Genomic DNA, 56,145 nt, shown 5'->3' on the forward strand with positions numbered 1-56,145 from the left:
GACGTTCTCGGTTTCCAGATACACCCAGAAGGTCAGTGCGAACCACAGATAGCTCGTGGTCAGGTTGGCCACGGCGGTATTGATCAGGATATGCAGGAATGAGCGCATTCCATGCTCCGGAACCGGAGGGTTCGAATCATGAACATCGCTTCCCTGCGGGATCTCGCTCATGTCGATTCCTCGGGTCGGTGCGGCATTTGTCGGTAGTGAAAAGGATACGGACAGCTACCGACAGTGTCAGCAGGACAGCGGGGAAACCTGCCAAGCACCAAGGATGCTGCGGCTGGCGGTTCCCGCTCCTGGCCTCGGCGGCCGGGATTCCGCGGGGATTCCTGACGGTTGATCGAGCCGAAAAAATCATCTGCGCGCCCCCGGCGGCAGGACGTAGGATGGCGTCGGGGCACGACGCCGCCGAGTCCCGCCCGTGAATTTCCAGCAGCCACCCGAAGGAGCCAGCCAATGATTTTCGGAAAGAAGGGCGATGACGCGGTCCTCGCCAAGCTCGCCGCGTCCCCGGAACCGTACCGCGCGATTGCCGAGCGCCTGCACGCCATCATCCGGCAGACCGCCCCGGGCTGGAGCCCGTCCTCCGCTGGGGCCTGCCGTTCTACGTGAAGGACGATAAGGACATCTGCTACATCAAGCCGGACAAGGACTACCTGGTGTTCGGCTTCGGCGAGGTCGTGAACCCGGCGTTCGAGCAGGGCGCGCACATGCACCCGGTCGCCTGGACGATCACCGCGCTGGACGAGTCCACCGAACAGCGGATCCGCGAGCTGGTGGCCAAGGCGGCCGGCTAGCTCCGATCCCGATGACGGAAGCATCGGTGAACCTGCACAGGGTCCGCCGATGCTTTCCTTGCCTGCTGAAGGGTAGACCCGGAGCCTTCATCTCGCACGGGCTGCCGTGAATCCGCAGTTGCTTGGCTGGATCCCGCCCGCGCGCTAGGGTGTGAAATGTGACGCCGGACACCATGGCGCCGCTGCCTGCAATCCGCTGAAGACCCAGGGAGTACACGCATGAAGGCCTATGCCAAGGGCGAGAGTGAACCCGCGCTGCTCGAGAAGACCATCGGCGCGACGCTTCAGGACACGGCTTCCCGCTTCGGGGCGCGCGAGGCGCTCGTCGATGCCGCCGCCGGCCGGCGCTGGACCTGGTCCGAGCTGGACGCCGACGTCAACCGCCTGGCCAAGGGGCTGCTCGCCGCCGGGCTGGAAGCCGGGGACCGGCTGGGCATCTGGGCGCCGAACTGCGCGCAATGGGTGCTCGCCCAGTTCGCCACCGCCAAGCTCGGGGTCATCCTGGTCAACGTCAACCCGGCCTACCGCACCCACGAGTACGCCTACGCCGTGAACCACAGCCGGATGCGCATGCTCATCACGCTCACGCGGTTCAAGACCAGCGACTACCGCGGCATGGTGCAGGCCACCGCCGCCGACACCCCGAGCCTTCAACGCGTGGTCTACCTGGACACCGGCGACTGGGACGAGCTGCTGGCGCAGGGCGAGCCCGTCGCGGACCAGGCGCTGGCCGAGCGGCTGGCCGCCACCTCGCCCGGGGACGCGATCAACATCCAGTACACCTCCGGCACCACCGGTTACCCCAAGGGCGCGGTGCTCAGCCACCGCAACATCCTGAACAACGGCTACCAGGTCACCGGCATGATCAAACTGACCGAAGAGGACCGGTTGTGCATCCCGGTGCCGTTCTACCACTGCTTCGGCATGGTCATGGGCAACCTCGGCTGCGTGGCCCGCGGCACCACCATGGTCATCCCGGCGCCCGGCTTCGACGCGGAAGCCACCTTGCGGGTCGTGGCCGAGGAGCGCTGCACCGGGCTGTACGGGGTTCCCACCATGTTCATCGCGATGCAGAACCACCCGGATTTCGCCCGCTACGACCTTTCGCTGCTGCGCACCGGCATCATGGCCGGCTCCATCTGCCCGGTGGAGGTCATGCGCCGCTGCGTGGAAGACATGGGCATGAGCGCGGTGTCCATCGCCTACGGCATGACCGAAACCAGCCCGGTCTCCTGCCAAACCAGGGCGGATGACGACTTCGAGCACCGCACCGCCACCATCGGCCGCGTGCACCCGCACGTGGAGATCAAGGTCGTCGACCCGGCCACCGGCGCTACCCTGGAACGCGGGCAGACCGGCGAGTACTGCACCCGCGGCTACTCGGTGATGCTCGGCTACTGGGACGATCAGGAGAAAACCCGCGCGGCCATCGACGCCGAGGGCTGGATGCACACCGGGGATTTGGCGGTGATGCGCGAGGACGGCTACTGCACCATCGTCGGGCGCATCAAGGACATGGTGATCCGCGGAGGGGAGAACATCTACCCGGCGGAGATCGAGGAGTTCCTCTACAAGCATCCGGACATCGAGGACGTTTCGGTCATCGGGGTGCCGGACCCGAAATTCGGCGAGGTGATCTGCGCCTGCCTCCGGATGAAGGCCGGCCGCCAGCCGCTGGACGTCGAGGCGATCCGCGCCTACTGCGAAGGGCAGCTGGCGCACTACAAGATCCCCGCCTACGTGCGCATTCTGGAAGAGTTCCCGACCACCGTCACCGGCAAGATCCGCAAGAACCAGCTGCGCGAGGACGCCGCGGCGCAGCTGCATCTTTCCTAGGTGGGGAAAACCAGGGTTTGCCGGGGCGCCACCGGCGTTTCCCGGACGAATCCGCGGGCGATGGGATAGGTTTTAGCTGGGGTCCCACAGCTGATTATTTTTTCCTATTTCCGAAAGATAGATATGCATAAGCATTTCGGTCGCCTCGTGGGTATCGCCGTCATCGTCATCGTGGTGCTGGCAGCGCTGCTGCTGTGGTGGGTGCTGAGCGCCAGCGGGACGACGCCGCAGATGTGGCATCCGGTCCAGGTGCGGCTCGGCGGCCTCTGGTCCACGTTCTACAGCACCCAGCTGCCCGACCTGTCGATCCTCATCGGCGCGGTGCTCATCGCCCTGGCCCTCATCCTGTTCGTCGTCATCGGCGAACGCGTGGTCACCCTGCGCTACCGCCGCACCCCGATCCGGCAGTCCTCCCGGCCGCTGGCCCCCAAGCGCATCATGGACCGCACCCGCGGCGTGTACGCCGGGCCGGTTACCGTCACCGTGCTGATTCCCGCGCACAATGAGGAAGCCTCGCTGGGGCACACCATCAACGCGCTGAAGCGGCAGAGCTTCCTGCCCGCCCGGATCCTGGTGGTCGCCGACAACTGCACCGACGGCACAGTGGACGTCGCCCGAGCGCACGGCGTCGACGTGTTCGAATCCGTGGACAACACGCATAAGAAGGGCGGCGCGCTGAACCAGGCGCTGGCGCAGATCCTGCCCGGCATGGGCGAGAACGACTGCGTCATGGTCATGGACGCCGACAGCCAGATCGGCACCGACTTCCTGGCCACCGCCCGCGACCGCTTCACCGCCGACCGCGCGCTGATGTCCGTGGGCGGGCTGTTCCACGGCGAGGAAGGCCATGGGGTGCTGGGCCAGTTCCAGCGCAACGAATACGCCCGCTACCAGCGCGAAATCGCCCGCCGCGACGGACGCGTCTTCGTGCTCACCGGCACCGCCTCGGTCTTCCGCGCCACCGCGCTGCGCGAGGTGGCAGCCGCCCGCGGCACCACGATCCCGGGCCGGCACGGCGAGGTCTACGACACCGCCGCGCTGACCGAGGACAACGAGCTGACCATCGCGCTGAAATCCCTCGGCGCGCTGATCACCTCCCCGAACGAGTGCACCGTGGTCACCGAGCTGATGCCCAACTGGAAGATGCTCTGGGCGCAGCGCCTGCGCTGGCAGCGCGGCGCGCTGGAGAACCTGGGCGCCTACGGCGTCACCCCGCAGACCGTGCGCTACTGGTCGCAGCAGATCGGCATCGGCTACGGGGTCATCGCCCTGTTCAGCTACTTCTTCCTGATGGTGCTGATGCTCATCTCCATGGACACCTGGGTGTGGTTCCCGTTCTGGATGCTGCTCGGGCTGGTCTTCGCGGTGGAACGCGTGGTCACCGCCTGGGGCGGCGGCTGGAAGGCGCGGTTGCTGGCGGCGCTGGTGCTGCCCGAGCTGGTCTACGACGCATTCCTGGACCTGGCCTTCCTCAAGGGCGTCTGGGACATCGCATTTGCCAAGAGCGCCGACTGGAAGCACGTCGAGCACGTGCCGGCCCGAAAGGAAGCCTAGTCATGATTGAATTGGCGATTTATGTCCCGCGAGGCATACTGCTGCCCGAGTCGGTGCTCTACGCGCAGTGGTTCAGCGTGCTGGCATCGTTCGTCGCGATCAACACGGTGATTTACTTGATCCTGGGTATCACCAAGATCCTGCCGCCGATCCGCTTCGGCGGTTCCAAGGGGCGCGAGCGCCGTTCAGAAACCCGGAATATCGATCCCGACGCGCCGGTTTAACTCGTGCATGGCGCCGGCCAGCTCCTGCGCGGGCAGGCCCCGGCTGTAGTAGAAGCCCTGGGCGTAGCTGAAGCCCAGCTCGTCGACCAGATCCAGATGCTCCGGGGTCTCGATTCCCTCGGCCAGGGTCTTGGCCCCGGTTTCCCGAGCGGCTTCCAGCAGGTTGGCAACCATGCCGCGCACCTTCGCGGAGGAGCCGTAGTTGGTGATCATGCTGCGGTCCAGTTTCACGATGTCGGGATGCAGGCACTCGATGCGCTCGCGGTTCGCGTAGGCGACGCCCGCGTCGTCGATCAGCAGCAGGCAGCCGAGGGTGTCGGCGTACTGCCGGGCGCGGCCGGAGCTGCAAGGTTCGGATTCCTCGTTCAGCTCCAGCCCCCACACCAGCCGCGCATCCAGCTGCAGCGCGGCGGCGGCGAAGGCCTCGATGGTCGGTCCGGAGGCGTTGAGCGTGACAAGGTAGCCGTCGGGCAGCTCCCGGCTGGCCTCCAGGATTCCCCGGATGGCTTCCAGTTCCAGGTCGATGAGCCGGCCCTCGGCACGGGCCTGGCTGAAATGCTCCTGCGGGCCGCGGCCGTCGTCGAATCGGGTCAGAGCCTCGAAACCCAGTAGAGTCTTGTTTCGAAGGTCAATGAGGGGCTGGAAAACGAACTTCACTTTTTGCCTAACGAGTGAGGGACCGTGAGTTGCGCCTGGCCAAGGTCAGCCGGAGCACACGCCCGATGCAGATCTTACAGTGCCGACCCCGCCGATGCGGCGTGTTGGGAAGCAAAATGCAGACAATGGGGTGACGACGCTTGGGAAATCAGGTAGACCGCCGAGGCCGGTCAGGTACTTCCTGGCGCTCCAGGCTGCTTCCTGCCCGGGTGCGCAGCATTTCCAACATGGAGATCGCAGTCACCGGAATGGTTGCCTGCTTCCTGACCGTCTTCTACGGCCTGAACCTGTTCAACACCTTCGCCTCCGAGGCGCTGCAACTGGTGGCCTTCGGGCGCTTCGCCGGGGCGGTAGCCGTAGTGGCGCTGATCGTGGTCCTGCGCGACGCATTCCCGCTGTGGATCGCGTATGCCGGCGCCTTGGTGGAGCTGACGGCGTTCGTCTATTTCGTGGGATTCACCGTCAACCACGAGCAGATCGTCTTCAGGCTCCAGGAATTCCCGCTGATCGCCCTGTACCTGGCGTGGGTTTTCCCGCCGAAGATCTCGCGGGCCACCATCTACCCGGTGCTGGTTTTCACCATCTGGTATTCGATGCTCTTCAGCCCCGCGGTCGGCACCGAACACCAGAATGGGCTGCTCAACGTCCTGAGCCTGGTGTTCTTCACCGTCGTGGGCATGTTCGTCGGCAGCTACGTGAAGCGGAAATTCACGCAGCAAACCGAGCTGGACGTGCTCACCGGAGCGCACAATCGCCGGGCCCTGGGCCGCTACGGCGACGCCGCGCTGGTGCAGGCGCGCAAGCAGAACCAGCCGGTCAGCGTCGCCCTGGTCGACATGGACGGATTCAAGCAGATCAACGACCAATTGGGCCATGCAGCGGGCGATGAGGCGCTGCGCGGCCTGGTCCGCCATCTGAAGAAATCGGTGCGCAAGGGCGATCTGGTGACCCGGCTGGGCGGCGATGAATTCGTGCTCATCCTTCCCGGCGCCGGGTTCGACCAGGCCCAGCAGCTCATGGAGCGCATCCACGCCTCCTCCGAGCACCGGTGGAGCTTCGGAGTGGCCGCCGCGACCCCTGAGGACAACCTGAGCATGCTGATCCTGCGTGCGGACCGCGCCATGTACATCTCCAAGCGCGAGCGGACTGGGCGGCGCGACTAATCCAGGTGGCCGCTGAGCCGGTCGCGGAACCGGGCGCTGGGCTCGTTCAGCCCGCGGATCTCGACGTGCTTGCCGTAGCCGGCGTACTTGTCGCTCACCGAATCCAGCGCCGCCACGGTCGAGGCGTCCCATACGTGCGATGCGCCCAGGTCGATCACGATCCGCTCCGGGTCCTGCGCGTAGCTGAACTGCGTGTACAGGTCGTTGGAGGAGGCGAAGAACAGCTCGCCGGTGACCGTGTACACCGCGGTTCCCTCATCCACGCTGCGCTCGACCGTCACGAAATGCGCCACCCGGTTGGCGAACAGCACCATCGCGGTGAGGATGCCGGCGCCCACGCCGATGGCCAGGTTGCCGGTGGCTACGGTCAGCGCCACGGTGATGAGCATGACGAAGGTTTCGCTCTTGGGCATCATCCGCAACGTGGAGGGCCGGATGCTGTGCCAGTTGAACGTCGCCGCGGAGACCACCACCATCACGGCGACCAGCGCGGCCATGGGGATCTGCGCGACCACGTCGCCGAACACCACCGCCAGCAACAGCATGAACACCCCGGCGAACAGCGTGGAAATCCGGGTGCGCCCGCCGGAGACCTTCACTCCGATCATGGTCTGGCCGATCATCGCGCAGCCGCAGATCCCGCCGAAGAAGCCGGTCACCACGTTGGCGGCGCCCTGCGCCCAGGACTCGCGGGTCTTGTTCGACGGCGTATCGGTGATGTCGTCGACCAGTTTCGCGGTCAGCAGCGATTCCAGCAGGCCGACGAACGCCACCGCCACCGCGAACGGCGCGATGATCCGCAGCGTATTCAGGTCCAGCGGAACCGTCGGCAGGGTGAAGACCGGCAGCGACTCGGGCAGTTCGCCTTTCTCGCCCACCGTGGGCACCGCGATCTTCGCGAGCACGGTCACCGCGGTGAGCACCGCAATGGCGACCAGGGGGGCCGGAACCGCAGTGGTCAGCTTCGGGAACAGGTATACGATCGCGATCCCGGCGGCCACCAGCGGATACACGGCCCACGGCACATCGACCAGCTCGGGCATCTGCGCCAGGAAGATCGAGATGGCCAGGCCGTTCACGAAACCGATCATCACCTGCCGCGGAATGAACCGCAGCAGCTTGGCCACACCCAGCGCGGCCAGCAGGATCTGGATGATTCCGGCCAGGATCACGGCCGGGAAGAGGTACTCCACCCCGTGCGTCCGCACCAGCGGAGCGACCACCAAGGCCACCGCTCCGGCCGCCGCGGTAATCATCGCCGGCCGCCCGCCGGTGAAGGCGATGACCACCGACATGGTGAACGATGCGAAGATGCCGACCCGCGGATCCACCCCGGCGATGACGGTGAAGGCGATGACCTCGGGAATCAGCGCCAGCGAGACCACCAGCCCGGCCAGCAGCTCGGTTTTCAGCAGCCTGACAGACTTCAGGGTGCGCCACACCGACTGCCGCTCTAGTGGGGTCAATGCCGCCGTTCCCATGGTGGACCTGTTCTTTGGCTCGCCGAATTCCGTACCTATGCATCCTAGCTGCCCGGCAGGTTCCAGCACGGCGGTGGGCTGTTAGATTACTGTCATGGCCACATCGAAGGATCCCACAGACCGCACCATCAATATCTGCGAAACCGCGGGGAAGCAACGGTACCGCAATAACGCGATCGCGCTCAAGGCCGCGTTGAGGCACTCCAAGGTGGCTGGCAAGCAGCTGGGCACCTACGCGTGCGAACACTGCAAGGGCTGGCATATCGAAGGCTAGGGCGGTTAAAGAAAAGTTCCCGTTGGGAGGAAATCCAACGGGAACTTCACGATCATCACTCGCACCTTTATGAGGTACTTCAATTCTAGGAACGCACCCTGTGCCCGAGCTTTGGAATTCCGAGCTGCAAGCTAAGCATTTCGGCGGTATCGGCACGCCGGTCGACGACTTAAATTCGAAGCCCCCACCGAAATCATTTCGTTGGGGGCTTCTCGATCATCACTCGCACCTTTTGAGGTACTTTCACTGTATTGCCGGTTCCTATGTCGGAACTGAGCGCCATCTGGAGAATGCCGACACGTTGGACGGGTACGGCGCCGGAGGGTCTTAAAAATACTGGCTCCGTTGCCGTGCGCAACGGAGCCAGACTTACATCATCACTCGCACCTTGAGGAAGGTAAGTTCCACTTTAGGGAGCAAGGCTATGCCCCGGCTTTGCCCGAGCCCGGCGTGGGCAAAGAGTCTTCGCCGGCCGTGTACTCCGGGCCGGACGTGAAAACTCCCGCCGGCCGAAGCCGACGGGAGTTTACGATCATCACTCGCACCTCAAGGAGGTGTCTACGACATTACCTCGCGACTCTGTGCAGAAGCTTGGCTCAACCTCCACGAAGCCAAAAGACGCGAGGTCAGATGGTGGGTAGACTACCAATTATGGCGCAGAAGGAAACCGGAAAACTCACCCACGCGGTGGCGCTGCGTGTTGTCCAGACCATCGCGCCGCGCATCGACCACCCGCTGAACATCATGGACGAGCGAGGGATTATCATCGCGTCCTCCGACCCGAAGCGTTTGGGCAACCCGCATCCGGACGCGCTCAGGGCGTTGGAGGAGAACCGCACGGTCTTCACCGCCCAAGCCGATCCGGTGTCCGGGCAGCAGCCGGGTGTCAACGTGCCCCTCTATGCAGGCGGCATCGTGCAGAGTGTCGTGGGGGTAACCGGGACGCCGCAAGAGGTTGCGTCGCTGGCCCAACTGATTTCGCTGACCGTGCAGCTGCTGCTCACCCAGCAGGAAGAACATGTTCGCAGCACTGTGCGCGCTACCCAGATCAGCGACATGCTCTCCGGTCTCGTGTCAGGGTCCGCGACCGACAAGGCCTTGGCTGGGCAGCTCAAGCAGCTTGGCTTTACCGCGCCATGGTCGCTGAGCCTGCTGCTCGACGAGGACGATCCCGAACCGCACGAAGCTGCCTTGAAGATCAACAGTGCCCGGTGGGTTTTGTCCTCCGGCCCAATCGAAGTTCCGGCTGCTGCACGAGCGATCCTCGGGCTGCCTCGAACGCAGCCCGGCGACCTGCTGGTCGACGCCGAGAACCTGCGGACCTTAGGCGCGGTGCCTGCACTGGTTCCAGCTGCCGGACTCCGCGAGCTCTGGAACGAGGACATGGCGCTGTCCGCGGCCAGGGCGCCGGAATCACACTGCCGGTCGCTGGCCCGGCGCACGGCCCAGATCAGCGAAGACCATGCGCTCACTCTGCTGGCGCTGGCCGCCAGTGCGACGCAGACCGAAGCCATCGCGCGGCTCACGGTCCACCGCAATACGTTGATCCAGCGTATGGACCGGATCAAGCAGGTCACCGGCAGTGATCCGCGGGTTCCCGGCGAGCTGCTGGCCCTGCTCAACTCCATCTACGCCCGGGCCCGACTGGGCGAAATGCACATATTCTAGAGTCCAAACCGGTTGGAATATGGGCTTGTGCCTATAGGACTTATGGAGGAATCTCCATAGGATCAATATATGACCACAACACCGAACTCTCCGCCGGCCGCTGGGCTCCAAATCGCAGTGGTACCCGATTCCTTCAAGGGCAGTGCTCGCGCCAGCGAGGTCGCCGAGGCCATCAGCGCCGGATTTCTCGCCGGCGCCGCCAGCATGGACCGCGAAATCTCAGTGACCGCCGTGCCCTTCGCCGACGGCGGCGAGGGAACCTTGGAAGCGCTGATTGATGCCTGGGGCACCGACGCGATGCCGGTGCAAACCACCGACGCCTTAGGCCGGCCGGTGCAATCGCGGCTGGGGCTGTCTGCCGACGGGAAGGTCGCTGTAGTCGAAGCAGCCGAAGCCGCCGGCCTGCCGCAGGTCGCGGATGTGCCGCGCCAGCCGCTGACGGCGACTACCTACGGGCTCGGAGCCCTGGTATCCAAGGCGCTGGATCTCGGAGCCGAGCAGATCATCCTCTGCCTGGGCGGCTCCGCCACCACCGACGGCGGCACCGGTTTGCTGTCCGCCTTGGGGGCCAAGTTCCTGGACGCAGGCGGCAACCAGCTGCAGCCGGGCGGCGGCCCGCTGAACGACCTGCACAGCATCGATGCAAGCGGGCTGGACCCGCGTGCCGCCGGCGTCGTGTGGCAAATCGCCTGCGACGTCACCAATCCGCTATTGGGCGAGAACGGCGCCGCCGAGATCTTCGGGCCACAGAAGGGCGCTTCCCTAAAGGACGTCGCAACCCTCGATGCCGGGCTAGGCCGGCTGGCCGATGTGCTGGAAGCTGCCACAGGGCGGGTGCTGCGCGAGCAGGAAGGCATGGGTGCCGCCGGCGGCCTGGCCTTCAGCCTGGGCAGCTACTTCCAAGTCGATCTGGTTCCCGGGTGGGAACTGGTCGCCCGGGTGCTGGACGCCCACCGCATCATGGGCGGCGCGGATCTGGTGATCACGGGCGAGGGACGGCTGGACTTCCAGTCCCTGCAGGGCAAGGTAGTCTCCGGGGTACTGCAGGCCGCAGGGGGAGATGTCATCGTGATCGCCGGCTCGGTCAGCTTGGAGGACCAGATTTTGGCCGAGGCCGGAATCCTCGCGGCCTACTCGATCGCCCCTGGCCCGGCGAGCCTGGCCGAGCTGTCTGCCGACACCCTCGCGCTGCTGGAACGCACCGCCTTCAGCGTCGCGCGCACCTATCTGCATGGTCAGACGGCGGAGTAGCTGTCCTCTGAGAGAAGCGCAGGCTCCAGCTCCTTGTCCCGAAGGTACTTCAAGGCGCGCTCTACTGCCTCGATTTTCCGCTTCAGCTCCTTGAGTGCCGGGGAACCTTCGTCCGAGAACTCGTCGAGCCGCTCGCTTTCACGACGCACCGCTCGCTCGATGTCGGTGAATGTCGACCACGCGGTCGGGTCCGGGTCGAGATGCTGGCGTTCCCTCAGAATTTCGGCCGCCAGCCTGCGCTCGACGACCGCCTCGAAGGCTTCTGCTGATGTTCCGGGGCTGGCAAGGCCGTAGGCAACGCCTCCTCCGCCTGCGGTGACCAGGGTGCCTGCAGTTAACAGGCCGCCAATCATGCCGCCGGGGCCAAATGATGCCAAGGCGCTGGTGATCACAGCTGCGCCGACGAGACCCGGTGCGGCGGCCAGTGCCAGACCGCCGGTGGCCAGAAGGATGGCTGCGGCTCCAGCTCCTAGCGCTCCCCATTTGATCCAATTGATTCCGCGCCCACCGCCCAACGTTTCCTGAGCGGTCTTCGCGGCAGCGAAGACATCGGCGCCGAATTGGCTGGTCAGTCCCATCTCGGCGGTGAGATCCCGTAACGCTACTTGGAGCTTTTCTTTGGGAACCGAAATTTCGAAAGGTTTGATGATGTTCTCGGCGGCCAAGACCGTCAGCAGCACCACTGCTTCGTCCTTGGAGAAATGGCGGCTTGGCATTGGCTCGGGGGCCAATGCCTGCGGATCGGAAAGGTCAAAGGCCAACCGGGCAATGGCGGCAGGCATCGGCCGGTTTTCATCGTGGTTTCGTTTCCTGATGGCTTCGACCGCTGTGGCCTGAACATTCCGAAGCGCTCCCGCATAGCGGTCGAGCAGGTCGCCCGAAAGCTTCTTGTCGCCTGCCAGCTGATCCTTGATCAGGTAGGCGTAGCGCAACGCCAGCAGGGTGAGCTGCTCGGGGTAGTCCAACGGAATATCAAAGCCGGTCTCGCTCAGAACGATTTCCCTGGACAACGACCCGAACATTGCGTAGCCGATGGCGCTGGCCACGGCATCATCGCCGAGGTATCCCGTCGCGTAATGCGCTGAATGCGGGAGCACAGCGGTGTGCGTCCGGAAATCGATGATCCATGGGAACACCGAGGTGAGACCGCGATGCGCGGATACCGGATCGTTCGCGTTCCAGAAGTTCACCCACCATGACAGGTTCGTCGGAGGCTCTTTCAAGGTCTTTCGCAGGTCGTCGACATTGAATTTGCCGCTGGCCAGAGGGCTTCCGAGGGTCACCATGCCGACAACCTCGACCGCAGCTGGTAGGCGGCGGACCAAATCGGCGGCTATCACGGAGCCGAGGCTGTGGCCCACGAGCACCACCTGGCCCGACGTCGGCACCTGATCCAGGATGCGCTGCAGGACGTTAGCTCGGATCGCCGGATTGTGCAGGTAGTTGTCGGCCTGTTTAAAGAACGGGAACCCGACCGTGGCGTTGACCAGGGTGTCGCCTAACCACGTGCCTTTGCCGGCGTTGTGGCGTCCGAGGTGGAACTCGACGGATCCCATCCGGCGTTCGAACTCCCGGCGGTTTGTCCGCGCGGCATCTCGCGAGGGCTGCTTGATCGTCAGCGGCGGTACCGGCACGCTGTCATCCAGGCCTTTCAGCGCGTGAGCGAATTTGGGGGCCAACACCTGTTCCAGGTCCAATTCCGGATATCCCAGGCGGAGCAGGGAGTCATTGAGATGGGCGCGCCACTTGTCGTTCGGATCGCCGTCGCCAACACCATGCAAGAACAGCAAAACCGGTTTCTTCGACAAGACAACTCCATCTCCAGTCGACCGCACGGTCGATGAGGGACATATGACAACGTTTTCCTGCCATCATATCGGGCGGCTCGGACAATCCGCCGCCGCGCTGACGCTGCTGGAGCGCACGGCCTTCAGCATCGCGCGCACCTATCTGAACTGAGGCCCCGCTGGCGCTTTGCGCCAAACCCTTGCCAGCCGGACCCGCCGATGCCTAGCGTGGGAGGCAGCGCGGCAAACCGCCGCACACCCCGTCGGCGAAAGGGCCAGCATGGCAACCGTGAAAGTGGCAGCAGAGAACACCACCGACATCGAGCTGTACTACGAGGACCACGGTTCCGGGCAGCCGGTGGTGCTGATCCACGGCTATCCGCTGGACGGATCCTCCTGGGAACTGCAGACCGCGGCGCTGCTCGGTGCCGGCTACCGGGTCATCACCTACGACCGTCGGGGCTTTGGCAAGAGCTCCAAAACCACCACGGGTTATGACTACGACACCTTCGCCGCCGACCTGAACACGCTGCTGGAAACGCTCGACGTGCAGGACGCCGTGCTGGTGGGCTTTTCCATGGGCACCGGCGAGGTGGCGCGCTACCTGTCCACCTACGGTTCCGGGCGCATCGCCAAGGCCGCGTTCCTGGGGTCGCTGGAGCCGTTCATCCTACAGACCGCGGACAACCCCGAGGGTGTGCCGCAGGAGGTCTTCGACCCGATGCTGGAGGCGGTGAAGAAGGACCGCTATGCGTTCTTCACCAGCTTCTTCCAGAACTTCTTCAACACCGAGACGTTCCTGGGCAGCCGGCTGAGCGAGGAGGCGCTGGCCGCGAACAAGGCGCTGGCCTACGCGGCCTCGCCCTACGCCTCGGTCGCCGCCCAGCTGACCTGGGTCACCGACTTCCGCGAAGACATCCCGAAGATCGACGTGCCCGCGCTGATCGTGCACGGCACCGCCGACCGGATCCTGCCCGTGGACGTCACCGGACGGCGCTTCGCCGCGGCGCTGCCGGCCGCCGAGTACCACGAGGTCGAGGGCGCGCCGCACGGGCTGCTGTGGACCCATGCCAAGGAGGTCAACGACCTGCTGCTGGGCTTCCTCTCCCGCTAGCCGGCTCCGAATTCGGCGGCCGCCACGAGCTCTACGAGCGCAACTACTCGGGCAACCACGAGAACGTGCGCATCGAGATGCTGATGCACGCCAAGCAGTCCGGCGCCGTCGGCCTGATGAACGGCATGGTCGAACAGTGCATGGGCGAATACAACCTGGATGGCTGGACCGTTCCGGACCTGTTCAACAGCGACGACGTCAACGCCTTCATGAAGCGCGGGCGCTGATTCGCTGAACCCGTCGAAACCTCCGGATGGCCCCGCCGCCCGGAGGTTTCGCCATGCCCGGCACGCCGCGTCCCGCAGGCGTCATGCGGCGACATGTTCGGCGCTCCGGCCCGCCGCGCGCCGGCCGAATATGACTCCGTCTTGCGGTGCGTTCCGCCGCGTGACGGCGCGGTTCCCGACCGCTCCGGGGGCGTGCTTGAATCGGTGCATCCAAGCGGCCGAGAGACCTGGCTCCGCGACGCCGCCGCAAACCTGCACTTCCGCAGGCAGTGCTACCGCCAGGTTCGATGGAGCCCGGGAACCCCGGAATCCCTCGGAACACGATGTCCAAGGAGCCCGATCATGACCGTCACCGCACTGCCCCGCGTCCCCTACGCCGGCACCGCCAGCGAGACCGAACTGGAGCACTGGCGCGGCATCGCCCGCCAGGTCGCCGGCACCCTGGCCGCCGACGCGCTGGCCCGCGACCGCGCCAACGCGCAGCCCTTCGCCGAGGTGCGGCTCTTGCGCGAGGCCGGGCTGCTGGACCTGCTGGCTCCCGCCGAATTCGGCGGTGCCGGAGGGCACTTCGAGACGGCCTTCGAGGTCATTCGCATCCTGGCCGCCGCCGACGGGTCGATCTCCCAGCTGCTGGCCTACCACTACATCAACCAGTCTTCCATCGCGTTCTACGCCCCGGCCGAGGCGCAGGCCGCCTGGTGGCGGCGCACCGTGGAGGAACGCTGGCTGTGGGGCGACTCGGTCAACCCGGTGGACCCGGCCCTCGTGCTGACCCGCGAGGGCGCCGGCTACCGGCTGAACGGCACCAAGCGCTTCTCCACCGGATCCGGGGTGGGCGAGGTGATCGTCGTGAACGCCCAGGTCGAAGGCACCGGCGAGCTGCTGGCCTTCGTGGTGCCGCGCGATGCGCAGGGGCTGGAGATCGTCGACGACTGGGACTACCTGGGCCAGCGGCTGAGCGCGTCGAACTCGCTGGTGTACCGCAACGTGCGCATCGAGCCGGCCGACGTGCTGGGCCCGGTCACCGACGAGCCGGTCTCCACCCTGCTCACCCCGGGCATCCAGCTGGCCTTCGCCAACTTCTACGTGGGCATCGCGCAGGGCGCGCTGGAACGCGGCAAGCAGATCCTGCTGGGGCGCAAGAACGCCTGGTTCCTCTCAGCTGCGGAAACCTACTCGCAGGATCCGGTGTTCCAGCGCACCGTGGGCGAGCTGAAGGCCCGCACCGCCGCCGTCGCCGCCCTGGCCGAGAAGCTGGGCCGCAGGTTCGATGCGCTGCTCTCGCTGGCCGGCGCGGTCACCCAGCCGCAGCGCGCCGAACTGGCCGTGGCGATCGCGGAGCTGAAGGTCGTGGCCACCGAGGCCGGCGTGGAGGTCGCCAACCGCATCTTCGAGGTCACCGGTTCCTCCTCCACCCAGAGCGGCGTCGGCCTGGACCTGTTCTGGCGCAACGTGCGCACGCACTCGCTGCACGACCCGGTGGACTACAAGAAGATCGAGGTCGGCGCGTACTTCCTGCGCGGCGAATCGCAGCCGCTGTCGCTGTACACCTAGACATTCCACCGCCTGAAAGGACCGCACCATGACCGCACTTGCCACCCGCACCCGCCTGGCAGAACTCACCGCCCGCTTCGCCCCGCACTTCGAGAAGATCGCGGCCGGCGCCGCCGAGCGCGACCGCACCGGCGCCCTGCCCTACCAGGAGGTCGCCGGCCTGGCCGCCGCCGGCTTCGGCGCGATCCGCGTGCCCGTCTCCCACGGCGGGGCCGGCGCCACCCTGCCCGAGCTGTTCGAGCTGCTCACCGAGCTGGCCGCGGCCGACTCCAACATCGCCCAGGCGCTGCGCGCGCACTTCGCCTTCGTGGAGGACCGCCTGGTCGCCGCGCCGGGCCCCGGCCGCGACACCTGGCTGGCCCGCTTCGCCGCCGGCGAGCTGGTCGGCAACTCCTGGACCGAGGTCGGCGCCGTGAAGGTGGGCGAGGTGATCACCAAGGTCAGCCCGGACGGGGCCGGGGGCTTCAGCATCACCGGCGCCAAGTACTACTCCACCGGCTCGATCTTCGCCGACTGGCTGGACACCTACGCCGAACGCACCGACACCAAAACCCGCGTCATCGCCGCCGTCCGGCGCCACCAGCCGGGTGTGGCCCTGGCCGAGGACTGGGACGGCTTCGGCCAGCGCACCACCGGAACCGGCACCTCCACGTTCACCGGCGCGGCCGTGGAAGAGCTGATCGAGTTCGACACCCGCTTCAAGTACCAGACCGCGTTCTACCAGCAGGTGCTGCTGGCGGTGCTCGCCGGTTCCGCCCGGGCCGCCGAGCGCGAATTCGCCGCGCAGCTGGCGGCCCGCAAGCGCACCTTCAGCCACGCCGCGGCCAATCTCGCGGGGCAGGATCCGCAGCTGCTGCAGGTCATCGGCGAGGTCTCCGCCGCCGCCTTCGCCGCGGCGGCTACCGTCGAGCGCGTCTCCCACGCGCTGCAGGGCGCCTACGAGTCGGCGATCGCGCTGCACTCCGGCGGCAGCGCGGAGGCCGACGAGGCCGCCAACGACGCGGCCGAGCTCGCCTCCGCCCAGGGGCAGGTGGTGCTGACCCCGCTGGTGCTCACCGCGCTCACCCACGCTTTCGACGCGCTCGCCGCCTCCGCCACCAGCGTGTCCAAGAACCTGGACCGCCATTGGCGCAACGCCCGCACCGCCGGCAACCACAACCCGTGGGTGTTCAAGGCGCGGCTGATCGGCGACCTCGCGGTCAACGGCACGCAGCTGCCCCGCGTCTGGGCGATCGGCGCCTCGAAGTAATCCACAATCCGCAGCTGCGGCGGTCCGCCCCCTCGGCGCCCGCCGCAGGCTGGGGACATGGAGCACACCACAAGCACCGAAGCGGTCGGGAAACTGGCCGAGGCCCGCAGCCTCATCGCCGCGGCCTGGGCGGAGGCGGCCGACGCGGACCTCCCCGCCGGCCACGCCGCCTACTTCGCGCTGCTTGTCGAACAGCTGGGCCAGGAGTTCGCCCGCGCCCAGCTCTTCGCCGCGGACCTGCTGCGCCGCACCGGCGCCCACCAGCTGGACGCCGACTCCTTCCAGGCCATCGCCGACGCCGGCGAGCAGCCCAGCGCCGAGGACCTCGCCCGCGCCGCCGGGCGCACCACCATGGGCCGCACGCCCTACAAGAACACCGCCGGGCTACTGCACAACTGGCTGGGCATCCCGCTGGGCACCGCCCGCGACCGGCTGGCCCAGGCCGACTGCCTCATCGCCCAGGTCACCACCGCCGGCCACCGCGCGCAGCCGCTGCTGCCTGAGCTGGCGGCCGAATTCACCGCCCCGCGCTCCGACCCGCGCCTGGTGCTTTCCGCCTCCCGCCTGATCCACGGCGCCCAGAAAGACTTCGGCCCCGGCCCCGCCGGGGAGCGGGCCCGCGCCGGCATCCAAGCCGAGGCCGTCGAGCTGATCCGCGAACAGCCCGCAACCGCCCGCAAGCACGTCGCCGACCTGATTCACCAGCTCAAATCCGGCAAGCGGCCGCTGGGTGCGTTGCTCTCGGAGATCGGCCTGTTCAAGCTGGGCCGCCGCAAGGGGCTGGAAAACTACCTGCTGCGCCTGCTGCCCTCGCAGGCCGAGGTCCTCGACGCGCACCTGCGCAAGGTGGACAACCCCAAAACCGAGGCCGGCAACCGCGAGGACCTCCACCGCCAGGCCGCCGAGGATCTCGCCGCCGAAAACGGCGACCCGGACGGCTGGGACAACTCCGAGACCATGCCCGACTGGGCGCAGGACCCGGAAGCCGCCGCTGCCGAGGCGGAGGACCCGGACCATGAAGACCCGGGTCATGAAGACCCGGGCCCCGACGACCCCGATGCCGCCGAATCCACGCAGTCGCAGCCGGAACCCGGCGGAGAAGCTGCCGGGGATGAACCGCCGGCGGCCTCCGCGGCCGCCGAGCTGCTGGTCCCGTTCGAGGATATGCGTCCCGAACTTCGCCACCTGATGGGCCTGCTCGCGACGCTCAAATCCACCGGTACCGGAAAGCGCCAAGGTGCCGCCGCCGAGGTCGGCATCATCATCGACTACGACAAGATGCTCGAAGCGGGGCAGGACTTCGCGGTGACCATCACGGGCAAGCCGATTTCCGCCGGCGAGGCGAGGGCGGCGCTCTGCAATGCAGGCATCTACCCGGTGGTCCTGAACGGGCGCGACAGAATCCTCAATCTCGGCCGGTCGCAGCGGCTGTTTTCCAAGAGCCAGGCCAAGGCCCTGCGCATCGCCCGACGCGGCTGCGCCTTCCCGGGCTGCACCATGCCCGCGGAGCGCTGCGAGCTCGACCATCTGGACGCGTGGGAAAAGGGCGGCCGGACGGACATCGACCTTGGCGACCTCTACTGCACGGTGCACCACATCGGGCGCCACTGCGGGTTGTTCCACGCAGTCAAGGTCGAAGGCAGCAGACCCATGGTGCTGTTGCCCAAGAGCGTGGACCCCGAACAGCGCCTCCACCTCAACACGCACTTCCTCACGCCTGCCGAGTCGAAACGCGCCCTCGCCTGGGCTGCCGAAGCAACCCAGCTCTGGAAGGCCGGCAAGTTGAAGGTGACCATCGCCGAGGCCTGATCGCACCCGCGCGAGCGCAACCGCGAGCCGGAAAATCGCCGGGTCCAAACGTTGTTTTCGGGCGTACAGTGAAAGGACGGGTGTTCGGTTTTCCATATCAAAGGAGATGGTCAGCCATGCAAGCTGACGTCAAATTCAAAATGCCGTTTAACTTCGTCCAGGTGTTGATCGCAGCCTTTGGCGCCATGGCCCTGAGCGCACTCACTTTCTTCATCGCGGAGGCCGCCGGGGCGTCCATGAAATTCTCCGACGGGATGTTCCAGAACTTCGATTTCATCCACATCATTCGGTTCACCGTGCCTCCGATCGTGGTGCTCGGCTTCCTGACCTTCCTCATCGCACGCGGCCGTCCGGGATTCTGCCGCATCGCCCAGGTGATCGGGCTTGCCCTGCTGCTCCTCTCGGCCGTGACGCAGCTGTTCTTCGCCGAGGATGCGGGAAGCGCGATCGCGGTCGCCATCATGCACGTGATCGTCGGCGCCAGCTGGTACATCGCGGTGAACAATTCCAACAAGAAGGCCAACGAGCGAGCCATGGCCGGCTGATTGGGCTCGGCACGTTCCGGGGGCGTGCCAACTCGCGGATAATCGGTGCGGGCCGGGTGTTGCGGAAGTCACCCGGCCCAAGGGTTTTGGCCGGTTGTGTTCGACTATAGAATCGTTGAGAACTGTCAACGATATTTTAGGGAATGCCAATGGCCCCGCAGGGAACCCCAAACAGCCCATTCAACTTCATCCAGGTAGCCATCGCCGCGCTCGGCGCAGGCTACCTCAACGTCATCATCTTCTTCATCGGCGGCTCGGCCGGAGCCACGATGCAGATCGGTGAAACTTCGCACGACGTCGTGCACTTCGCCCAGGTTCTGGGCTACACCTGGGCTTCGATAGTTGTCTTGGGCTTCGTGGTGTTCCTGCTCGGCCGGGCCAAGAAGGGCGTCACCAAGGTGGCCCAGTGGATCGGCCTGATCATCGCCGTGGCGTCGATCGCCTTCCCGATCATGAACTCCGCCGATGTCGCCACCGCCATCACGCTGAGCATCATCCACGTCATGACCGGTGTTGCATGGTTCTTCGCCGTGCATTACGGAAACAAGAAACTGCATACTGAAGCGCAGGCAGTCGCTGTCGCCTAACGCCAGGCTGAAAATGTCGGCATCGGAAGTCGCTTCCGATGCCGATTTTTGCGTCCTTTGGGGATCCTTAAGGCTTGCGGTGGACCAGATAGATCAGCATCGCGATGATCTTGTGCAGGACCACGATGGAGAAGATTCCGGCCAGTAGGAAAAGGCCGATGGCCGACATGGAGGCCACCGTCAGCCCCCATGTATTGATGGTGATCGCACCGTTCTGCATGAAGTAAGCGTTGGCGCTGCTGGATGCAATGCCCAAGACCCAGCAGATGATGGCGCACCAGAAAAAGACCAGGGTGTCATAGCCGGGCTTGCGAGTGGAAGACATGAACTACCTTTGAGCGTTCGAGCCGCGTGGCCTGTCCAAGCGACGCATCATCAACGCTAGGCGCAGGAGCCATGGGCGGCCAAACGCTCCGCGGTCCATGTCGGAGGCCAGCACGGGGCGCGCTTTCCCGGTGTGCTTAACAGGCCGTCACTTTCCGCCCTCCACGATGGCCCGGGCCTGCCGCAGCAACGGCTCGTCGACCATCTGCCCTTCGAAGGTGAAAGCGCCGGAGTTCCCGGTGGCGGCGGCCAGCAGCCGCCTCGCCCGCTCCAGTTGTTCATCCGAAGGGGTGAAGGCGTCGCGGATGACCTGCATCTGGCTGGGATGGATGCTGGCCTTGGCGGTGAAGCCGCTGGCGGCGGCGTCGGCCGCCTCAACCCGCAGCCCGTCCAGATCCGCGATGTCCAGGTAGACGGAGTCGATGGAGCCCTTGCCGTGTGCGGCCGCCTGCAGCAGCACCTGCGCGCGGGCGAAGCGGGAGACGTCCCGGTAGCCGCCGTCCGGGTGGCGCGAGGAGGTGCCGCCCAGCGAGGCGGTCAGGTCCTCGGCGCCCCACATCAGGGCGGAGACGTTGGCCGCCGCCGCGATCTGCGCGGCCGCGTTGATGCCTCGGGCGGTTTCGCACAGCGCAATCACCTCGAAGGGATCCAGCTTCAGCACCTGCTCGGCGGATTCGCATTTGGGCAGCATGATCCGGGTGTAGCCGGCCTGCTTGACCGCGCGCAGGTCGGCGACGATGTAGTTGGTGTCGAACGGGTTCACGCGCACGATGGTGCGTTCGGGGTCCAGCGAGCTGTCCAGCACCGCCTGCCGGGCGGCTTCCTTGTGCTCCGGGGCGACGGCGTCCTCCAGGTCCAGGATGACGGTGTCGGCGCGGTCGGCGGCCTTGGCGTAGCGGTCGGGCCGGTCGGCCGGGCAGAACAGGATGGCGGGTCCGAGTTTCATGACTTCTCCTTGCTCAGCGCCGCCTCGTGGGCGGCCTTGGTCCACATCAGGCAGGTGCGGGTGGCGGTCGCGACAACCACCCCGTCCTGGTTGCGCCCGGTGTGCCGCATGGTGGCGATGCCCTGGCCGGGGCGGGATTTCGAGGGGCGGACCTCGACGATTTCGGTTTCGGTGTACAGGGTGTCCCCGTGGAACACCGGGTGCGGGAAGCTGACCGCGTCCAGCCCCAGCTGTCCGATGATGGTGCCCTCGGTCAGCTGCGGCACCGATTGGCCGATCATGGTGCCCAGGGTGAACAGGGAGTTGACCAGCGGCTTGCCGAAGGGCTGCGTGGCGGCCCAGGCGGCGTCCAGGTGCAGGCCCTGGTTGTTCATGGTCAGCGTCGTGAACAGCACGTTGTCCGACTCGGTGATCGTGCGTCCGGGGCGGTGCTCGTAGAGCTCGCCGGCGGTCAGTTCGTCCAGGTACAGCCCGCGCTGCACGATGCGGTTAGCCATGTTGGTCCTTTCGCGTATGCCCATCATCGGCGCTCGGCTCGATGGTGGCAAGGGTCTGCTTGGTGGTGACCAGGTCGCCGGGTTTCAGCGCGGGCATGCGCACGATCCCGTCGGCGGGGGAGGCCAGCTGGTGCTCCATCTTCATCGCCTCCACGATCAGCAGCACCTGCCCGGCGGTGACCGCGTCGCCGTCGGCCGCCTTCACCGCGATCACGGTTCCGGGCATGGGGGAGCTGACGTGCGGGGAGACGCCTGCGGCGCCGGCGCCCTCGGGGACCTGCTCGCGCCGGCCCCGGCGGCGCACCGCGGTGCTCCAGCCCGCCGAGCCCAGCCAGAGGGTGTCGCCCTCGCGCGCCCAGCTGATGTGCGCCAGCTGCCCGTCGACCTGCACCCCGTTGGGGGTGTCGAGCAGCCGGTGGGGCTCGCCATCCACCAGCGCGGCGCCGGCGGCCAAGTCAACCTCGACCAGCCCGCCGTCGGCTTCCAGCTGCAGGCGGCGCGGGGCCGGGGCGCCCGGCCGCCAGCCGTCGGCCGCCCAGGGGCCGGTCCCCGGCTCCGGGCTGAGCAGGTGCGCGGCCAGGGCCAGCTCGGCGGCGGAGATCCGGCGGAACTCGAAGCTGCGGCGCTCGATCAGCGTGGTGTCCAGATTGCCGGCGGCCACGTCCGGATCGGCCAGCAGCAGGCGCAGGTACTCGATGTTGGTTTTCACGCCCAGCACCACGGTGTCTGCCAGCGCCCGGTCCAGGGCGCGCAGCGCGGCGGGGCGGTCGGGCCCGTCGGCGATCACCTTGGCCAGCATCGGGTCGTAGTGCGGGCTGATCTGCTGGCCTTCGCGCAGCGCGGCGTCCACGCGCACGTGGCCGGGCAGCCGCAGCTTGCCCACGGTGCCGATGGAGGGCAGGAAGCCGGCGGCCGGGTCCTCCGCGTAGAGCCGCGCCTCGATCGCGTGCCCCTGCCAGCCCACCTCTTCCTGGCCGAAGTCCAGCGGCTGGCCGGCGGCGATGCGCACCTGCCAGGCCACCAGGTCGAGCCGCTCGCCACGCACCCGCACCACCTGCTCGGTGACCGGGTGCTCGACCTGCAGCCGGGTGTTCATTTCCATGAAGTAGAACTCGTCCGGGTTTGCGTCGCTGAGCAGGAACTCGACGGTGCCGGCCCCGACGTAGCCCACCGAGGCGGCCGCAGCGACGGCCGCGGCGCCCAGCCGGGAACGCAGCGCGGCGTCCACCAGCGGGGAGGGGGCCTCCTCGATGACCTTCTGGTGCCGGCGCTGCAGCGAGCATTCGCGTTCGCCCAGGTGCAGGACGGTGCCGTGGGCGTCGGCCAGGATCTGCACCTCGATGTGCCGGGGGCTGGGCACCAGGCGCTCCAGGAACAGGGTGTCGTCGCCGAACGCCGCGGCGGCGGTGCGCCGGGCGCTGGCCAGCGCCTCGGGCAGGTCCTCGGGGGAGCGGACCTCGACCATGCCCTTGCCTCCGCCGCCGGCCGAGGGCTTGATCAGCAGCGGGTAGCCGACGCCCGCCGCGGCGGCGGCCAGCGCGGCGTCGTCGAGTCCGGGTTCGGCGATGCCCGGGGTGGTCGGCACCTGATGGGCGGTGACGTGGTTCTTCGCGCGGATCTTGTCGCCCATCAGGTTGATGGCCTGAACCGGCGGGCCGATGAAGGTGATGCCGGCGGCTTGAAGGGCGCGGGCGAAGTCCACGTTCTCCGAGAGGAAGCCGTAGCCCGGGTGCACCGCCTGCGCGCCGACGGCCCGGCAGGCGGACAGGATCGCCTCGATGTCGAGGTAGCTGTGCGCGGCCGGGGCGGGGCCCAGCCGCACTGCCACGTCGGCGGCGGCCACGTGCGGGGAGCCGGCGTCGGCGTCGGAGTAGACAGCGGCCGAACGGAGGCCCATGGCGCGCAGGGTGCGGATCACGCGCACGGCGATCTCTCCGCGGTTGGCTACGAGTACTGTGTTGAACATGCTCACATCCTGAACAGGCCGAAGGTGGTGTCCGGCAGCTGGCCGGCGCAGGCGTCCAGTGCCAGGCCGAGCACGCGGCGGGTGTCGGCCGGGGCGATGACCCCGTCGTCCCACAGCCGGGCGGTGGAATACCAGGGGCTGCCCTGGGTTTCGTATTGCGCGCGGATCGGCGCCTTGAAGGCCTCTTCGTCCTGCGCGGGCCAGTCCTGCCCGGAGGCTTCCAGCCCGTCGCGCTTGACCGTGGCCAGCACGCTGGAGGCCTGGGCCCCGCCCATCACGGAGATGCGCGCGCCCGGCCACATCCACAAAAAGCGGGGGCTGTAGGCGCGCCCGCACATCGAGTAGTTGCCCGCGCCGAAGGAGCCGCCGATGACCACGGTGAACTTGGGCACCCGGGCGGTGGCCACCGCGGTGACCATCTTCGCCCCGTGCTTGGCGATGCCGTCGGCCTCGTAGTCCCGGCCGACCATGAAGCCTGCAAGGTTCTGCAGGAACACCAGCGGGATGCCGCGCTGGTCGCAGAGCTGGATGAAGTGTGCGCCCTTGAGCGCCGACTCGGAGAACAGCACCCCGTTGTTCGCGATGATGCCCACGCGGTGCCCGTACAGCTGCGCGAACCCGGTGACCAGGGTGGTGCCGTAGTCGACCTTGAACTCGTGGAACTCGCTGCCGTCCACCAGCCGGGCGATCACCTCGCGCACCTCGTAGGGGGCGTTGACGTCCACCGGGACGATGCCCGCCAGCTCGTCCGCGTCGTAGAGCGGCTCGGCGTAGGCGGCGGTCCGGGGTTCCGGCTCGGGCAGGGTCGAAATGATGTCGCGCAGGATCTGCAGCGCGTGCTCGTCGTTCTCCGCCAGGTGGTCCACCACCCCGGAGGTCTTTGCGTGCAGTTCCCCGCCGCCGAGCTCCTCCGCGGTGACCACCTCGCCGATCGCGGCCTTCACCAGCGGCGGGCCGCCCAAGAAGATGGTGCCCTGGTTGCGCACGATCACCGTCTCGTCGCTCATCGCCGGCACGTAGGCGCCGCCGGCGGTGCAGGAGCCGAGCACCGCCGCCAGCTGCGGGATCTTGGCCGCGGAGAGGTTGGCCTGGTTGTAGAAGATCCGCCCGAAGTGCTCTCGGTCCGGGAACACCTCGTCCTGCATCGGCAGGAATGCGCCGCCCGAGTCCACCAGGTACACGCAGGGCAGCCGGTTCTCCAGCGCGATCTCCTGCGCGCGCAGGTGCTTCTTCACGGTCATCGGGAAGTAGGTGCCGCCCTTGACGGTGGGGTCGTTGGCCACCACCATCACGTGCCGGCCGTGCACCAGCCCGATGCCGGCGATCAGGCCCGCGCCCGGGCTGGCGCCGTCGTACATCCCCTCCGCGGCCAGCGGCGCGACCTCCAGGAAGGGCGAGCCGTCATCCAGCAGCCGGTCCACCCGGTCGCGGGGCAGCAGCTTGCCGCGCTGAACGTGCCGCGCCCGGGACTTCTCCGAGCCGTCGCGCGCGGCCCTTGCCAGGCGCTCATAGAGCTCGTCGACCAGCGGCTCGTACTCGCCGCGGCGGCGGGCGAATTCCGCGGAATCCGGGTCGACGTGCGTGGGCAGGGTCTTCATCGTGCTCCTTCGGGGTCGTTCGGTTCGCTGTCCAGCCGGGCGGGAACCGGCAGCTCTTCGGGGACGGCCGGCTCGGCCGCCAGGATGCGCAGGGCCATCTGGATGAAATTCAGCTGCACCTGGGCCAGGGCCAGCCGCCCGCCGGGGCGGTACCAGTGCGCCACGCCGGTGCCCATCTCCATGATGGCCAGCCGGGCCATGCCCGCATCCGGGGCGTGGAACAGGCCCGCGCGCTCGCCGTCGGCCAGCGCGTCGGTGAACAACTGCTCGTATTCGTCGCGCAGGGACTGCATGGCCGCGCGGTGCTCGCCGGACAGCGAGCGCATCTCGTATTCGGCCACGCGCGCGGTCTGCGGGTTGGTGGCGGTGAAGCCGACGTGGAAGGCGACCAGCGAGGCCAGCCGTTGCGCGGGGTCGGCGTCCTCGATGGCGTCCTGCGCGCCGTCGATCATCGCGTCCAGGCAGTTGCGGATCACGCCCAGCAGCAGCTCCTGCTTGCCGCCGACGTAGTGGTAGAGGGTCGCCGAATTCAGCCCGACCGCGGCGCCCAGCTCCCGGATCCCGGTGGCGGCGAAGCCCTTGCGCGCAAAGCAGCTCACCGCGGCCCGGTGGATTTGTCCCAGTTGCATGCAGCTCCCAATCGATCGATTGACACCCAGTACACCGCACGCCGCTTGGTGGTGTCAATCACTTGATTGGTTTTCTGGTTAAGCCGTTGCATCGGCGCCGGGGAGACGCCGTGACATGATGGAATCCAGTGACGACGAAGGAGCCCATGCTTCCCACCATCGAGAACCGCCGCGCCCGCGGGGCCGTCGCCGCGCTGTTCCTGACCAACGGGGCGCTGTTCGCCAACATGGCTCCGCGGCTGCCCGAGTTCAAGGAGCAGCTGGGCCTGGAAGCCGGTGCCTACGGCCTGCTGGTCACCGCGTGGCCGGTGGGAGCGATCATCGCAGGGCTGGCCGCCGGGTCGCTGATCCGGCGTTTCGGGTCGGCGGCGGTCGCGGTGTTCGGCACCCTGGCCACGGGCCTGGCGGTGCTGGGCGCCGGTTCGGCCGGAAGCCTGGCCCTGGTGGCGGCGGCCTTCGTTGTCGGCGGGGCCATGGACACGATCACCGACGTGGCGCAAAACGCGCACGGACTTGAAGTGCAGCGCCGCTACGGGCGCCCGATCCTGAACTCCTTCCACGCGCTGTGGTCAGTCGGCGCGGTGCTCGGCGGCTTCATGGCGGCCGGCGCCATGGCCCTGGGCCTGCCGCTGGCCGCGCATTTCACGATCTCCTGGCTGCTCTTCGCCGCCGTGGCGCTGACCGCGTTCAGATTCTGCCTGCCGGCGCGCGGTCCCGTCGAGCCGGTCGGGGAGCAGTCCGCCGCGACCGAGCCCGTGCCGGCGGCCTCGCGTTCGCGGGTCACCGTGGTCATCGCGGCGCTGGTGCTGATCGCCTCGGCCGGCATCATGGTGGAGGACGCGGGCAACACCTGGGCCACGCTGTATCTGGGGTCGCTGGGCGCGCCGTCCGCGCTGGCCGCCTCGGGCTACATTGCGCTGGTCGGGGCCCAGTTCATCGGCCGCATCCTGGGCGATGGCCTGGTGCATCGTTTCGGCCAGCGGCTCATCGCTCAGCTCGGGGCGGTGCTGGTGGCCGTCGGCATGGGCCTGGCGTTGGCCTTCCCGAGCATTCCCGGCAGCCTGCTGGGCTTCGCCGCCGCCGGGTTCGGGGTGGCCACGCTGGTGCCGGCGGCCATGGAGCAGGCCGACAGGATCCCGGGGCTGGCTCCGGGCACCGGGCTGAGCATCGTCTCCTGGCTGATGCGGCTGGGCTTCCTGCTCTCCCCGCCGCTGGTGGGATTCATCGCGCAGACGTTCTCGCTGCGCGCTGGCCTGCTGGTGGTGCCGATCGCCGGGTTGCTCGTGCTGCTCTGCTCGCCGGTGCTGCGCGCACGCCGACCCGCCGGTCGATGAGTTCTGCCAGCAGGCTCACCGCCACAGCCTGAACCGCCATCAGGTTCACCAGCACAATCAGCTGCACAAGCCCGGCTTCCAGCGGGCTCGCCCCGCCCAGCACCAGCCCGACGAACGCGCCGGGTAGGGTCACCGTGCCCACGGTACGGGTCTGGTCCAGCCCCGGCAGCAAGGCCTCCGCGGCCACCGGCCTGGCGACCAGGCTGCGCGCGTCCCGCATCCCGAAACCCAGGGCCAGCGCGGCTTCGACCTCCCCGGTGCGCTGTTCCAATTCCTGGTGCAGCCGTCGCCCAGCGAGGTTCACCGCGCTCATCGCCCCGCCGATCAGCTGGCCAGCAACTGCGATCATGGCCAGCGGCGACAAGGGCAGTACCCCGAAGGCGAGCATCAGCGCGAGCACCGGCAGCACGCCTCCGGCCATTGCGGCCGCCGGGACCCACCAGGAAAGCGTCCCGATGCGCCGGGTGGAGGTCAGCGTCGCGATCGCGAACATCAGCACCAAAAACGCCGCGGTCAGCGCCGTGGAACGAGAGACCTGGGAAATCAGCAGGGCCACCAGGATCATCTGCGTGAGCGCGCGCACCACGGCCAACAGAATGGCCCGGGCCGGAAGCATCAGGAAGCGGCTGGCCACCACGGCGCTCGCCGCGGCGAGCAGGGCCAGCATGATCCACATGCCCATCCCGGTATTCAGCAGGGAATCGTTCCCGTCCATCGGCAGCCCTTCACCCGTCGGCCGACCGCGATTGCCCGGTCGAGTAGGCCCAATGCCTGCGCACTATCCTATCCAGCCCGGGCGCATGGGGTCCCGCCGACGTTTAGTGCGGATTGCGCGGACGCACCCCGGATGACGGAGAGTGTTTGGGCCGGCAGGGGCAAGCCGCTGGCAAGCCCGGAGCGTTCGGTAGAAAGCAGGCTGGCGATGACGGATTGTTCCCGAATCTGAATATGTCGAGGCGCGCTGCAGGTGCGGCGTGATCTCGGTTGGGCCGCCCGTCCTGACGCTGCGGAAACCATCTAGATATCGGTCTCGGCAGGTGCGGTCATCGTATCGGAGACGATGCGACCAGCTTCCAGAAGCATGACCCGATCACAGATCGCCAACCCGTGACTATCGTGGCTTACCAGAGCGACAGCCCGGCCCATTGCAGCCTCTTCGATCACTGCTTGGTAGATCCGGCGACGGCTTTCTTTGTCCAGCCCGGTCGTCGGTTCGTCCAAGATCAGCGTAGGGGCGTTCTGGGCTAATGCCTGGGCCAGCAGGGTGCGTTGGCGCTGGCCCCCGGAAATCGCATTGAATGGTCGGTCTTCGAGTCCTTGCATTCCTACGCGGTGCATTGCCGTGGCAGCGCGCTTATCCGCTAGACGGCGCGGTATGCGGCAGCGCCAAGTGCCCATGCGGACCACGTCACCCACGGTCAGGGGCAGTGAGTCGGGGGCTTGGCTGCTTTGTACGACCAATGCCACTGCTCCTCGCCATTGGATGTCGCCACGCTGTGGCCGCCGCAGGCCGGCGAGCAGAGAAATCAGTGTCGACTTGCCCGATCCGTTCGGGCCGACAATCCCCAGGATGCTCCCCGGAGTTAACTGGAGGGTGACGTCATGCAAGACGTCTGTATCGGCGTAGGAAAAACATAGTTTTTCTGCGGTGATTGTAGGCAGGTCATCCATGTTCCCACCCTATCAAATTGCTAATGATTCTCATTAACGATAAGTTTCTTGCTGTGTTGATTGAGCCTCTGCAGACAGACTTCATGCTTCGAGCGGTAATAGGTGGAACCTTAGCAGCCACGATTTGCGCCATCGCTGGGACCTGGGTGGTGATCCGGGGAATGGCTTTCCTCGGAGAAGCCTTGGGCCATGGAATGCTTCCCGGGGTTGCCCTGGCTACGGTATTCGGGCTGCCGCTGATTCTCGGAGCCGCTGTCAGCGCTGCGGCGATGAGTGCCGCCATCGGGGTACTGCAACGACGGGGGCGGATGTCTTTCGACACGAGTATCGGTCTGTTGTTCGTGGCAATGCTCTCGATTGGTGTCATCGTGGTTTCCCACTCGCGTAGCGTCGCCACGGACGCGACAACCATGCTTTTCGGCGACATTCTCGCCCTTAAGGACACGGACCTGCTGATTTTGTGTGCAGGGCTGGGTATCGCGCTGTTCATCGCAGTGAAGTTCCACCGCAATTTCACCGCTACGGCCTTCGACGAGCGCATTGCTACCACGTTGGGACTGCGACCTCGGCTGACGCAGGTGGTCTTGGTGGGCTTGGTGACGTTGGCGGTTACGGCGTCTTTCCAAGCTGTGGGAACACTTTTGGTGGTCGGACTGCTGCTGGCTCCCGTGGTGGCAGCAAACCGCTGGTCTACTCGCATCCACACCACCATGTGCTTGGCCGCCATTTTCGGTGCCGTTTCCGTTGTAGGCGGCCTGTTGATGTCGTGGTACTTCGGCACCGCTGCGGGGGCCACGATTGCAGGTAGCGCGATCCTCATCGCCGGGTTGTCGGCCTTCTGCCGAATTGCGGCCAAACGGCTGCGCGCCACGAATCTTGAACCTCGTGCAGCTTCTGAACTATCCATTCCCGAATTCGAAAGAACGACATGAATCGCGTCTTTGCATCCTTCGCCGTGACGGCAGTAGCCCTAGCTTCGCTGACTGGCTGCGTTGTGTCCACAGAACAACCCCCACCAGCTGAACCAGTGACGGGTGCGAGCTACCCCGATGATTCCATGCATGGCACGGTACAGGGGGCCCAAGAGAGCACCGAAGCACCGCTGCACGTCGTTGCCGTTGATGCCATGGGGCACGCGAGTACTACCGATTTGCTGGATGGCACGGAATCTCGTTTGGAAACTCTCGGTGTACCAACCGCACTCGCCAGCGACGGACGATACGTCTTCGCCTCGACTCTCGACGGGCTGTCGATCATCGACAGCGGGATGTGGAGCTGGGCTCATGGAGACCATTTCCACTATTACCGGGCCGCGCCTCGAAGCGTGGGAACACTGCAAGGGGGAGCACAAGCAACGGTCACCGGATCGGCGTTGTCCACCGCTGGCGGCACGGGTGTTTTCTTCCGAGACACTGGAAAAGCCGTGCTGTTGGATAACGCGGAACTTGCCGAAGGGCGCCTGAAGTCCGTTTTCGAGGTCGACGCGGGCGTACACAAGGGTCTTGTTGCGCCGCTGGGCGACGGAGCACTGGTTACGGTCGCCGGCGACAACGGCACATCATCGGCAGTCCAGTTCATCGGAGCCTCGGGACAGCCTGTCCCTGGAACTGAAACGGAGTGCGAAGACGCCAGCGGATCTGCCAACACGCCTGCGGGATTGGTCATCGGCTGCGCCGGGGGTGCCCTGGTCGCCACCGTGGACGAGGCCAGCGGCGGCGCACCGCACTACCAGCGCATCTCCTACCCCAAGGGGACCAAGGCGGAAGATCGGGCAGAGCGTTTCGGCGGGCGCAAGGGACGCACCAGTGTCGCCGCAGTGGCCGGTAATCATGGCGCATGGGTGCTTGACGTGCGCGAAGGAACATGGCGGCGTATTCTGGCCGATGTTCCGCTGCTGAAGGTGAGCGCGGTAGACGACAAGGAAGGGCACGTACTCGCAGTGGATACGTCGGGACGTATCCACGTTCAGAAGCTCAACAGCAATGACCGACCCGACGTCTCCAAGCCATTGCTGGCCAAATCCCTCGAAGATCAGGAATCGCTCGCCGGTGTCGAATTGGTGACGGACCAACAGCGAGCCTACGTCAATGATCCGGCGGCCGGAACCGTGCATGAGATTGCCTTTGCCGATGGGGCACGCATTGCCAGGAAGATTGACACTGCTGCCAAACCGGTTTTCATGGCGGTGACCGGACGATGAAAAAAAGCAATATTCGTACATTCGGCGCCTTCGCCATGGTGCTGGCCAGCTTCCTGTTGTCAGGTTGTGTTCCCGAGAGCACGGCGGATGGCACTGCGCGCATTGTGGTCACCACCAATATTCTCGGCGACGTAACCAAAAACTTGGTTGGGGGCGCCGCTGAGGTAAGCACCTTGATGAAGCCGAATGCAGATCCCCATTCATTCGAAATTTCTGCGCGCGAAGCTTCGGAGTTATCGCACGCCGATCTGCTGGTATCGAATGGAATGGGACTTGAAGAAGGGCTGGAGCAGCACCTTGAATCAGCTGCTGCCTCGGGAACGCGGCGATTTGTGGCGGGGGATCACCTGGAGCCAATCGCCTATGACTCCGAAGCGGGCAATAACACACCCGATCCCCATTTCTGGACGGATCCTGCTCGGATGCTCGACGTCATTGACGCCCTGACAACAGAATTACGCGCCGTCGATGGTGTGGACCAGCAGCAATTGGAACGTGCATCTGCGTCGTTCCGCGAGCAAGTGGTGCAGCTAGATCTGCGAATGTCCGATTCCTTTGCGCTGATCCCCTCCGAACGCCGTGCGCTGGTGACCAACCACCACGTTTTCGGGTACCTTGCCGAACGCTTCGATTTCCGCGTGATCGGTGCCGTGATTCCTGGTGGTACCACGCTCGCTTCGCCAAGTGCCGCTGATCTGAAAGACCTGGCGGATGCGATCCGCAAGGCACAGGTCCCGGCGATCTTCGCTGACTCCTCACAACCGGATCGGCTGGTTCAAGCTCTCGCCAGGGAAACCGAAGTCCAGGTCGAGGTCATCGAGTTGTTCACCGAATCCCTGACCGAGCCCGGGCAGGGTGCCTCCAACTATCTGGAAATGATGGCAACGAACACCGAACGTATCACCCGCGGGCTCGGCTGAAGAGCCCACTGAACGAAAAAAGTGTTCAGGAACGTACCAGTGCTCCTGAACCGCACACAAGAAAGGTAAGAACCATATGTACAAGACATACCGCCGATCTTTCGGCATGCTTTCCTCGCTGGCGGTGCTTGCGCTGGCCGCCAGCGCGTGCGCGTCAACCAGCGACGCGGCCTCCAAGACTTCCGCGGAGCCAGAAGAAACAGCTGGTTCCGCTGCGCTGGCGGTCTCCTATGAAAACGGCATCGCTGTACTCGACGGCAAAAGCCTGGAAGTCAGGCAAAGCTTCGACAGCGAGGCATTTACGCGCTTGAATGCGGCCGGGGACGGACGCAGCGTGCTTGTGACGACCTCAAAAGGATTCCAGGTGCTCGACACCAAGACTCCGGAATTGCGCCAAGCGACCTTCGCCGCGAAAGCACCGGGGCACGTGGTGCGCCACGATGGAAAGACCATCCTGTTTGACGATGGCACCGGAGACACAACGATTTTCGAATCGTCTAGTCTTGCACGCAGCGGGAATGATTTGCCCCAAACCAACGTCGTGGCAGGACAGGAAGCGCATCATGGGGTGTCAGTCAAACTCTCGGACGGCACGTTGGTGACAACGGTGGGCACCGCGGAATCACGTAGCGGAGCCAAGGCGCTCGACGAACAGGGGAATGAAATCGCTCGCAGCGAGAATTGTCCAGGCGTGCACGGAGAAGGCACTGCCGCCGGCGAAGCAGTGGTCTTCGGCTGCGAAGACGGGGCGTTGCTCTATCACGATGGACACTTCGACAAGTTCACCGCGCCAGATAAGTACGGACGCATGGGCAACGCGTTCGTCTCCGAATCCAGCCCGTTGATTGTCGGCGATTACAAAAACGACCCGGACGATGAGGGGCACCTGCTGGAGAAGGTGGCGTTGATCGATACCGAAAAGCACAGTTACAAGGTCCTCGACCTGCCGGGGGACCTCAAATACACGTGGAGAGGAGTGGTTCGTGGCCCGCAGGATCGCGCATATATCCTCGCGACCGATGGTTCGATCCATGTCTTGGATCCGGCCTCTGGAAAAGTCACCGGGCAATATCCTGTGATCGGTCCGTGGGAAGGGCCGAAGAATTGGCAGGACGCGCACCCGGCGTTGACAGTGAACGGAGACACGGCCTATGTGGCTGATCCGCAGAACAAGCAAGTCCATGCGGTGAACCTTGCGACGGGCGAAAAGACTGCGAGTGTCACACTCGACGGCGTCCCGAATGAAATGGCAGCCGCCATAGGCCGTTAGCCAAGTTCGGTATTCCGGAACCGGGTTCCGAGACACCCGTGTGAATTCGCACTTGTCTTCGGCACGGCTCCTGGGCATGGAGACGAACCCATACGGCTCTAATCTGGAATTACGTTAGGGATATCGCTGGGATCCGCGAAATTACCCGGATCCCAGCGCGCTGGGAACGCGTCACCCCGGCGGAACGTGAGTATGTGAAGGCCATGGCTGTCGACGGAGACGACGGCTCACGAAGCGCGGACATCGCTCAACGTCTGGGAAAATCTGCACAGGCGTTGGCACCGTTAAGGGCTTCGCTGATTTCCAAGGGGATTATTTATGCGCCGCAGCGTTGGTGCATCGCGTTTACCGTACTCGGGATGGCCATTCTCATTGAACGCCAGCGACAATTACTGGAGGACTGAGCCGGCAACCGGCTAGTAGTACACCGCCAGCGGGCCTTCCGGGCCGGCGATCACGCGCACCGGAGTTTCGAACACGTCTGTGAGGATCTCGTCGCACATGATGCGCTCCGGGGTGCCGAACTCGACGACCTTGCCCTGCTTCATCGCGCAGATGTAGTCCGCGTAGTGCCCGGCGAAGTTGATGTCGTGCAGCACGATCACGATGGTGCGGTTCAGTTCCGCGGCGGCGCGCTTGAGGTGGCGCATCATGATGACCGAATGCTTCATGTCCAAGTTGTTCAGCGGCTCGTCCAGCAGCACGGTGTCGGTGTCCTGCGCGAGCACCATCGCCACGTAGGCGCGCTGGCGCTGCCCGCCGGAGAGCTCGTCCAGGTAGCGGCCTTCCAGCTCGGAGAGGTCCAGGAAGTCGATCGAGCGGGAGATGATTTCCTCGTCCGCCGTGGTCAGCCGGCCCTTGGAGTGCGGGTAGCGGCCGAAGCCCACCAGCTGGCGCACGGTCAAGCGGGTGACGAAGTGGTTCTCCTGACGCAGGATCGAGACAATCTTCGCCAGATCCTTGGAATTGGTCTTGGACACGTCGTAGCCGGCCACCTCGATGCTGCCCGAATCGATGCCCAGCAGGCGCCCGACCATGGTCAGCATGGTGGACTTGCCTGCGCCGTTCGGGCCCACCAGCGCGGTGATGCCGCCGGAGGGGATCTGCAGGGTCACCGGGCCGATCGAGACTTCGGAGGAGTACTTCTTCTGGACGTCGTTGAGGGTGATCACAGCCGGCCCTTTCGCAGGATGAAGATGAGGAATGTAATGCCGCCGACGGCTTCGATGATGATGCCGACCACGCCCTGGGCGTAGAAGACGTTCTTCATGATGAAGTAGGACCCGGCCAGCACCACGAAGCCGGCAAGGAACGCCATCGGGTAGATGAAGCGGTGGTCGTAGGTGTCGGCCAGCTGGTAGGCCAGGGTCGCGACCAGGAAGCCCAAGAAGGTCAGCGGGCCGACCAGCGCGGTGCTCACGGCCATCAGGATTGAGACGAAGAACAGCGTGAGCATCACCTCGCGGCGGTGGTTGATCCCCAGGTTGATGGTGGTTTCCTTGCCCAGCGCCAGGATGTTCAGCTTCTTGGAGCTGGCCACCAGGTAGCCGCCGGCGACGAGCATCAGCGGGATGGCCAGCGGCATGTAGCTCATGTCGGCGTTGGTCATCGAGCCGAACAGCCGCGCGGTGAGCACGTCGAACTCGCTGGGGGTGAGCATGCGCTGCATGAACGTGGCCACCGAGCCCAGCCCGGTGCCGATGATGATGCCCACCAGCAGCATGATCTGGATGTTGCCCAGCTTGCCGGAGAGCAGCCACCCGTACAGCGCCACGGACAGCGCCACCATGATGCCCACCTGCAGCGCGAACTGGCCGATGCCGGTGAAGAAGGTGATGCCGGCGATGCCCAGGAAGAACACCGCGCCGGTTTGCACCACCCGGTACAGCGCCTCGAAGCCCATGATGGACGGGGTGAGCAGGCGGTTGTTGGTCACGGTCTGGAAGGAGACGGTGGCGATCGCCTGGCAGGCGGCGACCACGGCCATGGTCAGGATGCTTCCGGCCCGCATCTTCGCGATGATCCAGAATCCCTCGGTGCCCACCGGCATGGGGTTGTCCCACGCCAGCAGCCCGAAGCCGAAGAGCAGCGCGAGCATGATCATGATGCCCAGGGTAATCCAGTAGCGCTTGCGCACCTTGGGGGTGGGCATCGCGCCGGAGGCCCGGGAGGAGTGGTGTCCGGCGAGTTCCGGCAGTGAAATCAGATTAGCCACGTTTGCGCTGCCTTAGAAGCATGAAGATGAAGACCACGGCGCCGACCACACCCAGGATCAACGACACCGGGATCTCGAACGGCATGATGATGGTACGGCCCACGAGGTCGCACACGGTGGTGATCGCGATGCCCAGCAGGCACACCCACGGCAGGTTGCTGCGCAGGTCGTCGCCGCGCACCATGGACACGAGGTTCGGCACGATCAGCCCCAGGAACGGCAGGTTGCCGATCACCACGGTCACCACACCGGTGGCCACCGCGATCAGCGCGGTGCCCAACAGCATCACGTTGCGGTAGTTCAGGCCCACGTTGGTGGCGATCTCCTCGCCCAGGCCGGCCACGGTGAAGCGGTCCGCGACGATGAAGATCGCCAAGGCCACGGCTGCAACGATCCACAGCACCTCGTACTGCCCGCGGATCACCGAGGTGAACGAGCCGGCCAGCCAGATGCCCAGCGACTGCAGCTTGTCGGTGGTCAGCGCCAGGAACGTGGAAAACGCCCCGACCACCGAGCCCAGCATGATGCCCACGATCGGGACGGTCAGCGAGGCCTTCAGCGAGACGCGGCGCAGGAAGAGGAAAAAGAGCATGGTGCCGGCGAAGGCGAAGAGGATCGCCACAGCCATCTTGGACAGGATGGATGCCTGCGGGAACAGCACCAGCATCACCAGCAGGCCCAGGCCCGCCCATTCGGTGGTGCCGGTGGTCGTCGGCTCGACGAACCGGTTCTGCGTCAGCAGCTGCATGACCAGCCCGCTCATCGCCATCGCCGCCCCGGCCAGCACCAGTGCGATGGTGCGCGGAATACGGGTGATGGCGAACATCTCTGCGCCGTCCTGGGCGCCGAAGATGTCGTAGACGCCGGTGAACAGGGAGAACGCCAGGAGGATGAGCACACCGATGATGCCCAGGAGCAGCTGCCAGCTGAAGAGCCTGCCCTTGGTGCGGGGTGTGGACAACGTGGTAGTCATGAGGCCGCCGATGAATGTGTGGTGATGGTGCAAAGCGGCGGGACCGTGTTCGGTCCCGCCACTTCTACGCTGTGATGCGCGGTGTGATTACTTCGCCGCTTCCAGGGCGTCAGCGAATTCGTTGAGGAATTCGGTGTAGGTCTGGATGCCTTCGTTGGTGTAGGTGTCCGCCGGCATGATGACGACGTGGCCTTCCTTGGCGGCGGTGACGTTCTTCAGCGCCTCGGAGTTCTCCAGCAGTTCCTTGGCCGGCTTGTAGCCTTCGGCGTCCGCCTCGACGGCCGCGTCGCGGTCCATCAGGATGATCCAGTCCGGGTTGGACTTGGCGATGGCCTCCACGGAGACGTCGTCGCCTTCGTGGTCGGTGGAGGAGTCGTCCAGCTTCAGCGCCGGGGTCAGGCCCAGCACGTCGAACAGCGGGCCGACGGTGCGGCCGGTGCCCGGAGCGGAGTAGCCGAACTCGCCGCCGGAGGTGATCAGGCCCATCACGGTGTCTTCAGGGTTGTAGGCGTCGGTGACGCGCTTCTCGGCGGCCTGGAGGTCGGCGACCAGCTTGGCAGCTTCGTCCTGCTTGCCGAAGATCTCGCCCAGCACGGTGGTCTGACGCTCCAGCTCGGTGTCCAGCGGCTCGCCGTCGCGCGGATCCAGGTTCACCACGGTGGCCTTCGGCGCCAGTTCCTTGAGCTTGTCGGCGTGCTGGGTGAAGCGCTGGCCGTTGATGATCAGGTCGGGCTGGACTGCGACGACCGCTTCCAGGTTCGGCTCGCGGTGGCTGCCCAGGTCGACGATCTTCTCGTCCTTGGTGTAGGCGATGGTGTCAGGCATCAGCGCAACGGCGCCGGCCTTCAGCTCCACGCCCCAGTCGGACAGGGTTTCGAAGGTGCGGTTGTCGGTGGCGACGACGGACGCCGGCGGAGTGGCGACACTCTTCTCGCCCTCGTTATCCGTGATGGTGACGGTCTTGGCTGCGCTGTCGGTGTCGCCGGAAGCGGCCGAAGTGGTTGAACCGCAGGCGGTCAGGGACAGGGCTGCGATGCTCAGCAAGGCTGCTGCGCGAAGCTTCATGGAGGCCATGGTTTCCTTCGTGTCGATGCAACCGTCGCGGTTGCTGGAACAAGTGATCTAAGTATTAGCTTAGCCTTAGCTGTAGTAAATACGTTAAGCCGTTGTCCTGTTGTGTGGGACACATAAAGTAGGTTCGTATTGGCTAATCTGAGTCAAAATCCGCGGATTTCCGGGCTTTGGTAGATGGACCTAAGGTGATTGGTTGATAATTGCCACCGGAAAAGTTGGCTATTTGTGACTTGCGGTTGCGCGCACCGGGCCTGGTCGCGGGCGATACCGGCCGGATCGGCCCATGGATTAGGCTTCTTGCTATGGAAGATTCCCTGAATAAAGTGGCCTGGCCCGTGGCAACCGAGCGCTTGTGCCTGCGCAGGCTCGAATCCGAGGATCTTGAAGCCACATGGCGGTATCGCCAGCTTCCCGAAGTCACCGAATGGATCACCGCGGCTCCTGCGACCTTCGGGGAGTATCGGGAACATTTCCTCTCAGAGGGCCGGATCCACCGCGATGTCGCGGTGGAGATCGAGGGGGACGAAGGCAACAAGGTGCTGATCGGCACCGTCATGCTCAAGGTGCATGACGGCTGGGGCCAGAGCGAAATTCTGGACCAGGCCAGAAGCGTTGAAGCAGAGATCGGTTGGAGTTTTGACCCGGCCTACGCCGGGAAAGGCTATGCCACCGAGGCGGTTCGGGCGGTGCTGGAGCTGGGCTTCGGCGCGCTGGGGCTGCGCCGCGTGATCGCAGAGAGCTTCGCGGCCAACGATCGGTCGTGGAAACTCATGGAACGCGTCGGAATGCGCCGCGAGTCCTACAATCGCCGCAACGGGCTGCACCGCAACGGCGAATGGATGGACGGCGTGGTCTACGCGATGCTGGCCGACGAGTGGGGAGAGATGCTCACCGCTTAGGGTAGGTCACCCGGTGCCCCGGATCGATCACCGCGCCCGGGGTGAGTTCAGCTTCCGAAACCGACTCGACGATATGCAGCACCCTGGCGCCACGGGCCATCAGGTGGTCGGCGATGATGCGCCGGTGGCAGCGCCACCACACGGCCTCGGAACACATCAGCGCCAGGCGCTCCTGCTCGGCCTGAGCCACCAGGTTCTGCGCGGCGGCGGCGAATTCCCGGCCCAGCGCATGATCCGCGTAGTTGTGGAAGCTCCGATTCTCCCACCAGGCATTGGTCTCGAACGGCACCGTTGCGCTCACCGGGCGCCGTCCCTCCAATGCCGGATCGGCGCGTAGCCCGATGCCGTATTCCGCCAGCGAGGCATGCAGGGCATCGGCGTTGAACTGAGGGTATCTGTTCGAACCGCGCAGCTTGCGTACGTCGATTACGGTCTGCACCTCGTTGGCTCGCAGCAGTTCGACGAACTGCTCGATGCTGCGTGTCGAATGGCCGATGGTCAGGATCGTCGGGTCGGCCATGGTCTAGTCGTCCTTGAGCAGCCTGAGCGCCTGGCCCTTGTGCGCCGCGATGTGATCGGTCTTGTCGCTCTTGATTTCGTATTGCGGATCGTCCGGGGACGCCCGGCGGGTATGCCCCTTGTAGTCGAAGTCCTGCTCGTGGATTTCGGTGATGCGGCCCGAAACGCGACCGGCCTCGGAATTCCACGAGACGTGGTCGCCGACCTTGAATCTGTGTGCCATGGCAATCTCCTTGGTGGTTACGGCCATTGAACCAGCCGGGCAGGGAGGGAGCAACCGTTCATGGGGGCTGCCCGGTTGAAGTCCGAGCGGGAGCCGGGAGTTCTGTCCGGATCGGGCCTCCACTGCTCGCGGCTATGGAATAGTGGGGCGAACCGTGAGGTTATGCGAAGTGAAGACCAACTAGGAAGGGACGGTTCATGACCGAATCACCACGAGTAGTCATCCTTGGCGGACATGGCAAGATCGCATTGCTGGCTGCCCCCAAATTGAAGGCCAAGGGGTTCGCAGTCGACGCGCTGATCCGGAATCCGGAGCATGCCTCGGATGTCGAGGCCGCATCGGCCAACCCCGTGCTGCTCGACATCGAACGTGCGGGGATGGACGAGCTGGCCGCCGTATTTGACGGCGCGAAGGCGATCGTCTTCTCCGCGGGGGCCGGGGGCGGTGATCCCCGCCGTACCAACGCGGTGGACTTCGAGGCGGCAACCCGAGCGATCCGCGCGGCCCGGCAAAGCGGCGTGAAGCGATTTGTGATGGTGTCCTACGCTCGCGCCTTGGTCGACGTCGACAACCTCGATCCAGCGCACTCCTTCTACCCCTACGCCCGTGCCAAGCATGATGCGGACGAAGCGCTGCGCGACTCGGACCTGGACTATACGATTCTCGGCCCCGGAACGCTGACCTTGGGCCCTGCGACGGGCATGGTCGATGTCGCCGACGAGTCGGGCAAGATCGATGGCAGCGACCCTGCCTCGGCCGATACCTCGCGCGAGAACGTCGCCGAGGCGATTGCGCTGGTGATCGACAAGGGCCTGCTCATCCGCCAGACGGCGAACTTCTTCGACGGGCAGACCCCGATGGAGGAAGCCTGGAGCTAGCGCTCCCCCTAATCTGCAGGACATGTAACCCCCGTGAATTCCACGGGGGTTTCGTCTTGCCTGCGGACTGAAGCAGGTCCGGTGCCAGAGCCGGCTTTCGACGGATTGGGCTTAAAACGGAAATCCCCGCTGCATCAGCAGCGGGGAATTCCATGTCATCACTCGCACCTTCATGAGGTACTTACGAGTCTATGGCGGGTTGCTGTGCGGCAACTAGGCCGGGACTCCTTGTTTGCTAGGCGCGCGTGCCCGCGTCGGCCGGCTGTCGGGTGATCGGCCAGCCGGTGATCTGCTTGGGACGCGGCGGGGCGTAGGTGCGCACCTTGGAGGTGCTCAGTCCCATCCGGACCAGCGATTCGGCGATGGTGACCGCGGCGCGCACCCCGTCGACGATAGGTACTCCCGTGGCCGCGGCCACCTGCTCCTCCAGCTCCGCCATGCCGCCGCAGCCCAGGCAGATGACCTCGGCCTTGTCCTGCTCCACGGCGGCCCGGGACTGCTCCACGATCGCTGCCACCGCGCGCTGCGGGTCGGATTCCAATTCCAGCACCCCCAACCCGCTGGCGCGCACCGAGGCCAGCCGGTCGGTCAGCCCGGCCAGCTTCAACCGGTCCTCGATCAGCGGCACGGCCCGGTCCAGGGTGGTGACCACCGAGTACTTGTGGCCCAGGAACTGTGCGGTGGAGGCGGCGGCTTCGGTGATGTCCACGACCGGAACGTCCAGCAGCTCCTGCAGGCCCTCGCGGCCGTGCTCGCCGTAGCCGGCTTGGATGACCGCGTCGAAGGGCTCGGTGTAGTTCGCGACCTTGTCCATGACGGCCAGCGCGGCCAGGTAGCTTTCGAAGTTGCCTTCGCAGCTGTCGGTGCCGAAGTCCGGGGTCAGCTCCACGATTTCGGTGCCGGGGGAGGCGACCTGGCGTGCGGAGTCGCCGATCGCGCGGGTCATGGACGCGGTGGTGTTCACGTTCAGTACGAGAATCCGCATGTTCGGCTCCTTAGTGCTTCGGGGTGACGGCGATGGCTTCGCCGTCCAGGTCGACGAGGTTCTGGTGCCGTTTGGCCAGCAGCAGGTAGGCCAGCGCGCCGGCGCCGGAACCCAGGAACCAGGCGAAGGCGCCGACCACGTGCAGGGCAGGGACAAAGGCCAGCAGCAGCGCGATGATGGAGCTGATGGCCAGCGCGGCGACCGCGCGGTAGTTGAAACCACGGGTGTAGTAGTAGGTTCCCCCGGGCTCCGCGCGGTACAGGTCCATGACGTTGATGCGTGCGCGGCGCACCAGCCAGTAGTCGGCCATGATGATGCCGAACAGCGGGCCGAGCAGAGCGCCCAGGCCGCCCAGGAAGTAGTTGATGATCTCGGGGGAGTTGTACAGGTTCCACGGCAGGATGACCAAGCCGATCACCCCGGAGATCAGCGCCGCCTTGCGGAAGTTCAGGTGCTTGGGGAAAAGGTTGGTCAGTGCGTAGGTCGGCGCGACGAAGTTCGCCATCAAGTTCACCGCGATGGTCAGCACCAGCAGTGCGCCGGAGGCCAGCAGCAGCAGGAAGGTGTTCGGGATCGCCTCGACCACGTCGGACGGCGAGCTGATGATTTCCCCGTTGATGGAGAACTGCGTGCCGGTCAGCACGACCACGATGGCGCCGAAGAACAACATGTTGATCGGGATGCCGAAGAAGTTGCCCTTGACGATGGCCTTCTTCGAGCGTGCGCCGCGGGTGAAATCGCAGAAGTTCAGCACGAAGGTGCCGTAGATGGAGACCCATAGGGCGGCGGCGCCGAGCATGCCCAGCCACATGTCCAATCCGGACTTCGGGGTTCCGGTGTGCATCGAGACGTTGAAGCCCGATTCGACGAGCATCCAGATGGCCAGCGCCAGGAAGGTCACCAGGATGATCGGCCCGGCGAAGGCCTCGTACTTGCGGATCATCTCCATGCCGTAGCTGACGATGACCAGCTGGATGGCCCACAGGGCCACGAAGCAGATCCAGCCCAGCGAGTTCAGGCCCAGGAAGTTGGTCTCGGTGAGGCCCGCGGCGCCTGGCGCCATGGCGATGACCATGACGGAGAGCACCTGGGAGGCCAGATAGGTCTGGATGCCGAACCAGGCGATGGCCACGGCCCCGCGCAGCAGCGCCGGGATCTGGGCGCCGGTGATGCCGAAGGCGATGCGGCTCATCACCGGGAACGGCACGCCGGTCTTCTCGCCCATGAACCCGGAGAGGGTCAGCAGCGCGAAGAGCAGGACCGCGCCGATGCCCAGCGCTCCGAGGATCTGCCAGCCGCTCATGCCCAGTGCGAAGAGCCCGATGGCGAAGGCGTAGTTGCCCAGCGAATGCACGTCGTTGGCCCACAGGGTGAAGATGCTGTAGGCGCTCCAGGTGCGGCCGGAGCGGGTGGTCGGGGCGAGGTCCTGGTTGTAGAGCGAGGGGCTGAGCTCATAGGGGTTGGCGCGGTCGATTCCCGACCGCTCGTGCCCGGATTCTGCCGGAACGGCAGGCGAAGCTTGAGGCGTGTTCTGCGCCATGATGGACATCCTTTAACAGGGGCCGCGGCCGGGAGGCGGAAAGCCTGGACGGTGGCAGGCGGCGGGATCTATTGGTAGGCGTGCGCGGCGGGTCTGAACGCGTGGAGGTTCGACGGCTGCGGGAAACGCGCTACGGGTAGATCGGCATGCCGAAGTTCAGGTAGAACTCGGCAGGCGTGCCGGAGAACGACAGGACCGGAAGCGGGGTTCCGTGGTCCGGGTTCATGCTGTGCTCCGTGCTGAAATAATTCTGCATGGCTGCTCCTGAGCGTTAATTCTGACTCCGAGATATGTGCCAATCGTGCTTGGTGAATTAACTGTATGCGCTGGGTCACATTATCGCAATAGAAAATATCGATTCCGCATTGCGGGAACCGGGGGGAGCGGAGGGCCGCTTGGGCTTGCGGTGATGGGAGAGGTGTCGAGGCGGTGGGCGAGCTTGCCGCCTGCTCCCGGTTGATGAATTCGATTTGCGGTGCACCGGTGGATTCCAATGGCCCTGGTGGAAAAATCGCCACATGTTTTATCCGGCTGGCGGAAGTTCTTCGGAAAATTCGAGCCCAAGGGTCGTGTTGAAGCTTGGCTGGAGCCTGATTCCGTCGCCCAGAACGTGGTGCGATGCCATGCAGAGGAAGGTGCTTGACAGTGACGCGAATCTCGCTCTAGAGTTTTCATAACGCAAAACCCAAATTCCATAACGCGGAATCTTGGGGCAAGGTCTCGAAGGGAAAACCAGTGTCGTACACTCTGAACTGCTCGATCCTGCTCACCGAACTCCCCCTCCTGGAGCGCGCCGCGGCGGCCAAGGCCGCCGGCTTCGACAGCGTCGAGTTCTGGTGGCCCTTCGCAGAGGCTGTTCCGACCGGCAAGCAGGTCGACGAATTCGTTACTTCCATCAAGAACGCCGGCGTGCAACTGGACGGACTGAACTTCTTCGCCGGCGACATGCCGGCCGGTGACCGCGGCCTGGTGTCCTGGAAGGGGCGCTGCGGCGAGTTCAAGGAGAACGTGGAAGTGGTCGCCGCCATCGGTCAAGCCACCGGCTGCACCTCCTTCAATGCCCTGTACGGCAACCGCCTGGACGGCTTCACCGCGGCGGAGCAGGACGAGCTGGCGGTGAAGAACCTGCTTGCCGCCACCGCGGGAGTCGCCAAGATCGGCGGCACCGTGCTGATCGAGCCGGTCTCCGGCACCGAGGCCTACCCGCTGAAGACCGCCGCGGACGCACTCGCGGTCGTGGATGCGGTCAAGGCGGCCGGCGGGAAGAACATCGCGCTGCTGGCGGACTTCTACCACCTGGCGGTCAACGGCGACGACGTCTCCGCCATCATCGAGGCGCACGCCAAGGACTTCGGGCACATCCAGATCGCCGATGCGCCGGGCCGCGGCGCGCCGGGCACCGGCACCCTGCCGCTGCTGGATTGGATCAGCCGCTCCCGCGAGCTGGGCTACACCGGCAAGGTCTCCCTTGAATACAAGCAGGACGCGGCCACCGCCTTCGACTGGCTGAAGACCGCCTCCGCCAGCGCCTAAGCACCCATCGCACCACCACGACTTTTGGAGTAGAGACATGTCGCAGCACGTAGCATTCATCGGCCTGGGAATCATGGGCTTGCCAATGGCGAAGAACCTGGTCAACGCCGGCTTCACCGTGACCGGCTACAACCGCAGCCAGAAAGCCATCGACGCGCTGGCCGCAGCCGGCGGAAAGGGCGCCGGATCCGTTGCCGAAGCGGTGCAGGATGCGGACGTCGTGATCACCATGGTGCCGGACTCCCCGGACGTGGAAGCGGTCGTTTCCGGCAAGGACGGCGTCTTCGCCAACGCGAAGGCCGGCACCCTGTGGATCGACAACTCCTCGATCCGCCCGGACGTCTCGGTCCGCCTGGCCGCCGACGCCCGCGCCGCGGGACTGCGCCCGCTGGATGCCCCGGTCTCCGGCGGCGAGGCCGGCGCGATCGACGGGGTGCTGTCCATCATGGTCGGCGGCGAACCGGCTGACTTCGACGCCGCCGCGGCCGTGCTGGGCGCGGTGGGCAAAACCATCGTGCTGGTCGGCCCTTCGGGTTCCGGACAGACGGTGAAGGCCGCCAACCAGCTGATCGTCGCCGCCAATATCCAGGCGCTGAGCGAAGCGGTGGTGTTCCTGGAGGCCTACGGCGTGGACACCGATTCCGCGATCAAGGTCCTCGGCGGCGGCCTGGCCGGCTCCGCGGTGCTCAACCAGAAGGCCCAGAAGATCCTGGACCGCGACTTCGCCCCGGGCTTCCGCCTGGCCCTGCACAACAAGGACATGGGCATCGTCACCTCGGCCGCCCGCGAGGCCGGCGTGGTGCTGCCGCTCGGCGCACTGGTCGCCCAGCTGGTGACTTCCACCGTGGCCAGCGGCGACGGCGCGCTGGACCACTCGGGCCTCTTCCGCGGCGTACAGCGCCTGTCGGGCAAGGTCGAAGCAACCGTCGGCGCCTAGCCGACTGAAAACTTCCTGCGGCGGACCCGCCGGGCACCTTCAACCCCTCGGATCCCCGGCCGCGCGCCGATCCCGAAGATGCTGCTGACTTGCTGCCGGTGATGACACGGCGCCGCACAAGAAAACATCAGCGGCGCGCACTGAGCTCTGTTCCAGTTCAGTGCCGGAATCCGATGCTCAAGGGCGCGAAGTCATGGTGACTCATGCGCCCGGGGGCTCGCCGCAGGACACTACCTCCTTCTCTCCCCATGACCCGCCGCCGGCGTTTCCCGCCCAGGTCCGCCGGCGCAGGGCACCCGAAAATTCTTAGGACGTGAACCCCATGGCCAAAATGCGCGCTGTAGACGCCATTGTCCTGATTCTGGAAAAGGAAGGCGCCACCGAGGCCTTCGGCCTGCCAGGCGCCGCCATCAACCCGCTGTACTCGGCGATGAAGCGGCACGGCGGCATCCGCCACACCCTGCACCGCCACGTGGAGGGCGCCAGCCACGCGGCTGACGGCTACTCGCGAGCCACCGGAAAGATCGGCCTGTGCCTGGGCACCTCCGGCCCGGCCGGCACCGACATGATCACCGGCCTGTACGCGGCGATCGCCGACTCCATCCCGATGCTGTGCATCACCGGCCAGGCGCCCACCCACGTGCTGCACAAGGAGGACTTCCAGGCCGTGGACATCGAGTCCATCGCCAAGCCGGTCACCAAGTACGCCTCCACCATCCTGGAGCCGGGCCTGGTTCCGGGCACCTTCGCCAAGGCCTTCCAGGTCATGCGCTCCTCGCGTCCCGGCCCGGTGCTGCTGGACCTGCCGATCAACGTGCAGCTGGCTGAGATCGACTTCGACATCGACGCCTACGAGCCGCTGCCGGTCGAGAAGCCCAAGGCCACCCGAGGCCAGGCGGAGAAGATTGTTGACCTGCTGACCAGCGGCAAGAAGCCGATCATCATCGCCGGCGGCGGCGTGATCAACGCCAACGCCTCCGAGAAGCTGGTCGAGCTGGCCGAAGCGCTGAACATCCCGGTGTCCCCGACCCTCATGGGCTGGGGCGCGATCCCTGATGACCACCGCCTGCAGTCGGGCATGGTCGGCATCCAGACCCACACCAAGTACGGCAACGCCACCTTCCTGGAATCCGACGTGGTCCTGGGCCTGGGCAACCGCTGGGCCAACCGCCACACCGGGGCGCTGGACACCTACCGCGCAGGACGCAAGTTCATCCACGTGGACATCGAGTCCACCCAGATCGGGCGGGTGTTCTCCCCTGACCTGGGCATTGCCTCCGACGCCGGCGCGGCGATCGAGATGATCCTTCAGGTCGTGCGCGAGCGCAAGGCCGCCGGCACCCTGCCGGACTACTCCCAGTGGGCCGCGGCGGCCACAGCCCGCAAGTCCACAGGCCACCGCAAGACCAACTTCGAGAACATCCCGATCAAGCCGCAGCGCGTTTACCAGGAGATGAACGCGGCCTTCGGCCAGGACACCACCTACGTGTCCACCATCGGCCTGAGCCAGATCGCCGGCGCGCAGATGCTGCACGTGTACGGGCCGCGCAAGTGGATCAACGCCGGGCAGGCCGGCCCGCTGGGCTGGACCGGACCGGCCGCCCTGGGTGTGGTGCGCGGCAAGCCGGGCGAGCGCGTGGTGGCCCTGTCCGGGGACTACGACTTCCAGTTCATGATCGAGGAGCTGGCCGTGGGCGCGCAGTTCAAGCTGCCGTACGTGCACGTGGTGGTGAACAACTCCTACCTGGGCTTGATCCGCCAGTCGCAGCGCCCGTTCGAGATGGATTACCACGTCTCGCTGGGCTTCGACAACATCAACTCCCCGGAGACCAACGGCTACGGCGTTGACCACGTCAAGGTCGCCGAGGGCCTGGGCTGCAAGGCCGTGCGCGTGACCGACCCTGCCAAGCTGGCCGATGCCTTCGCGCAGGCCAACGCGCTGGCCGACGAGCACCGGGTTCCGGTGGTGGTGGAAGTGATCCTGGAGAAGGTCACCAACATCGCGATGGGCGCGCAGCTGGATGCGGTCAATGAATTTGAAGACCTGGCACTGGAGCCCGGCGACGCGCCAACCGCGTTGGTGCCGCTGGGTGACAGTGTCACCGTGGATGCCTAGAGGCCAGTCGTCACTGCCTAGTCACCACGAAGTTTGGCGCGGGACACCGGTTCACCGAAAAGGGTGTGTCCCGCGCCACAACCAACTAAGCTTGAAGAGAGCTTTAGCACCCGAGCAAAGATTTCAAACGAGTAGGAACGCCTCATGAGCATCAACGAAGCTGTTGAACACGACGCCCGGTCATCCGCCGCGACCCAGTATGACCTGGTGCTGCGCGGGGAGCGCATCTTGACCACCGCGGGGATCTCCGCGCGGGAAATCGGCGTGCGCGACGGCAAGATCGTCGCGATCGAACCCCTGGGCAACAACCTGCAGGGCGAACGCGTGATCGACGTCGGTGCCGATGAGGTGCTGCTGCCCGGGTTGGTGGACACCCACGTGCACGTGAACGAGCCGGGCCGCACCGAGTGGGAGGGCTTCGAGTCCGCCACCAAGGCCGCCGCCGCGGGCGGTGTCACCACCATTATCGACATGCCGCTGAACACGATTCCGCCGACGGTGGATCTGGAGGCGCTGGAGATCAAGAAGGCCGCCGCGAAGCCCAAGGCCTATGTGAACATCGGCTTCTGGGGCGGGGCGATCCCTGGCAACAAGGGCAATCTGCGCGAGCTGCACGATGCCGGCGTTTTCGGCTTCAAGTGCTTCCTGCTGCACTCCGGCGTGGACGAGTTCCCGGCGTTGACCGTGGACGAGATGGAAGAGGACATGGAGGTCCTGAAGTCCTTCGACTCGCTGATGATCGTGCACGCCGAGGACTCCAGTGCCATCGACCACGCCCCGGCCGCCGAGGGCGACCAATACGAGCGTTTCCTGAAGTCGCGTCCGCGCGGCGCGGAGAACGTGGCGATCGCCCAGGTGATCGAGCGCGCCCGCTGGACCGGGGTGCGCGCCCACGTGCTGCACTTGTCCAGTTCGGATGCGCTGGCGATGATCAAGACCGCCAAGTCCGACGGAGTGAAGATCACCGTGGAGACCTGCCCGCACTACCTGACGCTGCTGGCCGAGGAGATCCCGAACGGCGCCACCGCGTACAAGTGCTGCCCGCCGATCCGCGAGGCCTCCAACCGCGAACTGCTGTGGAAGGGACTGGAAGAGGGCATTATCGACTGCATCGTTTCTGACCACTCGCCCTCGACCATCGACCTGAAGGACGTGGAGAACGGCGACTTCGGCGTGGCCTGGGGCGGCGTCGCCTCGCTGCAGCTGGGGCTGCCGTTGATCTGGACCGAGGCGCAGAAGCGCGGCATCGCGCTGGAGCAGGTCGTGCAGTGGATGGCCGTGAAGCCGGCCGAGCTGGCGGGCCTGAAGAACAAGGGATCCATCGCCCTGGGCAACGACGCGGACTTCGCGCTCTTCGCCCCGGAGGACGCTTTCGTGGTGGACGTGAAAAAGCTTCACCACAAGAACCCGATCTCGCCATACCACGGCAAGACCCTGGCCGGCGTGGTGCGCCGTTCGATCGTTGCCGGCAACGACGTGGACTTCCAGACCCCCACAGGCAAGCTGATCCGCCGAGGCGAAGCCTAAAACCGATCAGACCCGAACACCCCAGGATGCCGCCGGATGCCGGTGGCATTCTGGGGTGTTTTTGCTGGATGCTGGCTGGAATTCCCGACAACGTTTTCGCGCCATGGCTGGCGGTGCCGCTACGGTGTTGGGAAAAGGAAGGAAATGCACGTGACGGCAAAAGAGGACATTGAACACCACCGGCGCACCGTGGATCGCATGTCGCGTCCGGGCGAGGCACTGGCTCAGGATTCGTCGAACATCACGGTGAGCAACCCCGACTGGTTCTACCAGGACGGAGGCGACACCATGAAGCCCAAGCCCGAGCGCCGCATGCTGCACGAACGGTTGAAATCCGAATATCGCCGGAAGTGGCCTCAGGCCAAGCAAGAGCGGCACGCTGTCATTCTTGCTGGCGCTCCGGGGGCCGGGAAGAGCACCTTGCTCAAGGAGCTGCTCGGCGAGCACCTGGAGGATTATCTGGTGCTCGATGCCGATGAGTTCAAGGAGCTGCTATTGCGCCAAGCGCAAGCCGACGGCAGTTACGAGAGCACGATCAAACCCGAAGAAGTCCATCAGCGCGAAGCCGCCGGGGAAGAGTTCTTCCCACTGGAACTGGCGACCTTGGTGCATGAAGAATCCTCCCAGCTCTCCACCCAGTTGCGCAGCCAATGTATTGCCGAGGGGCTGAATATCGTGGTGGACAAGGTCCTGCACTCGGCAGATGGAGCCCAGCAGCTGATTGCCGAGTTGGACGAGGCAGGCTACCGTGTCGAGATCGTGGAGGTGCGTGTGCCGTTCGAGGTTTCGCAGCAGCGCATCACCCAGCGCTGGGAGGAAGCCTATGAGGCCTCGCTTGCTGGCGAGGACGATTTGGGCGCCCGCTGGGTTCCGTACCAGTTTGCGCGCAAGGTTTTCGACGCCCCGGGCGACAAGTCCAAGCCTGAAATCGTTGCGGAGAAACTGGCCTTCGAGTCGCCTGCGGTGCTGCGCTACCGCGCGTACCGCACTGCCGACAGCGATACCGCGGATGCGGACGACTTCGGTGTGCTGGAGGTGGATATGTCCAGATCCGGTTACGGGGCGAAACTGACTTCCACGCCGCAACGCTAGCCGCGCACCGGTGTTCCTGAGTATTCCGGCAATGCCATTGATGCGCTTCGCCTGATCCTGCTTCAATGTCGGCAAAAGGACATGTGCAGTCAAGGAACTTGTGGAGGTTTGGAAATGGTCAAGTCACCCGGAACACCTGGCCACCCGTTCGAGGGCCGCCCGGAAGTGGATGAAGGAACGGCCACCGATACGCGGCGCAAGTACAAGAATGCGCCTGAACCGGAGGACGAATCGAAACCTGATTCGCCGGTCCAACTTCACGGGAACTCATGGAAGTACATTTTCAAGCGTTCGCTGAGCGAGTTCTCGCGCAACAAGTGCACGGACTTGGCCGCCTCGCTGACATACTTCGCGATGCTCTCCATTTTTCCGGGCTTACTGGCTTTGATCTCGCTGCTGGGCTTGGTGGGGCAAGCCGAAACCACCACCAAAAATATGATGGATATTCTCGATAGGTTCGCCAGTGACCAAGTGGTGGAGACGCTCCGGCAGCCGATTGAGCAGCTGTCCGCGGCGCCGTCGGCCGGACTGGCTTTTGCTGTCGGTTTGATCGGTGCGTTGTGGAGCGCCTCGGGCTATGTCGGTGCGTTTGGCCGTTCCATCAACCAGATCTACGACGTGCAAGAAGGACGTCCGGCGTACAAACTGAAGCCGATCATGCTGCTGGTGACCTTGGTCTTGCTCCTGTGCGCAGCGTTGCTGGTCATCTTGCTCGTCGTCTCCGGGCCAGTGGCCCAGACCATCGGGGATGTAGTCGGTCTCGGGGAAACTACGATCATGGTCTGGAATATCGCCAAATGGCCGGTGATTGTGCTGGCGGCGGTGCTCATGATCGCCTTGCTCTACTATGGGACACCGAACGTGCGACAACCAAAATTCCGGTGGATCAGCCTCGGATCAGCTATTGCACTGCTGATTCTGGCCATTGCCACACTTGGATTCTTCTTCTATGTCGCCAACTTCTCGAACTACAACAAAACCTACGGCGCTATTGGCGGCGTCATCGTGCTCCTGCTGTGGATCTGGATCGGCAACCTGTCCTTGCTCTTCGGAGTCGTCTTCGACTCGGAAGTGGAGCGTGCCCGGCAGCTTCAGTCCGGCATCGCCGCAGAGAGCTCGATCCAGCTTCCTCCGCGGGACATCAAGGCCAGCGAGAAGCAGCTGTTCAAGGAGGAGCAGGACATCCGCGAGGGCAAGCAGCTGCGGATCGCTGCAGAGCTGGAACGCGAGGAAGACCTGGACGAGGCCTCCGACGGCTCGAAGCCGGATGCCGGAAGCCCACGGGAGTGAGCGTCGATGGATCTTCCCGTTACAGCGCGTAGCCGAAACCTGTACGCCGGAGTGTTTCTGGGGCTCGGAAGCATAGCGTTCCTGGACGAGGTGGTCTTCCACCAGCTGTTGCACTGGCACCACTTCTACGACAAGTCCAGCAGTTCCATGGGCCTGGTGTCCGACGGGTTGTTTCATGCGTTCAGTTGGTTTGCGACCGTGGCGGGCCTGTTGATCGTGGTGGGTCTGGTACGAGATGCCAAATTCGCCAAGCTGACATTCGCCGCAGGCATGCTCACCGGAGCAGGATTCTTCCAGCTGTATGACGGTCTGGTCCAGCATAAGCTGCTGGGCCTGCACCAGATCAGATACGGTGTTCCGCTGCTTCCCTATAATGTGGTGTGGAACGTGGTCGCCACCGTGATGCTCGCAGCCGGGATTACCCTCTGGGCTACGACGGGTCGGATGCAGCGCAGGCGCGAATCGTGACCAACGCCGTGGATGAAACGTGGTTCCCGGATCCGGCACAGCTCATCTGGTTGGCGACGGTTTTGGCAGCCATGGTGCTTTACAGGCTGGCGCATAAAAAACTTTGGGAACGGGGGAGCACTTGGCCAGCGCATCGAACGGTATCTTGGTTTGCCGGTTGCCTGCTGGTGTTGGTTTCCGTGTATGGTCCTCTGGCCGAACGTGCGCACCACGATTTCCCCGTGCACATGTTAGTCCACGTGTTACTGGGAATGCTGGCCCCCTTGCTGCTGGTGCTTGCAGCGCCGGTCACGCTGGCCCTGCGGGCATTGCCGCATGCCACGGCCCGACGGCTTGGACGGCTTCTTTCCGGCAAAGCGGCAGGATTCGTGGCGAACCCTTTCGTGGCCGCGATCTTGAATGTCGGCGGGCTCTGGTTGATCTATAGATCGCCGTTGTTCCAACTGATGCACCACAACATGCTGGTGGGTGCATTCATCCAGCTGCACGTGCTGTTGGCGGGTTATCTGTTCTCTTATGCGATTCTCGGCGGGCCGGATCCCGCGCCACACCGGCGAAGCCCCGGAGAACGCGCGGCTGCGATGGTCATGGCCATTGCTGCCCATAACATCTTGGCCAAAAGCCTCTACGCGATGCCTCCTGCCGGCGTTCAGTTAGCCGAGGCCCAGACGGGCGCACAGATCATGTACTACGCCGGCATGCCCGTCGAGATCACCCTCCTCATAGGCCTCTGTCTGCCGTGGATTCTGGGGAACCGGGCAAAGACACATCGCAAGAAGACCGTTGGCCGATTTTGAGATAGATACCCACGCACCCTACAGAAGCAGGAAAAAACTCGGCTGCATTCGAGAGGTTGTGGAAATTCGTGCCGTTCAGCTAGTTGTCCTGGGAGGTCGCGATGATGGGGTGCCCCAAGGTATTTCATCAAGCACTGGAACATCGTGAAGCGCTCCAGCGCGGATGAGACGAGCCGCGCAGTCAACCTCCGATGAACCAGCGCGATGAATGTCTGGTTCTGGCGTTTGCCCTGAATTCGTTTCCGATCGTGACGGGCGCTGTTGACCGGATAGCAGGAGCAAAACACCATGCCCAGGCTGGTCGGTCGAAAGTCCCTGCGATCCCCCTGTTCAGGGACGGTCAACAACATAAATGGCTGATGAGGGGCCCAGGAAGTCGAAACTGCAGCGTCGCGAGCTGCACGAACGGCTCAAGGAGGAGTACCGGGGCCAATGGCCGCACGCGCAAAAGCAGCGGCACGCGATGATCCTGGCCGGAGCACCGGGGCCGGGAAAAGCACGCTGCGCACCGAATTGCTGGGGAGCGGCTTACGGACTATCTAGTGCTGGACGCCGACGAGTGCAAGGAGCTTCTGCTGCACCAAGCGCAGGCGGACGGCAGCTAGGATGCCGAGATCAAGCCCGATGAGGTCAATCGTCGCGAAGTTGCGGGGAAGAGTTCTTACCGCTGCAGCTGGCAACCCTGGTTCATGAGGAATCCTCCCAGCTGTCTACCGCGCTACGCAGCGAATGCATTGCCGACGGGCTGAATATCGTCGCGGACAAGTTGCTGCATTCAGAAGACGGTGCCCGGCAGCTCATCGGCGAACTCGACGCTGCGGGATACCGCGTGGAGATCATCGAGGTACGGGTGCCTTTCGAAGTCTCGCAGCAGCACATCACCGAGCGCTGGGAAGAGGCCTACGCTGCCTCGCCGGAAGGGCTGGATTATCTGGCCGCCCGATGGGTTCCCTATGAATTCGCCCGCAAGGTTTTCGACGCACCGCAGGATAAATCCAGGCCGGAGATCATTGCCGAAATGCTGGTATTCGAGTCTCCTGGGGTGCTGCGCTACCGCGCGTACCGCACTGCCGACAGCGATACCGCGGATGCGGACGACTTCGTGGTGCTGGAGGTAGATATGTCCAGATCCGGACATGGCGCGGAGTTGCTGGAAACCCCGAGCAACTGACTTCCCGTTGGCCGGAATCCGGCAGCGATGAGGATTCGCGTGGGTGTTGGATTCGGCGATTAATATCGTTTCCGAACGTAGACTGAAGGAAGTGGACCCTTGGAGCATCATGACTACCTCGTTCAAAGTCCCGGTTGAACCGGCACTCATCGAATGGGCCTTGGCGCGCGCCGGACTGAAAGTTGATGAGCTCGTGGGCCAGTTTCATGCCCTGCCCAGTGGCTGAACGGCGAAGATGATCCAACAATGACGCAGCTTGGACACCTGGCGCAGAAAACGCATACGGCCATTGGCGACCTGCTGCTGACAGAAGTACCCGTTGGGACCGTGCCGATTCCCGACTACCGGACTGTCGCAGATGCCCACCTGTCTTCGCCAAGCGTCAATTTGCTTAATTCCATATACATTTGCGAGCGCTGGCAGGACTGGTACCGGAGATACGCGATTAATAATGGGCACGAGCCATTGGCTTTCGTTGGTTCGTTGACCACCAATACCAACCTGCAGACAGCCGCGGCGTTGGTTTTCTGCCCAACTCGGGTTGAACGAGGACATGCGCAGGCAATGGACAACCTGGATCGACGCGCGTTCGATGCTGGTCGAGGCCGCGGGCGGGAGTGCTCGTGATGATCAGGGGGATCGTCGGGGCATCGACGAGTCGTAAACTCGATGTTTCGGAGTTCCGCGGATTTGTTTTATCCGACGATATCGCACCCGTCGTCTTCGTCAACACTGCCGATACGAAGGCCGCGCAAATATTTACCCTGGTGCACGAGATCTGCCACCTTTGGCTAGACCAGTCCGGCTTAGATGACTTGAGCGGGAATTCTGAGTCCAGCTATGCCAATGAACGTTGGTGCAGTCGAGTCGCCGCAGAAGTCCTGGTTCCAACCTCGCTGTTCGAGCGTACCTACAGGAATTCAGTTGCGTTGGAAGAACTCCAGCGCATGGCCAGGGAATTCAAGGTGAGCACCTTGGTTGTGTCGAAGAGGGTCTACGAGGCGGGGAAAGTCGAATGTGACGAATTCGACGCGCGCTATCGGGAAGAAAAACTCCGTTTGGTTGAGCTGCTGGAAAGACAGCCCAAGCCAAGTGGTGGAGATTTCTGCAAGACGCATCCATTGCGGGTCAGCCGGGAATTCGCGAGAGCGCTTATTCGAGACACTAAAACGGGACGCACGCTGCAAGGCTACGCCTATCGGCTTCTGGGAACGAAAAAGTTTTCTACGTTCGTGAACTTGGCCAAAGAGCTCGGAGTCGGATAGCCATGTACTTGCTTGACGCCAACGTTTTTATCGCCGCGAAGAACCACCACTATGGTTTCGCGATTGCGCCGGGATTTTGGCGTTGGCTAGAGCGGGAATACGACGCTGGAACAGTGTGCAGCATCGACAAGGTCTATAACGAGATCGCGGCGGGTGAAGACGAACTTGCCGAATGGGCAAAACACAACGCATCGATATTCGTTCGCGGGGAGGCGGCAATGGTGAGGAGCCTTCGTGAACTTGCTTCGTAGGCGAGAACAAGCGGACGATTCACGCAGGCAGCCTCGAGCGAATTCCTATCTGTGGCTGACTGCTATCTCCTGGCGTTCGCACATGCACATGAACTCATTGTCGCTACACACGAACAGCCCGATTATCGCGCGCGGAAGAGAATCAAGATTCCTGAGGCATGTGATCATTTGGGCATTTCTTGGACCGATCCTTTTACGATGCTTGAACAAGAACATGCCACGCTCGTTCTGGATGAACCGTAACGGCGACTTCGTCACAGGGTCAGGAAGCAGGCGTCAACCGGGATTGTGCTGTTGGCTGCTACGAAGCTTCTTGATGGCTTTGACGGTAAACCAGCAGGCTCAAGGTCAGGATCGTCAGCGTACGTGCGTCGTTGAGGTCTGCCTCCAGAAGTTGTTCCAGTGCAGTCAACCGCTGGTAAAACACCGAGCGCGACAGGTGGCTCAAGGACGCAGCTTGGGACCTGTTGGTCGGAGAAGCCAGATATGCCTCGAGCACACGGAGAAATTCGATCCGGTGCCTGGTATCCAAAGCGAGGATTCCGGAAAGCTGTTCCTGAGGAAGGCGCTGCAGGGTGGGCTCATGACGAAGCTCGTGGGCGAGCAGAGCTAATGGGTATTCCGCCGCATGAACGAGTTCATCACGGCTATTCAGCCCTAGATCGCAAGCCGCGACAGCTTGATTCATGGAATTCTGCCCTTGGGCGAGTCCTCGTGCGGCTGGACCCAGGTAAAGTGCACCGTCGAAGCAGGCCGCTGAACGTATCTTGCGTAGTTGCGCGAGATCGAATGAACCTCGAACATCATGCCGGTAGGAAAATATGCCAAAGAGCTTGGGATGAGGTGCTCGGATTACTCCGATCAGGCAGTTGGCCAGTGGCCGAAGTTCTGACTCGAGTTCGTTTGCTGCAAGCTGGAAATCGCTGCCTCCGGCCAGCCGAATGGCGAATCCGTGAAGGACTGAATCCTCAATCGGAAGACCGGCAGCTTCCAACTGCCCGTGCACGAACTCCAGATTGCTTTCCATTCCGCTTTGCAGGTCTTCGAGGAGCCCTCTGCCGGTGCCCAAGCTCCACAGCCGGGATTCAGGACGCCGCAGGAGGTCTGCTCCAATGGCGGTGGCGGCCATGGTCAGTACGTGTTCGACACCGGCTGGGTGCGCAGCCTCCTTCGGGCAGATGAGCGAACCGAAAAGCTTTCCGTGCATTCGGATGGGAACGGCATGCCTGTCCGAGTTGCCAGAATTGTGGGATGCCC

General features: G+C 64.8%; 57 protein-coding genes and 1 pseudogene (2 of these 58 only partly in view). 36 read left to right on the plus strand and 22 right to left on the minus strand.

Annotation, left to right across the window (positions count from 1 at the left end):
* Positions 1-171 carry the 5' end (the start) of an MFS transporter gene (locus tag IEY43_RS08120; protein ID WP_374189858.1) on the minus strand. 1,218 nt of this gene lie to the left of the window's left edge, so the window shows 171 of its 1,389 coding nt (coding positions 1-171); the start codon lies at positions 169-171; its stop codon lies off the left edge, out of view.
* A 288-nt stretch (positions 172-459) separates the two neighbouring features.
* Between IEY43_RS08120 and IEY43_RS18150 the strand changes: the two genes are divergently transcribed.
* From IEY43_RS18150 to IEY43_RS08140, 5 genes are all read left to right on the plus strand, one after another.
* On the plus strand, positions 460-615 hold the full coding sequence (locus IEY43_RS18150) for a hypothetical protein (RefSeq protein ID WP_209550350.1): 156 nt from the start codon (positions 460-462) through the stop codon (positions 613-615).
* A complete protein-coding gene (locus IEY43_RS18155; RefSeq protein WP_209550349.1) occupies positions 612-800 on the plus strand; it encodes a hypothetical protein in 189 nt (62 codons plus the stop codon). Before IEY43_RS18150 ends, IEY43_RS18155 begins: the two co-directional genes overlap by 4 nt.
* A 219-nt stretch (positions 801-1,019) precedes the next feature.
* Positions 1,020-2,636 (plus strand): AMP-binding protein, encoded by a 1,617-nt coding sequence (locus IEY43_RS08130; RefSeq protein WP_188948092.1) that lies wholly within the window; start codon positions 1,020-1,022, stop codon positions 2,634-2,636.
* 123 nt (positions 2,637-2,759) lie between these two features.
* Positions 2,760-4,190, plus strand: a complete 1,431-nt coding sequence (locus IEY43_RS08135) for a glycosyltransferase family 2 protein (protein WP_188948093.1) — start codon at positions 2,760-2,762, stop codon at positions 4,188-4,190.
* Between the two features lie 2 nt (positions 4,191-4,192).
* Positions 4,193-4,414, plus strand: coding sequence for a hypothetical protein (locus tag IEY43_RS08140; RefSeq protein ID WP_229777322.1), 222 nt, complete (start codon positions 4,193-4,195; stop codon positions 4,412-4,414).
* Here IEY43_RS08140 and IEY43_RS08145 read toward each other — a convergent pair.
* A complete protein-coding gene (locus IEY43_RS08145) occupies positions 4,376-5,071 on the minus strand; it encodes an EAL domain-containing protein (RefSeq protein WP_188948094.1) in 696 nt (231 codons plus the stop codon). The two genes, IEY43_RS08140 and IEY43_RS08145, sit on opposite strands and share 39 nt — an antisense overlap.
* A 227-nt stretch (positions 5,072-5,298) precedes the next feature.
* Between IEY43_RS08145 and IEY43_RS08150 the strand changes: the two genes are divergently transcribed.
* Complete coding sequence (locus IEY43_RS08150) at positions 5,299-6,234, plus strand: GGDEF domain-containing protein (RefSeq protein WP_188948095.1); 936 nt, start codon at positions 5,299-5,301, stop codon at positions 6,232-6,234.
* Here the strand turns inward: IEY43_RS08150 and IEY43_RS08155 are convergent.
* Positions 6,231-7,715, minus strand: a complete 1,485-nt coding sequence (locus IEY43_RS08155; protein WP_188948096.1) for a SulP family inorganic anion transporter — start codon at positions 7,713-7,715, stop codon at positions 6,231-6,233. The two genes, IEY43_RS08150 and IEY43_RS08155, sit on opposite strands and share 4 nt — an antisense overlap.
* 94 nt (positions 7,716-7,809) lie before the next feature.
* On the opposite strand from IEY43_RS08155, the gene IEY43_RS08160 reads away from it, so the two are divergent.
* The 3 genes from IEY43_RS08160 (at position 7,810) to IEY43_RS08170 (ending at position 10,908) form a co-directional block, all read left to right on the plus strand.
* Positions 7,810-7,989: a hypothetical protein gene (locus IEY43_RS08160; RefSeq protein WP_161449556.1), complete on the plus strand. Its 180-nt coding sequence runs from the start codon at positions 7,810-7,812 to the stop codon at positions 7,987-7,989.
* 651 nt (positions 7,990-8,640) lie between these two features.
* Positions 8,641-9,657: a sugar diacid recognition domain-containing protein gene (locus IEY43_RS08165; protein WP_188948097.1), complete on the plus strand. Its 1,017-nt coding sequence runs from the start codon at positions 8,641-8,643 to the stop codon at positions 9,655-9,657.
* 69 nt (positions 9,658-9,726) lie between these two features.
* Complete coding sequence (locus tag IEY43_RS08170) at positions 9,727-10,908, plus strand: glycerate kinase (RefSeq protein WP_188948098.1); 1,182 nt, start codon at positions 9,727-9,729, stop codon at positions 10,906-10,908.
* On the opposite strand, the gene IEY43_RS08175 is transcribed toward IEY43_RS08170, so the two are convergent.
* A complete protein-coding gene (locus IEY43_RS08175) occupies positions 10,893-12,716 on the minus strand; it encodes an alpha/beta hydrolase family protein (RefSeq protein ID WP_188948099.1) in 1,824 nt (607 codons plus the stop codon). The genes IEY43_RS08170 and IEY43_RS08175 overlap by 16 nt on opposite strands.
* Positions 12,717-12,975: 259 nt before the next feature.
* Here IEY43_RS08175 and IEY43_RS08180 point away from each other — a divergent pair, with 259 nt between their 5' ends.
* From IEY43_RS08180 to IEY43_RS08210, 7 genes are all read left to right on the plus strand, one after another.
* Positions 12,976-13,809: an alpha/beta fold hydrolase gene (locus tag IEY43_RS08180; protein WP_188948100.1), complete on the plus strand. Its 834-nt coding sequence runs from the start codon at positions 12,976-12,978 to the stop codon at positions 13,807-13,809.
* Positions 13,755-14,036 carry a 4-hydroxyphenylacetate 3-hydroxylase C-terminal domain-containing protein gene (locus tag IEY43_RS08185; protein WP_209550348.1) on the plus strand — a complete coding sequence of 94 codons (282 nt, stop codon included), beginning with the start codon at positions 13,755-13,757 and terminating at the stop codon, positions 14,034-14,036. The genes IEY43_RS08180 and IEY43_RS08185 overlap by 55 nt, the downstream gene beginning before the upstream one ends.
* 342 nt (positions 14,037-14,378) lie before the next feature.
* Positions 14,379-15,590 (plus strand): acyl-CoA dehydrogenase family protein, encoded by a 1,212-nt coding sequence (locus IEY43_RS08190; protein WP_188948101.1) that lies wholly within the window; start codon positions 14,379-14,381, stop codon positions 15,588-15,590.
* A 28-nt stretch (positions 15,591-15,618) separates the two neighbouring features.
* Positions 15,619-16,839 (plus strand): acyl-CoA dehydrogenase family protein, encoded by a 1,221-nt coding sequence (locus IEY43_RS08195; RefSeq protein ID WP_188948102.1) that lies wholly within the window; start codon positions 15,619-15,621, stop codon positions 16,837-16,839.
* Between the two features lie 57 nt (positions 16,840-16,896).
* Entirely contained in the window at positions 16,897-18,648 is a 1,752-nt protein-coding gene (locus IEY43_RS08200) for an HNH endonuclease signature motif containing protein (protein ID WP_188948103.1), read from the plus strand.
* A gap of 116 nt (positions 18,649-18,764) precedes the next feature.
* Positions 18,765-19,193 carry a DUF6069 family protein gene (locus IEY43_RS08205; protein WP_188948104.1) on the plus strand — a complete coding sequence of 143 codons (429 nt, stop codon included), beginning with the start codon at positions 18,765-18,767 and terminating at the stop codon, positions 19,191-19,193.
* A 149-nt stretch (positions 19,194-19,342) separates the two neighbouring features.
* Complete coding sequence (locus IEY43_RS08210) at positions 19,343-19,780, plus strand: DUF6069 family protein (protein WP_188948105.1); 438 nt, start codon at positions 19,343-19,345, stop codon at positions 19,778-19,780.
* Positions 19,781-19,847: 67 nt separating this feature from the next.
* On the opposite strand, the gene IEY43_RS08215 is transcribed toward IEY43_RS08210, so the two are convergent.
* The 6 genes from IEY43_RS08215 to IEY43_RS08240 form a co-directional block, all read right to left on the minus strand.
* Entirely contained in the window at positions 19,848-20,105 is a 258-nt protein-coding gene (locus IEY43_RS08215; RefSeq protein WP_188948106.1) for a hypothetical protein, read from the minus strand.
* Between the two features lie 147 nt (positions 20,106-20,252).
* The gene (locus tag IEY43_RS08220) at positions 20,253-21,050 is read right to left on the minus strand and encodes an HpcH/HpaI aldolase/citrate lyase family protein (RefSeq protein WP_188948107.1); all 798 of its coding nucleotides are present in this window, start codon (positions 21,048-21,050) and stop codon (positions 20,253-20,255) included.
* Positions 21,047-21,547, minus strand: coding sequence for a MaoC family dehydratase (locus tag IEY43_RS08225; RefSeq protein WP_188948108.1), 501 nt, complete (start codon positions 21,545-21,547; stop codon positions 21,047-21,049). The genes IEY43_RS08220 and IEY43_RS08225 overlap by 4 nt, the downstream gene beginning before the upstream one ends.
* On the minus strand, positions 21,540-23,513 hold the full coding sequence (locus IEY43_RS08230; protein ID WP_245353539.1) for an ATP-binding protein: 1,974 nt from the start codon (positions 23,511-23,513) through the stop codon (positions 21,540-21,542). Before IEY43_RS08230 ends, IEY43_RS08225 begins: the two co-directional genes overlap by 8 nt.
* 2 nt (positions 23,514-23,515) lie before the next feature.
* A complete protein-coding gene (locus IEY43_RS08235; RefSeq protein WP_188948110.1) occupies positions 23,516-25,111 on the minus strand; it encodes a carboxyl transferase domain-containing protein in 1,596 nt (531 codons plus the stop codon).
* Positions 25,108-25,740, minus strand: a complete 633-nt coding sequence (locus tag IEY43_RS08240; RefSeq protein ID WP_188948111.1) for a TetR/AcrR family transcriptional regulator — start codon at positions 25,738-25,740, stop codon at positions 25,108-25,110. Before IEY43_RS08240 ends, IEY43_RS08235 begins: the two co-directional genes overlap by 4 nt.
* Before the next feature lie 146 nt (positions 25,741-25,886).
* Between IEY43_RS08240 and IEY43_RS08245 the strand changes: the two genes are divergently transcribed.
* On the plus strand, positions 25,887-27,074 hold the full coding sequence (locus IEY43_RS08245) for an MFS transporter (protein WP_188948112.1): 1,188 nt from the start codon (positions 25,887-25,889) through the stop codon (positions 27,072-27,074).
* Here the strand turns inward: IEY43_RS08245 and IEY43_RS08250 are convergent.
* Both IEY43_RS08250 and IEY43_RS08255 read right to left on the minus strand, forming a co-directional pair.
* Complete coding sequence (locus IEY43_RS08250; protein WP_188948113.1) at positions 26,962-27,789, minus strand: ABC transporter permease; 828 nt, start codon at positions 27,787-27,789, stop codon at positions 26,962-26,964. The two genes, IEY43_RS08245 and IEY43_RS08250, sit on opposite strands and share 113 nt — an antisense overlap.
* A gap of 302 nt (positions 27,790-28,091) precedes the next feature.
* Positions 28,092-28,745: a metal ABC transporter ATP-binding protein gene (locus IEY43_RS08255; RefSeq protein ID WP_188948114.1), complete on the minus strand. Its 654-nt coding sequence runs from the start codon at positions 28,743-28,745 to the stop codon at positions 28,092-28,094.
* A gap of 23 nt (positions 28,746-28,768) precedes the next feature.
* On the opposite strand from IEY43_RS08255, the gene aztB reads away from it, so the two are divergent.
* The 5 genes from aztB (at position 28,769) to IEY43_RS08280 (ending at position 33,539) form a co-directional block, all read left to right on the plus strand.
* Positions 28,769-29,677, plus strand: coding sequence for a zinc ABC transporter permease AztB (aztB, locus tag IEY43_RS08260; RefSeq protein ID WP_188948115.1), 909 nt, complete (start codon positions 28,769-28,771; stop codon positions 29,675-29,677).
* Positions 29,678-29,802: 125 nt separating this feature from the next.
* Positions 29,803-30,945, plus strand: a complete 1,143-nt coding sequence (locus IEY43_RS08265) for an ABC transporter (RefSeq protein ID WP_188948116.1) — start codon at positions 29,803-29,805, stop codon at positions 30,943-30,945.
* Positions 30,942-31,865 (plus strand): zinc ABC transporter substrate-binding protein AztC, encoded by a 924-nt coding sequence (gene aztC, locus IEY43_RS08270; RefSeq protein ID WP_229777323.1) that lies wholly within the window; start codon positions 30,942-30,944, stop codon positions 31,863-31,865. Before IEY43_RS08265 ends, aztC begins: the two co-directional genes overlap by 4 nt.
* Before the next feature lie 76 nt (positions 31,866-31,941).
* Positions 31,942-33,135, plus strand: coding sequence for a zinc metallochaperone AztD (aztD, locus tag IEY43_RS08275; RefSeq protein WP_188948117.1), 1,194 nt, complete (start codon positions 31,942-31,944; stop codon positions 33,133-33,135).
* Between the two features lie 149 nt (positions 33,136-33,284).
* A complete protein-coding gene (locus IEY43_RS08280; RefSeq protein WP_508614596.1) occupies positions 33,285-33,539 on the plus strand; it encodes a DUF8462 domain-containing protein in 255 nt (84 codons plus the stop codon).
* A gap of 12 nt (positions 33,540-33,551) precedes the next feature.
* Here IEY43_RS08280 and IEY43_RS08285 read toward each other — a convergent pair whose 3' ends face one another.
* The 4 genes from IEY43_RS08285 to IEY43_RS08300 form a co-directional block, all read right to left on the minus strand.
* Positions 33,552-34,307, minus strand: a complete 756-nt coding sequence (locus IEY43_RS08285) for an iron ABC transporter ATP-binding protein (protein WP_188948119.1) — start codon at positions 34,305-34,307, stop codon at positions 33,552-33,554.
* Entirely contained in the window at positions 34,304-35,287 is a 984-nt protein-coding gene (locus IEY43_RS08290) for an iron chelate uptake ABC transporter family permease subunit (RefSeq protein ID WP_188948172.1), read from the minus strand. The genes IEY43_RS08285 and IEY43_RS08290 overlap by 4 nt, the downstream gene beginning before the upstream one ends.
* 55 nt (positions 35,288-35,342) lie before the next feature.
* Positions 35,343-36,323 carry an ABC transporter permease gene (locus IEY43_RS08295; protein WP_188948120.1) on the minus strand — a complete coding sequence of 327 codons (981 nt, stop codon included), beginning with the start codon at positions 36,321-36,323 and terminating at the stop codon, positions 35,343-35,345.
* Positions 36,324-36,410: 87 nt separating this feature from the next.
* A complete protein-coding gene (locus IEY43_RS08300; RefSeq protein WP_188948121.1) occupies positions 36,411-37,397 on the minus strand; it encodes a siderophore ABC transporter substrate-binding protein in 987 nt (328 codons plus the stop codon).
* 335 nt (positions 37,398-37,732) lie between these two features.
* On the opposite strand from IEY43_RS08300, the gene IEY43_RS08305 reads away from it, so the two are divergent.
* A complete protein-coding gene (locus IEY43_RS08305) occupies positions 37,733-38,296 on the plus strand; it encodes a GNAT family N-acetyltransferase (RefSeq protein ID WP_229777324.1) in 564 nt (187 codons plus the stop codon).
* Here IEY43_RS08305 and IEY43_RS08310 read toward each other — a convergent pair.
* Together IEY43_RS08310 and IEY43_RS08315 are read right to left on the minus strand one after the other, a co-directional pair.
* Complete coding sequence (locus tag IEY43_RS08310) at positions 38,286-38,816, minus strand: DUF488 domain-containing protein (RefSeq protein ID WP_188948123.1); 531 nt, start codon at positions 38,814-38,816, stop codon at positions 38,286-38,288. The genes IEY43_RS08305 and IEY43_RS08310 overlap by 11 nt on opposite strands.
* 3 nt (positions 38,817-38,819) lie before the next feature.
* A complete protein-coding gene (locus IEY43_RS08315) occupies positions 38,820-39,038 on the minus strand; it encodes a hypervirulence associated TUDOR domain-containing protein (RefSeq protein ID WP_188948124.1) in 219 nt (72 codons plus the stop codon).
* A gap of 197 nt (positions 39,039-39,235) precedes the next feature.
* Between IEY43_RS08315 and IEY43_RS08320 the strand changes: the two genes are divergently transcribed.
* Positions 39,236-39,916 (plus strand): NAD(P)H-binding protein, encoded by a 681-nt coding sequence (locus IEY43_RS08320; RefSeq protein ID WP_188948125.1) that lies wholly within the window; start codon positions 39,236-39,238, stop codon positions 39,914-39,916.
* A 235-nt stretch (positions 39,917-40,151) separates the two neighbouring features.
* Here IEY43_RS08320 and IEY43_RS08325 read toward each other — a convergent pair whose 3' ends face one another.
* The 3 genes from IEY43_RS08325 to IEY43_RS18340 all read right to left on the minus strand — a co-directional run bounded on the left by IEY43_RS08325 (position 40,152) and on the right by IEY43_RS18340 (position 42,697).
* Positions 40,152-40,901 (minus strand): aspartate/glutamate racemase family protein, encoded by a 750-nt coding sequence (locus tag IEY43_RS08325; protein ID WP_188948126.1) that lies wholly within the window; start codon positions 40,899-40,901, stop codon positions 40,152-40,154.
* Positions 40,902-40,911: 10 nt separating this feature from the next.
* Positions 40,912-42,441, minus strand: coding sequence for an NCS1 family nucleobase:cation symporter-1 (locus IEY43_RS08330; protein ID WP_308425049.1), 1,530 nt, complete (start codon positions 42,439-42,441; stop codon positions 40,912-40,914).
* A gap of 130 nt (positions 42,442-42,571) precedes the next feature.
* Entirely contained in the window at positions 42,572-42,697 is a 126-nt protein-coding gene (locus tag IEY43_RS18340) for a hypothetical protein (protein WP_268240058.1), read from the minus strand.
* Positions 42,698-43,176: 479 nt separating this feature from the next.
* Here IEY43_RS18340 and IEY43_RS08335 point away from each other — a divergent pair, with 479 nt between their 5' ends.
* The 12 genes and pseudogenes from IEY43_RS08335 to IEY43_RS08390 all read left to right on the plus strand — a co-directional run bounded on the left by IEY43_RS08335 (position 43,177) and on the right by IEY43_RS08390 (position 55,131).
* The gene (locus tag IEY43_RS08335) at positions 43,177-43,974 is read left to right on the plus strand and encodes a hydroxypyruvate isomerase family protein (protein ID WP_188948128.1); all 798 of its coding nucleotides are present in this window, start codon (positions 43,177-43,179) and stop codon (positions 43,972-43,974) included.
* A 37-nt stretch (positions 43,975-44,011) separates the two neighbouring features.
* Positions 44,012-44,911: a 2-hydroxy-3-oxopropionate reductase gene (locus tag IEY43_RS08340; protein ID WP_188948129.1), complete on the plus strand. Its 900-nt coding sequence runs from the start codon at positions 44,012-44,014 to the stop codon at positions 44,909-44,911.
* A 322-nt stretch (positions 44,912-45,233) separates the two neighbouring features.
* On the plus strand, positions 45,234-47,027 hold the full coding sequence (gene gcl / locus IEY43_RS08345) for a glyoxylate carboligase (RefSeq protein ID WP_188948130.1): 1,794 nt from the start codon (positions 45,234-45,236) through the stop codon (positions 47,025-47,027).
* A gap of 144 nt (positions 47,028-47,171) precedes the next feature.
* On the plus strand, positions 47,172-48,554 hold the full coding sequence (gene allB, locus IEY43_RS08350; RefSeq protein ID WP_188948131.1) for an allantoinase AllB: 1,383 nt from the start codon (positions 47,172-47,174) through the stop codon (positions 48,552-48,554).
* A gap of 150 nt (positions 48,555-48,704) precedes the next feature.
* The gene (locus IEY43_RS08355) at positions 48,705-49,646 is read left to right on the plus strand and encodes a zeta toxin family protein (RefSeq protein ID WP_188948132.1); all 942 of its coding nucleotides are present in this window, start codon (positions 48,705-48,707) and stop codon (positions 49,644-49,646) included.
* Positions 49,647-49,760: 114 nt separating this feature from the next.
* On the plus strand, positions 49,761-50,936 hold the full coding sequence (locus tag IEY43_RS08360; RefSeq protein WP_188948133.1) for a YihY/virulence factor BrkB family protein: 1,176 nt from the start codon (positions 49,761-49,763) through the stop codon (positions 50,934-50,936).
* 6 nt (positions 50,937-50,942) lie between these two features.
* Entirely contained in the window at positions 50,943-51,404 is a 462-nt protein-coding gene (locus tag IEY43_RS08365) for a DUF2243 domain-containing protein (protein WP_188948134.1), read from the plus strand.
* Positions 51,401-52,201, plus strand: a complete 801-nt coding sequence (locus IEY43_RS08370; RefSeq protein ID WP_209550347.1) for a cytochrome c oxidase assembly protein — start codon at positions 51,401-51,403, stop codon at positions 52,199-52,201. Before IEY43_RS08365 ends, IEY43_RS08370 begins: the two co-directional genes overlap by 4 nt.
* Before the next feature lie 682 nt (positions 52,202-52,883).
* Entirely contained in the window at positions 52,884-53,372 is a 489-nt protein-coding gene (locus tag IEY43_RS08375; protein WP_374189859.1) for a zeta toxin family protein, read from the plus strand.
* 246 nt (positions 53,373-53,618) lie between these two features.
* On the plus strand, positions 53,619-53,999 hold the full coding sequence (locus tag IEY43_RS08380; protein WP_188948135.1) for a hypothetical protein: 381 nt from the start codon (positions 53,619-53,621) through the stop codon (positions 53,997-53,999).
* Positions 53,999-54,637 (plus strand): ImmA/IrrE family metallo-endopeptidase, encoded by a 639-nt coding sequence (locus IEY43_RS08385; RefSeq protein WP_209550346.1) that lies wholly within the window; start codon positions 53,999-54,001, stop codon positions 54,635-54,637. The genes IEY43_RS08380 and IEY43_RS08385 overlap by 1 nt, the downstream gene beginning before the upstream one ends.
* A 2-nt stretch (positions 54,638-54,639) precedes the next feature.
* Positions 54,640-55,131 (plus strand): annotated as a pseudogene (locus tag IEY43_RS08390) (DUF4411 family protein).
* Between the two features lie 58 nt (positions 55,132-55,189).
* Here the strand turns inward: IEY43_RS08390 and IEY43_RS08395 are convergent.
* Positions 55,190-56,145: the 3' portion of a PucR family transcriptional regulator gene (locus IEY43_RS08395; RefSeq protein WP_188948137.1), read on the minus strand. 652 nt of this gene lie beyond the right edge of the window; the window shows 956 of its 1,608 coding nt (coding positions 653-1,608); the start codon falls outside the window, past its right edge; its stop codon occupies positions 55,190-55,192.

Origin of the sequence: Glutamicibacter protophormiae (genome assembly GCF_014647495.1) — a bacterium.
Lineage (GTDB): Bacteria > Actinomycetota > Actinomycetes > Actinomycetales > Micrococcaceae > Glutamicibacter > Glutamicibacter protophormiae.

Bases quoted from the DNA above. Each gene is read 5' to 3' on its own strand.
- IEY43_RS18150 (WP_209550350.1), top strand. From the start codon at position 460: ATGATTTTCGGAAAGAAGGGCGATGACGCGGTCCTCGCCAAGCTCGCC.
- IEY43_RS08130 (WP_188948092.1), top strand. From the start codon at position 1,020: ATGAAGGCCTATGCCAAGGGCGAGAGTGAACCCGCGCTGCTCGAGAAG.
- IEY43_RS08135 (WP_188948093.1), top strand. From the start codon at position 2,760: ATGCATAAGCATTTCGGTCGCCTCGTGGGTATCGCCGTCATCGTCATC.
- IEY43_RS08140 (WP_229777322.1), top strand. From the start codon at position 4,193: ATGATTGAATTGGCGATTTATGTCCCGCGAGGCATACTGCTGCCCGAG.
- IEY43_RS08150 (WP_188948095.1), top strand. From the start codon at position 5,299: ATGGAGATCGCAGTCACCGGAATGGTTGCCTGCTTCCTGACCGTCTTC.
- IEY43_RS08155 (WP_188948096.1), bottom strand. From the start codon at position 7,715: ATGGGAACGGCGGCATTGACCCCACTAGAGCGGCAGTCGGTGTGGCGC.
- IEY43_RS08160 (WP_161449556.1), top strand. From the start codon at position 7,810: ATGGCCACATCGAAGGATCCCACAGACCGCACCATCAATATCTGCGAA.
- IEY43_RS08165 (WP_188948097.1), top strand. From the start codon at position 8,641: ATGGCGCAGAAGGAAACCGGAAAACTCACCCACGCGGTGGCGCTGCGT.
- IEY43_RS08170 (WP_188948098.1), top strand. From the start codon at position 9,727: ATGACCACAACACCGAACTCTCCGCCGGCCGCTGGGCTCCAAATCGCA.
- IEY43_RS08180 (WP_188948100.1), top strand. From the start codon at position 12,976: ATGGCAACCGTGAAAGTGGCAGCAGAGAACACCACCGACATCGAGCTG.
- IEY43_RS08190 (WP_188948101.1), top strand. From the start codon at position 14,379: ATGACCGTCACCGCACTGCCCCGCGTCCCCTACGCCGGCACCGCCAGC.
- IEY43_RS08195 (WP_188948102.1), top strand. From the start codon at position 15,619: ATGACCGCACTTGCCACCCGCACCCGCCTGGCAGAACTCACCGCCCGC.
- IEY43_RS08200 (WP_188948103.1), top strand. From the start codon at position 16,897: ATGGAGCACACCACAAGCACCGAAGCGGTCGGGAAACTGGCCGAGGCC.
- IEY43_RS08205 (WP_188948104.1), top strand. From the start codon at position 18,765: ATGCAAGCTGACGTCAAATTCAAAATGCCGTTTAACTTCGTCCAGGTG.
- IEY43_RS08210 (WP_188948105.1), top strand. From the start codon at position 19,343: ATGGCCCCGCAGGGAACCCCAAACAGCCCATTCAACTTCATCCAGGTA.
- IEY43_RS08215 (WP_188948106.1), bottom strand. From the start codon at position 20,105: ATGTCTTCCACTCGCAAGCCCGGCTATGACACCCTGGTCTTTTTCTGG.
- IEY43_RS08220 (WP_188948107.1), bottom strand. From the start codon at position 21,050: ATGAAACTCGGACCCGCCATCCTGTTCTGCCCGGCCGACCGGCCCGAC.
- IEY43_RS08225 (WP_188948108.1), bottom strand. From the start codon at position 21,547: ATGGCTAACCGCATCGTGCAGCGCGGGCTGTACCTGGACGAACTGACC.
- IEY43_RS08230 (WP_245353539.1), bottom strand. From the start codon at position 23,513: ATGTTCAACACAGTACTCGTAGCCAACCGCGGAGAGATCGCCGTGCGC.
- IEY43_RS08235 (WP_188948110.1), bottom strand. From the start codon at position 25,111: ATGAAGACCCTGCCCACGCACGTCGACCCGGATTCCGCGGAATTCGCC.
- IEY43_RS08240 (WP_188948111.1), bottom strand. From the start codon at position 25,740: ATGCAACTGGGACAAATCCACCGGGCCGCGGTGAGCTGCTTTGCGCGC.
- IEY43_RS08245 (WP_188948112.1), top strand. From the start codon at position 25,887: ATGCTTCCCACCATCGAGAACCGCCGCGCCCGCGGGGCCGTCGCCGCG.
- IEY43_RS08250 (WP_188948113.1), bottom strand. From the start codon at position 27,789: ATGGACGGGAACGATTCCCTGCTGAATACCGGGATGGGCATGTGGATC.
- IEY43_RS08255 (WP_188948114.1), bottom strand. From the start codon at position 28,745: ATGGATGACCTGCCTACAATCACCGCAGAAAAACTATGTTTTTCCTAC.
- aztB (WP_188948115.1), top strand. From the start codon at position 28,769: ATGATTCTCATTAACGATAAGTTTCTTGCTGTGTTGATTGAGCCTCTG.
- IEY43_RS08265 (WP_188948116.1), top strand. From the start codon at position 29,803: ATGCATGGCACGGTACAGGGGGCCCAAGAGAGCACCGAAGCACCGCTG.
- aztC (WP_229777323.1), top strand. From the start codon at position 30,942: ATGAAAAAAAGCAATATTCGTACATTCGGCGCCTTCGCCATGGTGCTG.
- aztD (WP_188948117.1), top strand. From the start codon at position 31,942: ATGTACAAGACATACCGCCGATCTTTCGGCATGCTTTCCTCGCTGGCG.
- IEY43_RS08290 (WP_188948172.1), bottom strand. From the start codon at position 35,287: ATGCCCACCCCCAAGGTGCGCAAGCGCTACTGGATTACCCTGGGCATC.
- IEY43_RS08295 (WP_188948120.1), bottom strand. From the start codon at position 36,323: ATGACTACCACGTTGTCCACACCCCGCACCAAGGGCAGGCTCTTCAGC.
- IEY43_RS08300 (WP_188948121.1), bottom strand. From the start codon at position 37,397: ATGGCCTCCATGAAGCTTCGCGCAGCAGCCTTGCTGAGCATCGCAGCC.
- IEY43_RS08310 (WP_188948123.1), bottom strand. From the start codon at position 38,816: ATGGCCGACCCGACGATCCTGACCATCGGCCATTCGACACGCAGCATC.
- IEY43_RS08315 (WP_188948124.1), bottom strand. From the start codon at position 39,038: ATGGCACACAGATTCAAGGTCGGCGACCACGTCTCGTGGAATTCCGAG.
- IEY43_RS08320 (WP_188948125.1), top strand. From the start codon at position 39,236: ATGACCGAATCACCACGAGTAGTCATCCTTGGCGGACATGGCAAGATC.
- IEY43_RS08325 (WP_188948126.1), bottom strand. From the start codon at position 40,901: ATGCGGATTCTCGTACTGAACGTGAACACCACCGCGTCCATGACCCGC.
- IEY43_RS08330 (WP_308425049.1), bottom strand. From the start codon at position 42,441: ATGGCGCAGAACACGCCTCAAGCTTCGCCTGCCGTTCCGGCAGAATCC.
- IEY43_RS18340 (WP_268240058.1), bottom strand. From the start codon at position 42,697: ATGCAGAATTATTTCAGCACGGAGCACAGCATGAACCCGGACCACGGA.
- IEY43_RS08340 (WP_188948129.1), top strand. From the start codon at position 44,012: ATGTCGCAGCACGTAGCATTCATCGGCCTGGGAATCATGGGCTTGCCA.
- gcl (WP_188948130.1), top strand. From the start codon at position 45,234: ATGGCCAAAATGCGCGCTGTAGACGCCATTGTCCTGATTCTGGAAAAG.
- allB (WP_188948131.1), top strand. From the start codon at position 47,172: ATGAGCATCAACGAAGCTGTTGAACACGACGCCCGGTCATCCGCCGCG.
- IEY43_RS08360 (WP_188948133.1), top strand. From the start codon at position 49,761: ATGGTCAAGTCACCCGGAACACCTGGCCACCCGTTCGAGGGCCGCCCG.
- IEY43_RS08365 (WP_188948134.1), top strand. From the start codon at position 50,943: ATGGATCTTCCCGTTACAGCGCGTAGCCGAAACCTGTACGCCGGAGTG.
- IEY43_RS08380 (WP_188948135.1), top strand. From the start codon at position 53,619: ATGACGCAGCTTGGACACCTGGCGCAGAAAACGCATACGGCCATTGGC.
- IEY43_RS08385 (WP_209550346.1), top strand. From the start codon at position 53,999: ATGATCAGGGGGATCGTCGGGGCATCGACGAGTCGTAAACTCGATGTT.